The organism is Pseudomonas sp. 32_A (assembly GCF_017490905.1).
GTDB lineage: Bacteria > Pseudomonadota > Gammaproteobacteria > Pseudomonadales > Pseudomonadaceae > Aquipseudomonas > Aquipseudomonas inefficax.
The window spans coordinates 1-55,350 of sequence record NZ_JAFGYI010000038.1; the positions used below are offsets into that span (position 1 = coordinate 1).

At 64.1% G+C, this 55,350-nt stretch carries 46 protein-coding genes and 1 rRNA gene; 22 read left to right on the forward strand and 25 right to left on the reverse strand.

Annotated features, from left to right (window positions below):
• Nucleotides 1-240: 240 nt before the first annotated feature.
• On the forward strand, nucleotides 241-1,728 hold the full coding sequence (locus tag J5M58_RS20295; protein WP_112250145.1) for a methylenetetrahydrofolate reductase C-terminal domain-containing protein: 1,488 nt from the start codon (nucleotides 241-243) through the stop codon (nucleotides 1,726-1,728).
• Here the strand turns inward: J5M58_RS20295 and yjiA are convergent.
• From yjiA to J5M58_RS20310, 3 genes are all read right to left on the reverse strand, one after another.
• Nucleotides 1,688-2,665 carry a GTPase gene (gene yjiA / locus J5M58_RS20300; RefSeq protein ID WP_207879359.1) on the reverse strand — a complete coding sequence of 326 codons (978 nt, stop codon included), beginning with the start codon at nucleotides 2,663-2,665 and terminating at the stop codon, nucleotides 1,688-1,690. The two genes, J5M58_RS20295 and yjiA, sit on opposite strands and share 41 nt — an antisense overlap.
• 185 nt (nucleotides 2,666-2,850) lie before the next feature.
• The gene (locus J5M58_RS20305) at nucleotides 2,851-3,048 is read right to left on the reverse strand and encodes a YbdD/YjiX family protein (RefSeq protein ID WP_016713459.1); all 198 of its coding nucleotides are present in this window, start codon (nucleotides 3,046-3,048) and stop codon (nucleotides 2,851-2,853) included.
• A gap of 13 nt (nucleotides 3,049-3,061) precedes the next feature.
• Complete coding sequence (locus tag J5M58_RS20310; RefSeq protein WP_207879361.1) at nucleotides 3,062-5,128, reverse strand: carbon starvation CstA family protein; 2,067 nt, start codon at nucleotides 5,126-5,128, stop codon at nucleotides 3,062-3,064.
• Between the two features lie 178 nt (nucleotides 5,129-5,306).
• On the opposite strand from J5M58_RS20310, the gene J5M58_RS20315 reads away from it, so the two are divergent.
• Both J5M58_RS20315 and J5M58_RS20320 read left to right on the forward strand, forming a co-directional pair.
• Entirely contained in the window at nucleotides 5,307-5,669 is a 363-nt protein-coding gene (locus J5M58_RS20315; protein WP_207879366.1) for a PilZ domain-containing protein, read from the forward strand.
• Nucleotides 5,670-5,932: 263 nt separating this feature from the next.
• Nucleotides 5,933-7,450, forward strand: coding sequence for a nucleobase:cation symporter-2 family protein (locus J5M58_RS20320; RefSeq protein WP_207879367.1), 1,518 nt, complete (start codon nucleotides 5,933-5,935; stop codon nucleotides 7,448-7,450).
• A 177-nt stretch (nucleotides 7,451-7,627) separates the two neighbouring features.
• Here J5M58_RS20320 and radA read toward each other — a convergent pair whose 3' ends face one another.
• Nucleotides 7,628-8,998 (reverse strand): DNA repair protein RadA, encoded by a 1,371-nt coding sequence (gene radA / locus J5M58_RS20325; RefSeq protein ID WP_003251626.1) that lies wholly within the window; start codon nucleotides 8,996-8,998, stop codon nucleotides 7,628-7,630.
• A gap of 176 nt (nucleotides 8,999-9,174) precedes the next feature.
• Here radA and mscL point away from each other — a divergent pair, with 176 nt between their 5' ends.
• On the forward strand, nucleotides 9,175-9,594 hold the full coding sequence (mscL, locus tag J5M58_RS20330) for a large-conductance mechanosensitive channel protein MscL (protein WP_112250138.1): 420 nt from the start codon (nucleotides 9,175-9,177) through the stop codon (nucleotides 9,592-9,594).
• A gap of 211 nt (nucleotides 9,595-9,805) precedes the next feature.
• On the opposite strand, the gene J5M58_RS20335 is transcribed toward mscL, so the two are convergent.
• Nucleotides 9,806-10,582 (reverse strand): ferredoxin--NADP reductase, encoded by a 777-nt coding sequence (locus J5M58_RS20335; RefSeq protein WP_207879368.1) that lies wholly within the window; start codon nucleotides 10,580-10,582, stop codon nucleotides 9,806-9,808.
• 212 nt (nucleotides 10,583-10,794) lie between these two features.
• Between J5M58_RS20335 and J5M58_RS20340 the strand changes: the two genes are divergently transcribed.
• Together J5M58_RS20340 and J5M58_RS20345 are read left to right on the forward strand one after the other, a co-directional pair.
• Nucleotides 10,795-11,502, forward strand: coding sequence for an autoinducer binding domain-containing protein (locus J5M58_RS20340; RefSeq protein ID WP_112250136.1), 708 nt, complete (start codon nucleotides 10,795-10,797; stop codon nucleotides 11,500-11,502).
• Between the two features lie 96 nt (nucleotides 11,503-11,598).
• Nucleotides 11,599-12,723, forward strand: a complete 1,125-nt coding sequence (locus tag J5M58_RS20345; RefSeq protein WP_207879369.1) for a methyltransferase — start codon at nucleotides 11,599-11,601, stop codon at nucleotides 12,721-12,723.
• A 117-nt stretch (nucleotides 12,724-12,840) separates the two neighbouring features.
• Here the strand turns inward: J5M58_RS20345 and J5M58_RS20350 are convergent, their stop codons facing one another.
• Genes J5M58_RS20350 through J5M58_RS20360 form a run of 3 tightly spaced genes read right to left on the reverse strand, consistent with a single transcriptional unit; the run spans nucleotide 12,841 to nucleotide 15,453 of the window.
• Entirely contained in the window at nucleotides 12,841-12,996 is a 156-nt protein-coding gene (locus J5M58_RS20350) for a DUF2474 domain-containing protein (RefSeq protein ID WP_008094148.1), read from the reverse strand.
• Between the two features lie 9 nt (nucleotides 12,997-13,005).
• Entirely contained in the window at nucleotides 13,006-14,013 is a 1,008-nt protein-coding gene (gene cydB / locus J5M58_RS20355; protein ID WP_207879370.1) for a cytochrome d ubiquinol oxidase subunit II, read from the reverse strand.
• A gap of 3 nt (nucleotides 14,014-14,016) precedes the next feature.
• Nucleotides 14,017-15,453: a cytochrome ubiquinol oxidase subunit I gene (locus J5M58_RS20360; RefSeq protein ID WP_112250130.1), complete on the reverse strand. Its 1,437-nt coding sequence runs from the start codon at nucleotides 15,451-15,453 to the stop codon at nucleotides 14,017-14,019.
• A gap of 344 nt (nucleotides 15,454-15,797) precedes the next feature.
• Between J5M58_RS20360 and J5M58_RS20365 the strand changes: the two genes are divergently transcribed.
• From J5M58_RS20365 to trmA, 3 genes are all read left to right on the forward strand, one after another.
• The gene (locus J5M58_RS20365; RefSeq protein WP_207879371.1) at nucleotides 15,798-17,018 is read left to right on the forward strand and encodes an MFS transporter; all 1,221 of its coding nucleotides are present in this window, start codon (nucleotides 15,798-15,800) and stop codon (nucleotides 17,016-17,018) included.
• A gap of 280 nt (nucleotides 17,019-17,298) precedes the next feature.
• Nucleotides 17,299-18,594 carry an NCS2 family permease gene (locus J5M58_RS20370; protein ID WP_015271803.1) on the forward strand — a complete coding sequence of 432 codons (1,296 nt, stop codon included), beginning with the start codon at nucleotides 17,299-17,301 and terminating at the stop codon, nucleotides 18,592-18,594.
• The gene (gene trmA, locus J5M58_RS20375) at nucleotides 18,591-19,676 is read left to right on the forward strand and encodes a tRNA (uridine(54)-C5)-methyltransferase TrmA (protein WP_207879373.1); all 1,086 of its coding nucleotides are present in this window, start codon (nucleotides 18,591-18,593) and stop codon (nucleotides 19,674-19,676) included. Before J5M58_RS20370 ends, trmA begins: the two co-directional genes overlap by 4 nt.
• A 140-nt stretch (nucleotides 19,677-19,816) precedes the next feature.
• On the opposite strand, the gene pcaG is transcribed toward trmA, so the two are convergent.
• The gene (pcaG, locus tag J5M58_RS20380) at nucleotides 19,817-20,422 is read right to left on the reverse strand and encodes a protocatechuate 3,4-dioxygenase subunit alpha (protein WP_015271805.1); all 606 of its coding nucleotides are present in this window, start codon (nucleotides 20,420-20,422) and stop codon (nucleotides 19,817-19,819) included.
• A gap of 10 nt (nucleotides 20,423-20,432) precedes the next feature.
• Entirely contained in the window at nucleotides 20,433-21,152 is a 720-nt protein-coding gene (gene pcaH, locus J5M58_RS20385) for a protocatechuate 3,4-dioxygenase subunit beta (protein ID WP_003251597.1), read from the reverse strand.
• A 224-nt stretch (nucleotides 21,153-21,376) separates the two neighbouring features.
• Between pcaH and J5M58_RS20390 the strand changes: the two genes are divergently transcribed.
• A complete protein-coding gene (locus J5M58_RS20390; protein ID WP_025340648.1) occupies nucleotides 21,377-22,264 on the forward strand; it encodes a neutral zinc metallopeptidase in 888 nt (295 codons plus the stop codon).
• A 334-nt stretch (nucleotides 22,265-22,598) separates the two neighbouring features.
• Nucleotides 22,599-24,518 (forward strand): methyl-accepting chemotaxis protein, encoded by a 1,920-nt coding sequence (locus tag J5M58_RS20395; protein WP_207879380.1) that lies wholly within the window; start codon nucleotides 22,599-22,601, stop codon nucleotides 24,516-24,518.
• Between the two features lie 117 nt (nucleotides 24,519-24,635).
• On the opposite strand, the gene ggt is transcribed toward J5M58_RS20395, so the two are convergent.
• From ggt to J5M58_RS20410, 3 genes are all read right to left on the reverse strand, one after another.
• The gene (ggt, locus tag J5M58_RS20400; RefSeq protein WP_207879382.1) at nucleotides 24,636-26,303 is read right to left on the reverse strand and encodes a gamma-glutamyltransferase; all 1,668 of its coding nucleotides are present in this window, start codon (nucleotides 26,301-26,303) and stop codon (nucleotides 24,636-24,638) included.
• 117 nt (nucleotides 26,304-26,420) lie between these two features.
• Complete coding sequence (locus J5M58_RS20405) at nucleotides 26,421-27,317, reverse strand: LysR family transcriptional regulator (RefSeq protein ID WP_112250120.1); 897 nt, start codon at nucleotides 27,315-27,317, stop codon at nucleotides 26,421-26,423.
• 121 nt (nucleotides 27,318-27,438) lie between these two features.
• Nucleotides 27,439-28,029, reverse strand: a complete 591-nt coding sequence (locus tag J5M58_RS20410; RefSeq protein ID WP_112250118.1) for an NAD(P)H-dependent oxidoreductase — start codon at nucleotides 28,027-28,029, stop codon at nucleotides 27,439-27,441.
• Nucleotides 28,030-28,184: 155 nt separating this feature from the next.
• Between J5M58_RS20410 and J5M58_RS20415 the strand changes: the two genes are divergently transcribed.
• Complete coding sequence (locus tag J5M58_RS20415; RefSeq protein ID WP_112250116.1) at nucleotides 28,185-28,499, forward strand: putative quinol monooxygenase; 315 nt, start codon at nucleotides 28,185-28,187, stop codon at nucleotides 28,497-28,499.
• Here J5M58_RS20415 and J5M58_RS20420 read toward each other — a convergent pair.
• Nucleotides 28,489-29,253, reverse strand: a complete 765-nt coding sequence (locus J5M58_RS20420; protein WP_207879384.1) for a sulfite exporter TauE/SafE family protein — start codon at nucleotides 29,251-29,253, stop codon at nucleotides 28,489-28,491. The genes J5M58_RS20415 and J5M58_RS20420 overlap by 11 nt on opposite strands.
• 77 nt (nucleotides 29,254-29,330) lie before the next feature.
• Here J5M58_RS20420 and J5M58_RS20425 point away from each other — a divergent pair, with 77 nt between their 5' ends.
• The 7 genes from J5M58_RS20425 (at nucleotide 29,331) to J5M58_RS20455 (ending at nucleotide 36,329) form a co-directional block, all read left to right on the forward strand.
• A complete protein-coding gene (locus tag J5M58_RS20425) occupies nucleotides 29,331-30,212 on the forward strand; it encodes a LysR family transcriptional regulator (protein WP_207879386.1) in 882 nt (293 codons plus the stop codon).
• A gap of 281 nt (nucleotides 30,213-30,493) precedes the next feature.
• Nucleotides 30,494-31,099 (forward strand): CDP-alcohol phosphatidyltransferase family protein, encoded by a 606-nt coding sequence (locus J5M58_RS20430; protein ID WP_112250110.1) that lies wholly within the window; start codon nucleotides 30,494-30,496, stop codon nucleotides 31,097-31,099.
• A gap of 30 nt (nucleotides 31,100-31,129) precedes the next feature.
• Nucleotides 31,130-32,884, forward strand: a complete 1,755-nt coding sequence (locus tag J5M58_RS20435; RefSeq protein WP_112250108.1) for a bifunctional alpha/beta hydrolase/class I SAM-dependent methyltransferase — start codon at nucleotides 31,130-31,132, stop codon at nucleotides 32,882-32,884.
• Entirely contained in the window at nucleotides 32,885-34,333 is a 1,449-nt protein-coding gene (locus J5M58_RS20440; RefSeq protein WP_112250106.1) for a phosphatase PAP2/dual specificity phosphatase family protein, read from the forward strand.
• Nucleotides 34,330-34,761, forward strand: a complete 432-nt coding sequence (locus J5M58_RS20445) for a hypothetical protein (protein WP_112250104.1) — start codon at nucleotides 34,330-34,332, stop codon at nucleotides 34,759-34,761. The genes J5M58_RS20440 and J5M58_RS20445 overlap by 4 nt, the downstream gene beginning before the upstream one ends.
• A 10-nt stretch (nucleotides 34,762-34,771) precedes the next feature.
• Nucleotides 34,772-35,395, forward strand: coding sequence for a lysophospholipid acyltransferase family protein (locus J5M58_RS20450; RefSeq protein WP_025340660.1), 624 nt, complete (start codon nucleotides 34,772-34,774; stop codon nucleotides 35,393-35,395).
• Between the two features lies 1 nt (nucleotide 35,396).
• Nucleotides 35,397-36,329: a phosphatidate cytidylyltransferase gene (locus J5M58_RS20455; RefSeq protein WP_112250102.1), complete on the forward strand. Its 933-nt coding sequence runs from the start codon at nucleotides 35,397-35,399 to the stop codon at nucleotides 36,327-36,329.
• Nucleotides 36,330-36,496: 167 nt separating this feature from the next.
• Here the strand turns inward: J5M58_RS20455 and J5M58_RS20460 are convergent, their stop codons facing one another.
• Nucleotides 36,497-36,772, reverse strand: coding sequence for a metal/formaldehyde-sensitive transcriptional repressor (locus tag J5M58_RS20460; RefSeq protein ID WP_112250100.1), 276 nt, complete (start codon nucleotides 36,770-36,772; stop codon nucleotides 36,497-36,499).
• Nucleotides 36,773-36,842: 70 nt separating this feature from the next.
• Between J5M58_RS20460 and dmeF the strand changes: the two genes are divergently transcribed.
• Nucleotides 36,843-37,784, forward strand: a complete 942-nt coding sequence (dmeF, locus tag J5M58_RS20465; protein WP_207879389.1) for a CDF family Co(II)/Ni(II) efflux transporter DmeF — start codon at nucleotides 36,843-36,845, stop codon at nucleotides 37,782-37,784.
• A 96-nt stretch (nucleotides 37,785-37,880) separates the two neighbouring features.
• Nucleotides 37,881-38,225, forward strand: a complete 345-nt coding sequence (locus tag J5M58_RS20470) for a cupin domain-containing protein (protein WP_003258412.1) — start codon at nucleotides 37,881-37,883, stop codon at nucleotides 38,223-38,225.
• 206 nt (nucleotides 38,226-38,431) lie between these two features.
• Here the strand turns inward: J5M58_RS20470 and mmsB are convergent, their stop codons facing one another.
• Entirely contained in the window at nucleotides 38,432-39,319 is an 888-nt protein-coding gene (gene mmsB / locus J5M58_RS20475; RefSeq protein WP_207879392.1) for a 3-hydroxyisobutyrate dehydrogenase, read from the reverse strand.
• 10 nt (nucleotides 39,320-39,329) lie between these two features.
• The gene (locus J5M58_RS20480; RefSeq protein ID WP_207879393.1) at nucleotides 39,330-40,856 is read right to left on the reverse strand and encodes a CoA-acylating methylmalonate-semialdehyde dehydrogenase; all 1,527 of its coding nucleotides are present in this window, start codon (nucleotides 40,854-40,856) and stop codon (nucleotides 39,330-39,332) included.
• A 132-nt stretch (nucleotides 40,857-40,988) separates the two neighbouring features.
• On the opposite strand from J5M58_RS20480, the gene J5M58_RS20485 reads away from it, so the two are divergent.
• Entirely contained in the window at nucleotides 40,989-41,939 is a 951-nt protein-coding gene (locus tag J5M58_RS20485; protein WP_112250092.1) for a LysR family transcriptional regulator, read from the forward strand.
• Between the two features lie 156 nt (nucleotides 41,940-42,095).
• On the opposite strand, the gene J5M58_RS20490 is transcribed toward J5M58_RS20485, so the two are convergent.
• The 8 genes from J5M58_RS20490 to rrf all read right to left on the reverse strand — a co-directional run.
• Nucleotides 42,096-42,347: a DUF3077 domain-containing protein gene (locus J5M58_RS20490; RefSeq protein WP_112250090.1), complete on the reverse strand. Its 252-nt coding sequence runs from the start codon at nucleotides 42,345-42,347 to the stop codon at nucleotides 42,096-42,098.
• 874 nt (nucleotides 42,348-43,221) lie between these two features.
• Nucleotides 43,222-43,713, reverse strand: coding sequence for an OmpA family protein (locus J5M58_RS20495; RefSeq protein ID WP_112250086.1), 492 nt, complete (start codon nucleotides 43,711-43,713; stop codon nucleotides 43,222-43,224).
• 4 nt (nucleotides 43,714-43,717) lie between these two features.
• Entirely contained in the window at nucleotides 43,718-44,989 is a 1,272-nt protein-coding gene (locus J5M58_RS20500) for a diguanylate cyclase (protein ID WP_112250084.1), read from the reverse strand.
• Nucleotides 44,986-45,552, reverse strand: coding sequence for a YfiR family protein (locus tag J5M58_RS20505; RefSeq protein ID WP_112250082.1), 567 nt, complete (start codon nucleotides 45,550-45,552; stop codon nucleotides 44,986-44,988). The genes J5M58_RS20500 and J5M58_RS20505 overlap by 4 nt, the downstream gene beginning before the upstream one ends.
• Before the next feature lie 187 nt (nucleotides 45,553-45,739).
• The gene (gene recD / locus J5M58_RS20510; protein ID WP_207879394.1) at nucleotides 45,740-47,815 is read right to left on the reverse strand and encodes an exodeoxyribonuclease V subunit alpha; all 2,076 of its coding nucleotides are present in this window, start codon (nucleotides 47,813-47,815) and stop codon (nucleotides 45,740-45,742) included.
• Nucleotides 47,812-51,489, reverse strand: a complete 3,678-nt coding sequence (recB, locus tag J5M58_RS20515) for an exodeoxyribonuclease V subunit beta (RefSeq protein WP_207879396.1) — start codon at nucleotides 51,487-51,489, stop codon at nucleotides 47,812-47,814. Before recB ends, recD begins: the two co-directional genes overlap by 4 nt.
• Nucleotides 51,486-54,968 (reverse strand): exodeoxyribonuclease V subunit gamma, encoded by a 3,483-nt coding sequence (gene recC / locus J5M58_RS20520; protein ID WP_207879398.1) that lies wholly within the window; start codon nucleotides 54,966-54,968, stop codon nucleotides 51,486-51,488. Before recC ends, recB begins: the two co-directional genes overlap by 4 nt.
• A 280-nt stretch (nucleotides 54,969-55,248) precedes the next feature.
• Nucleotides 55,249-55,350, reverse strand: a 5S ribosomal RNA gene (gene rrf / locus J5M58_RS20525); the annotation flags it as partial.

Sequence of the window (55,350 nt, forward strand, 5' to 3'; positions counted from 1 at the left end):
TGCTCTGAATGAGACATTCGGGTTTGTCTGTGCCGGCCCTTTCGCGGCTAAAGCCGCTCCCACAGGGATCGCATACTCTTCAGGCTGGCGCGGTACCTGTAGGAGCGGCTTTAGCCGCGAAAGGGCCGGCACAGACAAACCCGAATGTCTCATTCAGAGCATCACCCTGCGCATCCGGACATGACCCCACCCGCCTTCTGCCGCACAATGCCATCCTGACCAAACCAGGTACCCGGCCCCATGAGCCTGCTGAAAACCGCGCTGCGCGAAAACACCTTCGTCTGCGTCATGGAGTTCGTCCCCAAGCCCTCCGCAGAACGCTTCGCCGCCATGGACGAGATCCTGGCCCGTGCGCACCTCTGCGGCTGGCCAATGACCGTGGCCATCGGCGACCGCGTCGGCAGCCCGCTGGACATGTCACCACTGGACGCCCTCGCCTCGTTCAGCAAGCCGGTACCCGCCCTGCCGCACTTCTCCGGCAAAGACCGCGAACGCCACCACCTGCTCGCCCAACTGCAACGCATGGACGCCGCCGGCCTCGACCAGTTGCTGTTGCTCACCGGCGACCGCCTGCCCGGCCACCAGCCTGGCCAGCGCCCGGTGCGCTACCTGGAATCGGTCGCAGCCCTGCAGATCGCCCGCCTGGCCTGCCCGCACTGGCTGCTTGGCGCTGCGCTAAACCCGTTCAAGTACTGTGAGGAAGAAGGCGGCGCCCAATACTTCAAGGCCGAGAAAAAACTGGCGGCGGGTGCCGACTTCTTCACCCTGCAACTGGGTTTCGATGCCGGCAAACACCAGGAAGCCATGCACTGGATGAGCCGCCAAGCCACGCCCAGGCCGATGCTGGCCTGCCTGATGAGCCTCACCCACGGGCGTGCGACGATGCTCGAGCACGTGGCCGGCGTGACCGTCACGCCGTCCATGCGCGACATGCTGGAAGCGGAAGCGGCGCAGTCCAAGGCCTTTGCCCAGGCGCGCAGCGTCGACCGGCTTGCCTTGCAGATCATCGGCGTGAAGCTGATGGGCTACGCCGGCGTGCATCTGTCGGGGGTTCATGAACTCAAGCAACTGCTGGCCCTGGAGGCACGCATCGAGCACTGGCAGGCGCAAGTCCACACGCTGGAACAATGGGCGCCGGCCTGGCAGGCCAGCTGGCAGATGCCCGGCCTGCCGGCAGTCAGCTTCAATCCGCCGCAGGCAAGCTGGCGCCTGGGCGAATCACGGGTCGATGCCTCGTTCAAGGAGAAAGCGCGCTATCACCTGATGCATGGCATGCATTCGCTGCTGTTCAGCCGCCGCAATGGCCTGAGCAAGGCATTTGGCTGGGCCGTACGCCAGCCGATGTGGGCCACCCGCCTTGGCGCGCAGGTGCTGCACAAGGTGGAACACGCGGTGAAGAAACCGCTGGTAGGCTGTGACACCTGCGGCCGCTGCCGCCTGGACGACACCCTGTACGTCTGCCCGGAAACCTGCCCCAAGGGCCTGGCCAATGGCCCCTGCGGTGGCACCTCGCTGAACCGCTGCGAGTTCGGCGACCGCGAGTGCATCCACAGCGTCAAGTACCGCACCGCCAAGGCGGTGCGGCAGACGGCGCTGCTGACCGAGCGCCTGATCCCGTGCATCGAGGTCGAAACACGCCACCGCAGCTCATGGCCGCAGTGGTTCGCGCCCCAGACCCCACGCCGGCTCAGCCCGCAGCCAGCGCCTCGAACCCAGCCCGAATCGTAGCTTCGGGCAGTTCGTCTGCGATGAACACCATCACGCTCTCGCGGGTTTCACCCTCGGCCCACTCGGCGTCCCAGTCGAAACCGTAGAGCTTGAGCACACCCTGGAACACCAGCTTGCGCGCCTCACCGGCAATGTTCAGCACGCCCTTGTAGCGCAGCAACTGCTTGCCGTGGGTTTCCAGCAGTTCGTTCATGAAGTCGCTGAGGCGGTCGATGTCCAGCGGGCTTTCCGTGCGCAGCACCAAGGTGGAGATCCGGTCCGGCGTAGCGGGCTTGAGCAGCGGGCGTAGCGCTGGCTTCAGGTTCGCGCCCAGATCAGGGTTGAGGTTGAAACCACGCACATCAAGCAGCTCGGCCAGGTCGATGCGACCATGCTCGACCACGCGGGCCGCGGCTCGGCCATTGATGCGGGCCAGGCGCTCGCGCAGGGCCTCGACTGCAGCGGGCTCGACCAGGTCGGTCTTGCTCAGCAGCAAGCGATCGGCAAAGCCGACCTGGGCCTGGGCGATGGTCTGGGTCAGGTGCAGCTCGGCGTGGGCGGCGTCGACCAGGGTGATGATGCCGTCGAGGATGTAGCGCTCACGCAGTTCCTCGTCGATGAAGAAGGTTTGTGCCACCGGCGCCGGGTCGGCCAGGCCGGTGCATTCGATTACCAGGCGGTCGAAGGCGATTTCGCCGGCATCCAGGCGTTCGAGCAGCAGGTACAAGGCACGGGTCAGGTCGCCGTGGATGCTGCAGCACACGCAGCCATTGGCCAGGGTCATCACCTGCACCGGCTCGTCGCCCAGCAGTTGGCTGTCGATGCCGGCCTCGCTGAACTCGTTTTCGATCACGGCGATCTTCAGGCCGTGCTCGGCCTTGAGCATGTGCTTGAGCAAGGTGGTCTTGCCGGCACCGAGGAAGCCAGTGAGTACGGTTACGGGAATAGGCGTCTGCACGCAGAACATCTCCTGTGCAGTGAAATGGACGGGGGGAGCGCGATTCCTGTAGGAGCGGCCTTGTGTCGCGATCGGGCCGCAACGCGGCCCCGGATTTTCAGCTTCGCAGCCAAAATTGCCGGGGCCGCGTTGCGGCCCGATCGCGACACAAGGCCGCTCCTACACAGTACCGCGCTAGCCTGGACTTAGCAGCACTTCGGCCCGGACTTGCCACCGTATCGAGCTTCCTGCCGTTCGCGGAAGAACTCCTCGTACGTCATGACCGGCTTGTCCGGGTGCGTCTTCTGCATGTGCTCGACATAGTTGTCGTAGTCGGGCATGCCGACCATCAGGCGGGCTGCCTGCCCCAGGTATTTACCCAGTCGACCCAGGTCGTTGAACATCGCAGCAGTCCTCTCAAGCGTCAGGCAGGGCCTGGAACGGGGTTTCCTTGTCGGTGCGCTCCTTGCGGCCGAGGGCGGCGAAACCGACCTTGACAGCGAAGAACAGCACGCTGAACACCACCACCAGGAACAGCACGGTCAGGCCGGCGTTGGTGTAGGCGTTGAAGATCACGTGCTGCATCTGCCCGATATCCTTGGCCGGGGCCAGTACCTGGCCGGCGTCCAGTGCGGTGCTGTACTTCTTGGCCAGGGCCAGGAAGCCGACTGCCGGGTTCGGGTCGAACAGCTTGATCAGGCCTGCGGTGGTGGTGCAGATCAGCAGCCACACGGCCGGCAGCAGGGTGACCCAGACGTAGCGCTGGCGCTTCATCTTGATCAGCACCACGGTGCCGAGCATCAGGGCGATACCGGCCAGCATCTGGTTGGAGATGCCGAACAGCGGCCACAGGGTATTGATGCCACCCAGCGGGTCGATCACGCCCTGGTACAGCAGGTAGCCCCACAGGGCCACGCAGCCGGCGGTACCGATCAGGTTGGCAGTCCACGATTCGGTGCGCTTGAGCGCTGGCACGAAGCTGCCCAGCAGGTCCTGCAGCATGAAGCGCCCGGCACGGGTGCCGGCGTCTACCGCGGTGAGGATGAACAGCGCCTCGAACAGGATCGCGAAGTGGTACCAGAAGGCCATGGTGTTTTCACCCGGCAGCACCTGGTGCAGGATCTGCGCAATACCCACCGCAAGGGTCGGTGCACCACCGGCACGGGCCAGGATGGTGTGCTCGCCAATGTCGCGGGCGGTAGCCTCGAGCTGCTCAGGGGTGATCAGGAAGCCCCAGCTGCTGACCGTTTGCGCCACAGACGCCACATCGGCACCGACCACCGCGGCCGGGCTGTTCATGGCGAAGTACACGCCTGGTTCGATCACCGAGGCGGCGACCATGGCCATGATGGCAACGAACGATTCCATCAGCATGCCGCCGTAGCCGATGTAGCGGGCGTTGGTTTCGTTGTCCAGCAGCTTCGGCGTGGTCCCCGAGGAGATCAGCGCGTGGAAGCCGGATACCGCGCCACAGGCGATGGTGATGAACAGGAACGGGAACAGGGTGCCCTTCCACACAGGGCCGGTGCCGTCGGTGAACTGGGTCAGCGCCGGCATCTTCAGCTCGGGGGCAATGATCAGGATACCGATGGCCAGGCCGACGATGGTGCCGATCTTGAGGAAGGTCGAGAGGTAGTCACGTGGCGCCAGTACCAGCCATACCGGCAGTACCGCAGCGACGAAGCCATAGCCCACCAGCATCCAGGTGATCTGCACGCCGGTGAAGGTGAACGCCGGGCCCCAGGTCGGATCTGCAGCGATCTGGCCCCCCAGCCAGATCGAAGCCAGCAGCAGCACCACGCCGATGACCGAAATCTCACCGATATGGCCCGGGCGGATGTAGCGCATGTAGATGCCCATGAACATCGCGATCGGGATTGTCGCCATCACCGTGAACATGCCCCAGGGGCTTTCGGCCAGGGCCTTGACCACGATCAGCGCCAGCACCGCAAGGATGATGATCATGATCAGGAAGCAGCCGAACAGGGCGATGGTACCCGGGATGCGGCCCATCTCCTCACGCACCATGTCGCCCAGCGAGCGGCCGTTGCGGCGGGTGGACAGGAACAGGACCATGAAGTCCTGCACCGCACCGGCCAGCACCACGCCGGCTATCAGCCACAGCGTACCGGGCAGGTAGCCCATTTGCGCGGCGAGTACCGGGCCGACCAAGGGCCCTGCGCCAGCGATGGCGGCGAAGTGGTGGCCGAAGAGGATGTGTTTGTTGGTCGGGACGTAGTCCAGGCCGTCGTTGTTGAGCACCGCCGGGGTGGCACGGCGTGGGTCGAGTTGCATCACCTTGGTGGCGATGAACAGGCTGTAGTAGCGATAGGCGACCAGGTAGAGGGCCACTGCCGCGACCACGATCCACAAGGCATTGATCGCCTCGCCGCGACGCAGGGCAACCACACCCAGCGCACAGGCTCCTATGACTGCCAGCGCCAGCCACGGAATGTGGCGTAGCAGGCTATTATTGTTGTTCATGGTTTGCTTCCAGCTGGTGGATTGGAAAAGACCGCCCACCGAGTCTAGGGCGAGTCATCGCGCATTGCCACACTTGCTTTGGTCTAGAGCCTCTGCAGCCAGATTGCGGTACCTGATGTACATACCACTCTAACTATAGTCAGGATGTCACCTGAAGACCCATGCGAGGATCTACCCCATGAGCGATCACGACGAACGCCGCCGTTTCCAGCGCATCGATTTCGATGCCCCCACCGAGCTGCGCCAGGGCGACCGCCGCTGGCCGGTAAAGCTGCTGGATCTGTCGTTAAAAGGCCTTCTGGTCAATCGCCCCGAACCGTGGGACGCCGATCTGACCCAAGACTTCGATGCGATAATCCATCTCGACCGCGATGTGCGCGTGCAAATGCAGGTGGAGTTGCGCCATGAAGAAGCTACCCGCCTGGGCTTTATCTGCCTGTATATAGACGTCGATTCGATGAGTCATTTGCACCGTCTTGTGGAATTGAACCTCGCCGATAGCACCGAAATGATGCGTGAGCTGCGCGAACTCATCGAATAATAAAATCTCTTAGCTAGCTAATAGCTTCCCCACCTCGTGTTTCTTGTCTACCCAGACAGCTTTAAGCCTGGGTAGCAGCGTTTTGTACACACCCCTCTAGCACAGCCTCTGTAGTGTTGGTACGCCTTCTGCATTGGGTCCTCGCACACCTTGCGGGCGCTCCTGTGCGCGCTCCGATCAAAATATTGTATACAATTTTAGTGGCAATCATTTGTAGGAAGTGTCTACAGTAGCGCCACAACAATAAACAGAGAGCCTGCTCCATGACTACGTCCCCTAGCACGTCTCCCACCAAGCGCCCCGAGGATGAAAACCTCGGCCTTGGTGCCAACCTGGCCTATGGTCTGCAGCATGTGCTGACCATGTACGGGGGGATCGTCGCGGTACCCCTGATCCTGGGGCAGGCCGCGGGCCTGAACGGCGCCGAAATCGGCATGCTGATCGCCGCGTCGCTGTTTGCCGGTGGCTTGGCCACCCTGCTGCAAACCCTTGGCCTGCCGTTCTTCGGCTGCCAGTTGCCGCTGGTGCAGGGCGTTTCGTTCGCCGGTGTGGCAACCATGGGTGCAATCCTCAGCAGCGAGGGCGGCGGTGGCTTGCCGGGCGTGCTCGGCGCGGTAATGGCAGCGTCGCTTATCGGCTTTCTGATCACTCCGGTGTTCTCGCGCATCACCAAGTTCTTCCCACCGCTGGTAACCGGCATCGTCATCACCACCATCGGCCTGACCCTGATGCCCGTGGCCGCTCGCTGGGTGATGGGTGGCAACAGCGCCTCACCGGAATTCGGCAGCGTGGCCAACATCGGCCTGGCAGCCCTGACCTTCGCCATCGTGCTGTTGCTGAGCAAGCTGGGCAGCGCGGCGATCTCGCGCCTGTCGATCCTGCTGGCCATGGTGGTCGGCACACTGATCGCCTGGGCGCTGGGCATGGCCGACTTCAGCAAGGTCACCGAGGGCCCGATGTTTGCCTTCCCTACGCCGTTCCATTTCGGCATGCCGGAATTCCACATCGCCGCGATCCTTTCGATGTGCATCGTGATCATGGTGACGCTGGTGGAAACCTCGGCGGACATCCTCGCCGTGGGTGAGATCATCGATACCAAGGTCGACTCCAAGCGCCTGGGCAATGGCCTGCGCGCCGACATGGCATCGAGCATCCTGGCACCGATCTTCGGCTCGTTCACCCAGAGCGCGTTCGCCCAGAACGTCGGCCTGGTAGCCGTGACCGGGGTCAAGAGCCGCTACGTTGTGGCTACCGGCGGCGTGATCCTGGTGGTGCTCGGCCTGCTGCCGATCATGGGCCGGGTGATTGCCGCAGTCCCTACTCCGGTACTGGGTGGCGCGGGCATCGTGCTGTTCGGCACCGTGGCGGCCAGCGGTATCCGCACCCTGTCCAAGGTCAGCTACAAGAACAACGTCAACCTGATCATCGTCGCTGCCTCGCTGGGCTTCGGCATGATCCCGATTGCCGCACCGACCTTCTACCACCACTTCCCGAACTGGTTCGAGACCATCTTCCATTCGGGCATCAGCTCGGCGGCGATCATGGCCATCCTGCTGAACCTGATCTTCAACCACTTCACCGCCGGCAACTCGGATCAGCAGTCGGTGTTTGCCGCCGCGTACGAGCGCACCATCCAGTACTCGGACATTTCAGCGCTGCGTGATGGCGACTACTTCAAGGATGGCAAGCTGTTCGATGCCGAGGGTAATGAAGTGCCGATGCTGGAACTGGACGAGCATGGCAATGAAACGGTCAGGCGCAGTGCGGTTGCCGAGCATTGACTGCTGACTGAGCGGTGAGGTGGGGGGGCCGACGCGCATCGTCGGCCCCTTTTTCGTTTTGCCTGTGCCGGCCCTATCGCGGGTAAACCCGCTCCCACAGGGTTTGCGCAATCCCGAAGCTGATGCGGTACCTGTGGGAGCGGGTTTACCCGCGAAGAGGCCGGTACAGGCCACGAATTACTCGAACAGCGCATCCAGGGCCTGCTCCAGCCGGGTAACGGCAATCACTTGCAACCCTGCCGGAGCCTCTTTAGGCGCATTACCCTTGGGCACGATGGCTCGCTTGAATCCATGCTTGGCGGCTTCCTTCAAACGCTCCTGGCCACTGGGCACCGGCCGCACCTCGCCGGACAGGCCGATCTCGCCAAACACCAGCAGGCCATGGGCCAGGGGACGGTTGCGCAGGCTGGACATCACCGCCGCCAGCAACGCCAGGTCCGAGGCGGTTTCCAGCACCTTCACCCCGCCCACCACGTTCAGGAACACGTCCTGGTCATGGGTGGGAATACCACCGTGGCGGTGCAGCACCGCCAGCAACATGGCCAGGCGGTTCTGGTCCAGGCCCAGGGTCACCCGCCGTGGGTTGGCCAGGTGGCTATCGTCGACCAGCGCCTGCACCTCTACCAGCATCGGCCGAGTGCCCTCCCAGGTCGCCATCACCACGCTGCCCGGTACTTCCTCCTGGGTGCGGTTGAGGAAGATCGCCGAGGGATTGGACACCTCCTTCAGGCCACGGTCGGTCATGCCGAACACACCCAGCTCGTTGACCGCGCCAAAACGGTTCTTCACCGCCCGCAGCAGACGCAGGCGGCCATCGGACTCGCCTTCGAAATACAGCACGGTATCGACCATGTGCTCGAGTACCCTCGGGCCGGCGAGCGAGCCTTCCTTGGTCACATGGCCGACCAGGAAGATCGCCGTGCCGCTCTGCTTGGCGTAGCGCACCAGTAACGCAGTGCTTTCGCGCACCTGGGCCACGCCGCCGGGTGCCGACTGCAGTTGCTCGGTGAAAATGGTCTGGATCGAGTCGATTACCATGACTCGCGGTTTCTCGACACGGGCCGTGGCGATGATGGTCTCGATACAGGTTTCGGTCATCACCTTGAGCTGGTCCTGGGGCAGGCCCAGGCGCCGGGAGCGCATGGCCACCTGCTGCTGCGACTCCTCGCCGGTGACATACAGCGCCGGCATGCCCACGGCAATGTTGCACAAGGTCTGCAGCAGGATGGTCGACTTGCCGATGCCAGGGTCACCACCGATCAACACCACCGAGCCATCCACCAGGCCACCGCCCAGCACGCGGTCCAGTTCGGTGCTGCTGGTGGTGAAACGCGGGATTTCCTCGACGCTGACTTCGGCCAGGGTCTTGATCTGCGCCTGCTGACCGGTCCAGCCGGCACGGCCGCTACTGGGCGCAGCGGCACCGCCGCTTTCGATCATGGTCTCGACCAGGGTGTTCCAGGCCCCGCATTCGCCACACTGGCCGGCCCATTTGGGAAAGGTCGCACCGCACTCGGTGCAGCCGTACAAGCGCTTGGCCTTGGCCATGGCTGGGGTCTCCTGGGAAAAACCGCCATGATAGCCGAGCTGGATGTGCCTCGAACGCCTTGGGATGCGACAAAACTATTCGTTCTAACAGCAGTCTCTGGCCCTGAGCACAACGCATGAAGCGTTTGAGTGGCTTACACTGCGTAAACCTTACCTTTTGTTACAAGGAACCAAACATGGGCATGATCAGTGAGTTCAAGGCCTTCGCGGTCAAAGGCAATGTCGTCGACATGGCGGTCGGTATCATCATTGGCGCGGCCTTCGGCAAGATCGTCTCGTCTTTCGTCGGTGACGTGGTCATGCCGCCACTAGGCCTGTTGATCGGTGGCGTGGACTTCAGCGACCTGGCAATTACCCTGAAGGCTGCCGAAGGTGACATTCCGGCGGTGGTGCTGGCGTATGGCAAGTTCATCCAGACCGTGATCGACTTCGTGATCGTGGCCTTTGCCATCTTCATGGGGGTCAAGGCGATCAACCGCTTGAAGCGCGAAGAAGCCGTGGCGCCGTCTACGCCGCCAGTGCCTTCGGCTGAAGAGACCTTGCTGACCGAGATTCGCGATTTGCTCAAGACGCAGAACCAGAACCGCTTGCCCTGAGGCTGTATAGGGAACGCTGTGGGAGCGGCCTTGTGTCGCGAAAGGGCCGCAACGCGGCCCCAGGATTGATGCGCAACAGTGAAATTGCTGGGGCTGCTTTGCAGCCCTTTCGCGACACAAGGCCGCTCCCACAGATACAGCGACAATTTCGAAATCACCGCTGTACCTGTGGCCTTGTGTCGCGATGGGCCGCAAAGCGGCCCCAACGGCCTTACCAGTAGTTTTCCACAGCCACCTGCCCCGGCCGCTTGCTCAGGCTCAACTGCAGGTCGCGCGCCTTAAGTACCTTGCGCGTTTCATCAATCATCTCCGGGTTGCCACACAGCATCACCCGCGAGTGCTCCGGCGACAGTTCCAGCCCCGCCGCCGCCTCCAGCCCGCCATTCTCGATCAGCGTGGTAATACGCTGGTTCAATGCCCCTGGGTGCTGTTCACGAGTCACCACCGGAATGAACTGCAACTTGCCGGCGAATTCGGCCAGGTAATCACGCTGTTCCAGCCCGGCGATCTCGTCCACATAGGCCAGCTCTTTCGCTTCACGCACCGAGTAGACCAGCTTGATGTTGTCGAAACGCTCCCAGGCCTCGAAGTCCTGCAGGATCGACATGAATGGCGCAATGCCAGTGCCGGTCGCCAGCAACCACAGGTCGCGGCCACCAACGAAGCGGTCGAGAGTCAGGAAGCCGAAGGCCTGGCGGTCGATCAGCAGGGTATCGCCTGCCCCCAGCCGGCTCAGCTCGCTGGTGAACTCCCCTCCTGGCACCACGATCGAGAAAAAATCGAGGTGCTCGTCATGGGGCGCGCTGACCATGGAATAGGCGCGCCACACCACGCTGCCATCGGCCTTGGTCACACCCAGGCGGGCAAACTGGCCGGAACGGAAGCGGAATCCCGCATCGCGCGTAACCCGCAGGCTGAAGAGGTTCGGCGTGAGCGGCTGAACATCGAGCAGGGTCTGGCGGGTGAACTTTTCGGCGCTAGCGGTCATATCGGGCTCCAGGTTTGGCGTGCGCACAGTGTCGCGCAAAGTGGCGCGGATAAAAACCACTGCTTTGTAGGGCCTCATCTGCGGCGATCCTGCCGAAGTCGCATCGGATCCTGACCGCTATAACAAAAAAATCTCAGCACATTGGTAGGTCTTTTCCTACAATCATGCGGGCACCCAAACGGACTGGACCTGAGGCTCAAGGAGTATTTCAGATGCGCCACTGGAAACCCGAGTATCTTCGAGCGTTCGACGCCGAACGCTGCCCACAGAAGTTGTTCGGCATGGCCGTGGATATGGCGCAGGATCTGGGCATGGAGTACCTGGGGCTGAACATTCGCATCCAGATCGCTACGCAAACACCCCACCTGTTCATGTACAGCAATTACCCCCGTGAATGGATCGAGCGCTACCAGCGCGATGACCTGCACAAGCAGGACCCGGCTGCCGATTTGAGCCACAAATCCACCATGCCTGTGCTATGGACCGATGACCTGTATCGCGAGGCTCCGCAATTTCGTGAAGCTGCCTGCCAGAGCGGTTTGCGCCATGGCTGGACGCAGTCATTGCACGACCAGCAGCACAACGAAAGCCAGATAAGCGTGGCCAGGTCCACCAAGCCCATCAGTATTGTCGAACTCTACAGAAAGGCCGGCAGTGTGCAGTGGCTGAGCCACAAACTGCATGAGGTGATCAGCGCACATCACCTCACTGCACTATGCCCGCCGCAGCCGAAAATGAGCGAGCGGGAGCTGGAAGTGCTGAAATGGTCGGCCGCCGGCAAGACCGCCGCCGACGTTGCCTGCATCCTGTCACTGTCGCAAAGCACGGTAAACTTCCATATCCGCAGTGTCATCACCAAGACCAACGCCGCCAACAAGGCCGCCGCCATCGCCATCGCCGTCATGCGTGGCTGGATCTGACCTTCAAACCTGCGACCTTGGGCAAAGCCCTGTAGAATCGCCCGGCAAAGCCCGGTGCGAACCGCAACGGGCAGTTTCGTACCCGAGCCAGACGCCATGCCCCTGTTGACCACCCCATACGCCGAACTCGACCTGATCCGCCAGCCGGAACAGGCCAACGACCCGCTGCAGGCTTTCGATGCCGCCGACGAGTACCTGCTTGCGCAACTGCACGAACAGGCTCCAGGGGCCGACTGCCGGGTGCTGGTGCTCAATGACAGCTTCGGCGCCCTGGCCGCCAGCCTGGCAGGCAAGCTGCAGGTGGTCAGCAGTGGCGATTCGCACCTGGCGCACCTGGCCCTGGAAAAGAACCTGGCACGCAATGGCCTGCCATTCGACAGCGTGCCGTTCGTGCCGGCCAGCGAACACTGGCAAGGCCCGTTCGATCGGGTACTGGTGCGCGTGCCCAAGACCCTGGCCCTGCTCGAAGAACAGCTGATCCGCCTGCAGGGCCACCTGGCGCCTGGTGCGCAGGTGACTGCCGGGGCGATGATCAAGCACCTGCCACGGGCAGCCGGTGACCTGATGGAGAAATACATCGGCCCGGTGCAGGCCTCGCTGGCGCATAAAAAGGCCCGCTTGCTGACCGCGACGGTGGCCGAACGGCCGGTCGCCCGTTCGCCCTACCCTAGCCGCTACCGCCTCGATGCGCCGGCGCTGGAGCTGCTCAACCACGCCAACGTGTTCTGCCGTGAGGGGTTGGATATCGGCACGCGGGCGTTCCTGCCGCACCTGCCCCGCGCACTGGGCCGCGCGCGGGTAGCCGACCTGGGCTGCGGCAATGGCGTGCTGGCGATAGCCAGCGCCCTGGCCAACCCGGATGCCCAGTACACCCTGGTCGATGAGTCGTACATGGCGGTGCAATCGGCGCGGGAGAACTGGCAGGCCGCGCTGGGCGAGCGCCCGGCGGTGTTCGAGGCAGCCGATGGGTTGGCGGGGGTAGAGAAGCAGTCGCTGGACGTGGTGCTGTGCAATCCGCCGTTTCACCAGCAGCAGGTGGTGGGCGATTTCCTCGCCTGGCGCATGTTCCAGCAGGCGCGTGAGGCGTTGGTGGTGGGCGGGGCGCTGTATATCGTGGGTAACCGCCACCTGGGCTATCACAGCAAGCTGGCGCGGTTGTTCCGGGGGGTGGAGCAGGTGGCGGCAACGCCCAAGTTCGTTATCCTGAAAGCCCGCAAGTAAGCCTGTACCGGCCCTATCGCCGGCAAGCCAGCTCCCACAGGTACTGCACTGCATTCAAGGGCAGTGACTTACCTGTGGGAGCTGGCTTGCCGGCGATAGGGCCAGAGCAGGCTTACCTCAATGGGTGGTCAGCCCCGCAGCCCCCATGAACAGGCGCATCACGTAGGCCGCCACGCCCAGGGCCGCCACGCTCATCGCCCAGATCAGCAGCAGCCAGCCCAGCCGCTGCCACAGTGGTTTCTTCTCGTCCAAGCCATGCTTGCCGGTCATCATGCAGCCCTCCTAGTGATAGCCGTCTTCATGGGTCACCTTGCCGCGGAACACGTAGTAGCTCCAGAAGGTATACATGAGGATGAACGGCAGGATGAACAGTGTGCCCACCAGCATGAAGCCCTGGCTCTGCGGTGGTGCCGCGGCATCCCAGATCGAGATCGACGGCGGGATGATGTTCGGCCACAGGCTGATGCCCAGGCCGCTGTAACCGAGGAAGATCAGCACCAACGTCAGCAGGAACGGCGTGTAGTGCGCATTGCGCGCCACCGCCTTGAGCAACCCGTAGAAGGTTACCAGCACCAGGATCGGCACCGGCATGAACCAGACAAGGTTAGGCATGCTGAACCAGCGGTCGGCGATCTGCGGGTAGGCGATCGGTGTCCACAGGCTGACGATGCCGATCACTACCAGCAGCACCAACGCCAGCGGCCGGGCGATGTCGTGCATCTTCTGCTGCAGCGACCCTTCGGTCTTCATGATCAGCCAGGTGCAGCCCAGCAGGGTGTAGGCAACGATCAGCCCCAGCCCGCAGAACAGGCTGAACGGGGTCAGCCAGTCAAGGGTGCCACCGGCGAAATGCCGGTCGACCACCTTGAAGCCTTCGAGGAAAGCACCCAGCGCCACGCCCTGGAAGAAAGTGGCAACCAGCGAGCCCCCAATGAACGCCTTGTCCCAGATATGGCGCTTGTCGGCGGTGGCCTTGAAACGGAACTCGAAGGCCACGCCGCGGAAGATCAGGCCGATCAGCATCAGGATCAACGGCAGGTACAGCGCCTCCAGCACTACCGAGTAAGCCATCGGGAACGCCCCGAACAACCCGGCACCGCCCAGCACCAGCCAGGTTTCGTTACCGTCCCATACGGGGGCGACGGTGTTCATCATTACATCGCGGTCCCGCTCGCCCTTGACGAACGGGAAGAGCATGCCGATGCCCAGGTCGAAACCATCCATCACCACATACATCATGACGCCGAAGATGATGATCACGGCCCAGATCAGCGAAAGGTCGATACCCATGGCTCAGTGTTCCTTGCTCAGGCTGGCGGAATTGGCCTCATGGCCATCATCGGCGGCGGACAGCGGCCGCGCCGGCGTGCGTTTGGTGCCAGGGCCACCCGGGTTGTGCTCGTCACCCTCACCGGTCTGCGGGCCTTTGCGCACCAGGCGCATCATGTAGCCAAGGCCGGTGCCGAACAGGGCGAAATACACCACCACGAAAGCCACAAGGGTGAAGCCGAGCTGGGCGTAACTGTGGTTGGACACGCCGTCCGCCGTGCGCATCAGGCCATACACAACCCAGGGCTGACGGCCGATTTCAGTGGTAAACCAGCCGGCCAGCAACGCGATCAACCCGGAAGGGCCCATCCACAAGGCCAGGTAAAGGAACGGCCGCGAGGTGTAAAGCGTGCCGCGCTTGCGCAGCCAGAGGCTCCACAGGCCAACGAAGATCATCAGGAAGCCCAGCCCGACCATGATCCGGAACGACCAGAAGACGATGGTCGAGTTAGGCCGGTCTTCGGGCGGGAACTCCTTCATCGCCGGCACCTGCTTGTCCAGGCTGTGGGTCAGGATCAGGCTGCCGAGCGCCGGGATCTCAAGCTTGAAGCGGGTGGTTTCGGCCTGCATGTCGGGGATGCCGAACAAGATCAGCGGGGTCGGCTCGCCGGGCACGTTCTCCCAGTGGCCTTCGATCGCGGCGATTTTCACCGGCTGGTGCTTGAGCGTGTTGAGGCCATGGAAGTCACCGATCACCGCCTGGATCGGGGCGACGATCAGCGCCATCCACATGGCCATCGACAGCATCTTGCGCACCGCCGGGTTGTCACGCCCGCGCAGCAGGTGCCAGGCCGCCGAGGCACCGACGAAGAACGCGGTGGCAACGAACGCGGCAGTGGCCATGTGCATCAGGCGGTAAGGGAACGAGGGGTTGAATACCACCGCCAGCCAGTCCACCGGCACCACCCGGCCATCGATGATCTCGTGGCCTTGCGGGGTCTGCATCCAACTGTTGGAGGCAAGGATCCAGAAGGTCGAGACCAGGGTGCCGAGCGCCACCATCACCGTGGAAAAGAAGTGCAGACCACGGCCGACACGGTTCCAGCCAAACAGCATGACCCCCAGGAAGCCAGCCTCGAGGAAGAATGCGGTCAGCACCTCGTAAGTGAGCAACGGGCCGGTAATGGCGCCGGCGAAGTCGGAGAAGCGGCTCCAGTTGGTACCGAACTGGTAGGCCATGACCAGGCCGGAAACCACGCCCATGCCGAAGTTGACGGCGAAGATTTTCGACCAGAAGTGATAAAGGTCACGGTAGACCTGGTTGTTGGTCCGCAGCCAGAGCCCTTCGAGGACTGCCAGGTAACTCGCCAGGCCAATGGTGATGGCCGGGAACAGGATATGGAACGATACGGTAAAGGCAAACTGCATTCGGGCGAGCTCTAAGGCCTCTATTCCGAACATGGTGCTTCCTCTTCAGATAATCCGGCGTCCGGGCCGCTGGCCCAATCGCCCACTGCCCCCACGGTAGTCGAGTGCGGCGCGTTGGAATTGTTCTGTTCGATCGCAGGGATTTCAGCCCAAGGGCCCGATCGTTACATCTGGAACGATTGATCCAGATCAACGATTGCTAGGAAGCATAGTCCTGAATGGGCCGCCGGGCCGTGTGGTTGATTGCCGCGTGACCGGTTGCCCCACCCCCTTTCCCAGCGCGTGAAAAAGTGCCGACCTCGGCAAACAGTAACTGTTTGTTACAAACAGATGATACGCTGCGTCCCCCTCTACTGCGCCGAGGCCCCTGGTTTCCGATGTCCGATTCCGCACCGCAGTTGTTGCGTCACCACCGCCCTTTCCTGGCCTTCTGGCTGGCCCGCGTATTCACCGCCAGCGGCTTCCAGATGCTCACCGTGGCCATCGGCTGGCACCTCTACCAGTTGACCGGCAATGTGCTGGACCTGGGCCTGGTCGGCCTGGTCGAGTTCGCCCCACGGGTGCTGTTCATGCTGCACACCGGGCATGTCGCCGACCGCTATGACCGGCGCAAGGTCGCTGCGCTGTGCCAGAGCCTGCAGGGGTTGATAGCCTTGGCACTGGCGCTGGGCAGTGCCACCGACAACGTCACCCGCGAGCTGATCTTCGCCCTCGCCTTCCTGCTCGGTGCCACGCGTTCCTTCGAAATGCCAGCGACCCAGGCGCTGCTGCCCAACGTGGTACCGGCCGGGCTGTTCCCGCGAGCGGTGGCGGCTTCGGCCTCGGCTACCCAGGCAGCAACCATCGTGGCGCCGGCGGTGGGCGGTTTCCTGTATGCGTTTGGCAGCATCTGGGTATACGGCCCCACCGTGGCCCTGTACGCCATCGCCTGCGTGCTGACCCTGAGCCTGCAGGCACGCGGCCAGGTGGCCCAGCGCGGGCGCGCCAGCCTCGAATCGCTGCTGGCCGGCATCCGCTTCATCCGCAGCCGGCCCGACATCCTCGGCGCCATCTCGCTGGACCTGTTCGCCGTACTGCTGGGCGGGGCCACCGCGCTGCTGCCGGTGTTCGCCAAGGACATCCTGCTCACCGGCCCGCTGGGCCTGGGCCTGCTGCGCTCGGCGCCAGCGGTGGGTGCGTTGCTGATGTCGCTGTGGCTGGCGCGCTTCCCGTTCGAGCGCAACGTGGGGCGGACCATGTTCACGGCGGTGGGCGTGTTCGGCGTGGCGACCATCGCCTTCGGCCTGTCGACCTCGTTCTGGTTTTCGCTGGCAGTGCTGGTGGTACTGGGCGCGGCGGACATGATCAGCATGGTCATCCGTGGCGCCTTCGTGCAGCTGGAGACGCCGGATGAAATGCGCGGACGGGTGAGTGCAGTGAACGGCTTGTTCATTGGTGCCTCGAACCAGCTCGGCGAGTTCGAATCGGGGGTGACCGCGCACTGGTTTGGCACAGTGCCAGCGGTGGTGCTGGGTGGGGTGGGCACTTTGCTGGTAACTGGGGTGTGGATAAAACTGTTCCCGACACTGGCCAAGCGGGACCGGTTGCATAATGGTTGATCTGTAGCCTGTACCGGCCCTTTCGCGGGTAAACCCGCTCCCACAAGGACCGCGCTGCCTTCAGATCTGGTGGAGTACCTGTGGGAGCGGGTTCACCCGCGAAGAGGCCGGCACAGGGAAAAAATTACCATTCCCCAACGGCCATAGGCCCCCGCCAAGCATGCTGGTATGATGCGCGGCTTTTTTCCTCCCCACACAAAACCACGGCAACCGGTACGGTCTGTGCTTTGCTGATGGGGTCGATACATTCATGGCGCCGGGGGCGCCTTGGGGAGCGGGCATGCTGGAAAGGCTGTTTCAACTAAAAGCACACAACACCAATGTGCGCACCGAGATTCTCGCGGGCGTCACCACCTTCCTGGCCATGGCCTACATCCTGTTCGTCAACCCTAGCATCCTCGGCGAGACCGGCATGGACAAGGGCGCGATCTTCGTCGCCACCTGCCTGGCCGCAGCCATCGGCTCGGTGACCATGGGCCTGATCGCCAACTACCCGATCGCCCTGGCGCCGGGCATGGGCCTGAACGCGTTCTTCACCTACACCGTGGTGCTGCACATGGGCCACACCTGGCAGGTGGCACTGGGCGCGGTGTTCCTGTCGGCGGTGATGTTCTTCCTGCTGTCGATCTTCCGCATCCGCGAATGGATCGTGAACAGCATCCCGCTGCCGCTGCGTTCGGCCATTGCCGCGGGTATCGGTCTGTTCCTGGCGCTGATCGCGCTGCATAACGCAGGCATCGTCGTCGATAACCCGGCCACCCTGGTGGGCCTGGGCGACCTCAAGCAGCCAGCACCGATCCTCGCCACCCTGGGCTTCTTCCTGATCGTCGGCCTCGAGTCGCTGAAAGTGCGCGGCGCCGTGCTGATCGGTATTCTCGCCGTGACCATCGCCTCGATCCTGATGGGCGTGACACCCTTCGGCGGCGTGGTCTCGATGCCGCCATCGCTGGCCCCGACCTTCCTGCAGCTGGACATTGCCGGCGCGCTGGACGTGGGCCTGGTCAGCGTGATCTTCGCCTTCCTGTTCGTCGACCTGTTCGACAACTCCGGCACCCTGATCGGCGTGGCCAAGCGCGCCGGGCTGATGGGCAAGGACGGCCACATGCCGAAGATGGGCCGTGCCCTGATCGCCGACAGTACCGCAGCCATGGCCGGCTCCCTGCTGGGCACCTCGACCACCACCAGCTACATCGAATCCGCCGCGGGCGTAAGCGCCGGTGGCCGCACCGGCCTGACTGCCATCGTGGTCGCCGTGCTGTTCCTGCTGGCGCTGTTCTTCGCCCCGCTGGCCGGTAGCGTGCCGGCCTTCGCCACCGCCCCGGCGCTGCTGTTCGTCGCGGTGCTGATGGCCTCGGGCCTGGCAGAAATAAACTGGGACGACGTCACCGAAGCCGCACCGGTGGTAGTGACCGCCCTGGCCATGCCGCTGACCTACTCGATCGCCAACGGCATCGCCTTCGGCTTCATTTCCTGGACCGCCGTCAAGCTGATCTCCGGCCGCCACCGCGACCTGAACCCGGCCCTGGTGATCCTTTCCATCCTGTTCGTCATCAAGCTGGGCTGGTTCAACGCATGAGTGCTGCTTTCGACCCCTCCTCCTACACCACGCAGCTGGACGCCAAGGTGGCCCGGCTGCGCGAGCTGCTGGCGCCGTTCGGCGCGCCGGAGCCGGCTGTTTTCGACTCGCCGCGCGAGCATTACCGCCTGCGCGCCGAATTCCGCCTGTGGCGCGAGGATGGCCAGCGCCACTACGCCATGTTCGCCCCGGGCGAGAAACACAAGGCGATCCTGATCGACGACTTCCCCATCGCCAGCCAGCGCATCAATGCACTGATGCCGCGCCTGAAGGCGGCCTGGCAGGCCAGCGAGGAGCTGGGCAACCGCCTGTTCCAGGTGGAGTTCCTCACCACCCTGGCTGGCGATGCCATGGTCACCCTGTGCTACCACCGCCCGCTGGACGAGGCCTGGGAAACGGCCGCACGGCAGCTGGCCGAAGAGCTGGGCGTGAGCATCATCGGCCGCTCCAAGGGCAAGCGACTGGTCATCGGCCGTGACTACGCGGTGGAAAAACTCGACGTCGCTGGCCGTGTGTTCAGCTACCGCCAGCCGGAAGGCGCGTTCACCCAACCCAACGGTGCGGTGAACCAGAAGATGCTGAGTTGGGCCTTCGAGGCGATTGGCGAGCGTGACGACGACCTGCTGGAGCTGTACTGCGGCAACGGCAACTTCACCCTGCCGCTGGCCACCCGCGTGCGCCAGGTGCTGGCCACGGAAGTCAGCAAGACCTCGGTCAACGCCGCGCTGAGCAACCTCGACGAGAACGCTGTGGATAACGTGCGGCTAGTGCGCCTGTCGGCAGAAGAGCTGACCCAGGCGCTGAATGAGGTGCGGCCGTTCCGTCGGCTGGAAGGCATCGACCTGAAGAGCTACGAGTTCGGTACGGTGTTCGTCGACCCGCCACGGGCGGGGATGGACCCGGATACCTGCGAGCTGACCCGGCGTTTCGAGCGGATCCTGTACATCTCGTGCAACCCGGAGACGCTGGCAGCGAACATTGCCCAGTTGCAGGACACCCACCGCATCGAGCGTTGTGCGTTGTTTGACCAGTTCCCCTATACCCACCATATGGAGAGTGGGGTGCTACTGGTTCGGCGTTGACCTTCAGATAGCCGGGGCTGCTTTGCAGCCCATCGCCGGCAAGCCAGCTCCCACAGGTATTGCACAGGCCTTGAGGGCAGCGCGGTCGGTGTGGGAGCCGGCTTGCCGGCGATGGGCCGCAAAGCGGCCCCAGGCTTCACTCAGAAGTCGAAGAACACCGTCTCCCCTTCCCCCTGAATACGGATATCGAAGCGATACGCCGTCTTCCCGTCCACCTCGCAACGCTTGGCCACCAGGGTCTCGCGCCGCTGCGGCTGCTCGATCAGGTTGAGCACCGGGCACTTGGCATTGGCCTCGGCCTCGTCATCGAAATACAGCCGCGTATGCAGGTGGATGTTGATCCCCCGGGCGAACAGGCTGATGTTGATGTGCGGCGCCATCGGCACGCCCGCAGCGTTGTTCACCACGCCCGGCTTGACCGTGTGCAGGGTCCACTCACCGGCATCGAAGGTGGTGGCGGTGCGGCCGAAGCTGTTGAAGGCGTTTTCCAGGTTGTAGGCATCCTGATACTCGCCGTTGGCATCGGCTTGCCACACTTCCAGGAACGAGTCGCGCACCAGGTGGCCGTTACCGTCATACACCTGGCCGATCAGCAGGATGTGCTCGCCCGGCGCGTCCGGCTTGGCCAGGCGGTTCCAGATTTCCTGGTCGCGGGTCGGGTTGCCGGCCGCTTCCAGGGCCAGGCCGATGTGCACGTAGGGGCCGGCGGTCTGCGAAGGGGTTTCCGGCAGCAGTTCGATTGGCATGGCGGGGTCCTCAGCAGTTTTCGAAGTGGGTCTTGCGCTGGCCGCGCAGCACGATGTCGAAGCGGTAGGCCAGGCAGTCCATCGGGTTGGCGTTGCTCATGTCGAGCTTGGCGATCAACTGCTGCACGGCTTGCGGGTTGGCGATCGACTTGACGATCGGGCACATCGGGATCAGCGGGTCACCCTCGAAGTACAGCTGGGTGATCAGCTTGGTGGCGATCGACGGGCCGCTGATGGCGAAGTGGATGTGCGCCGGGCGCCAGTCGTTCGGGCCGTTGCGCCATGGGTAAGGGCCCGGCTTGATGGTGCGGAAGCTGTAGTAGCCATCACGGTCGGTCAGGCAACGGCCGACGCCACCGAAGTTCGGGTCCAGCGGCGCCAGGTAGCGGTCGTTCTTGTGACGGTAGCGGCCGCCGGCATTGGCCTGCCACATTTCTACCAGGGTATTCGGCACAGGCTTGCCGTACTGGTCGACGACACGGCCGGCGACGATGATGCGCTCGCCGATCGGCAAGCCGCCGTTGTTGAAGTTCAGCAGCAGGTCATGGTCATGGGCGCCGAAGCCCAGGTGGGAAAAGTCCGGGCCGGTGGTTTCGCTGATCGACTGCGGGATGCTGACCAGTGCCTGGCGTGGCGAGCGGGCAATGGACGTCTTGTAGTCAGGCGTAAGGGCTTTCGGGTGCCAGTTGCGATCACGGATCACGAAGCGGCTGTTGTCCTGGGCGGGCATGCCGGTTTCCTCTCTTGGAATTATGGAAATGCGAGGGGGGTCTTGAAACCCTGTCGCGGGCAAGCCCGCTCCCATATGCAGTTTCAGGCAGGTAACCCGCAATGAATATTGAATTCAGCCACAGTGAACATAACCATTTGGTTATGTATGAACACCTTGGCCTGACACTCGCCGCCGTCGTGGACTAATCTTTGTCTTCTTGTTTCACGCTCCGGAGAGCATTCATGGATTGGCGAAAAGGCCGACGCAGCGACAATGTGGTCGATGCCCGAGGCGAAGGTGGTGGCGGCGGCATGCGTTTCGGCGGCGGCAAGGGGCTGGGGCTTGGAGCGGTGCTGCTGATTGTCGGCATCGGCTGGCTCACCGGCCAGGACCCGTTGCAGATTCTTGGCCAGCTCGCCGGCCAGATGGAGCAGCAACAACAGCAGGCACCCAGCAGCGCGGGCGGCAAGGCCCCGCCGGCCAACGACCAGCAGGCCGAGTTCGTCGCCTCGATCCTGGGCGACACCGAAGACACCTGGAAAGCCCTGTTCGCCGAGGGCGGCAAGCAGTACCGCGACCCCAAGCTGGTGCTGTTCAGCGGCCAGGTCAATTCGGCCTGTGGCTTTGCCTCGGCGGCGGTGGGGCCCTTCTACTGCCCGGCAGACCAGCGGGTCTACCTGGACATGTCGTTCTTCCGCGAAATGGAAACCCGCTTCGCCGCAGCCGGCGACTTTGCCCAGGCCTACGTGATTGCCCACGAAATCGGCCATCACGTACAGACCCTGCTGGGCGTGTCGGCCAAGGTCGATGCCGCGCGTCGTAGTGGCCAGCGCATGGAAGGCGACAATGGCCTGCTGGTGCGCCAAGAGCTGCAGGCCGACTGCCTGGCCGGGGTATGGGCCTACCAGGCGCAGAAGCGCCTGAACTGGCTGGAACCTGGCGACGTCGAAGAGGCGCTGAACGCGGCCAATGCCATTGGCGATGACCGCCTGCAGCAGCAAGGCCGCGGGCGCGTGGTACCAGACTCGTTCACCCACGGCACCTCGGCGCAACGGGTGCGCTGGTTCAAGGCCGGGTTTGCCGAGGGCGAAGTGAACCGCTGCGATACCTTCAGCGCGCGCAACCTTTGAATAGCTTCCAAAACCGACGCGATCCCTGTAGGAGCGGCTTTAGCCGCGAACACCGGCAAAGCCGGTGCCATCCACCGCGTCGCCTGCTTCGCGGGCACGCCCGCTCCCACAGGTAAATCGCTGCCCTTGAAGTTGGCGCTATCCCTGTGGGAGCGGGCATGCCCGCGAAGGGCTGCAGAGCAGCCCCAATCAAGCCAGTTACAAATCTGCTGAAAAAGCGTTTCAGCTTCCTCCATCACTGCCGATAACCCCTGCACGAATCAGCGGGCATCCAGAACAACAACGCCTGGCGATCGAAGATCAAGCGAGCGAAAACAACTTCTGGAGAGCGTGCATGAACAGCTGGTTCGCCAACATCAGCGTCAACCTCAAACTCGGCCTGGGCTTCGGCCTGGTACTGATCCTCACCGGCCTGCTGGCCCTGACCGGCTGGACCAGCCTGGGCAGCCTGATCGACCGCAGCAACTGGATGGGCGATATCGGCCAGCTCAACAAGGACCTGACCGACCTGCGCATTGCCCGCCTGCAGTACATGATCGCCAACGGCGACGATGCCGCCGCCGCCAACACCCAGACCAAACTGGACGCCTTCAGCAAGCAGCAGGCCTACCTGGCCAGCACCTTCAAGAGCCCGGAAAACATCAAGCTGCTGGGTGAACTGGGCGAGACCATCAGCGCCTACAAGGTGTCGCTGAACAAGATGCGCCAGGGCTACGACGCCACCCGCACCGCGCGCACGGCCATGGACGGCTCGGCCAGCCGTGCCGACCAGGCCATGGACGCCCTCAGCCAGGAAGTCATGGCACGCCCCGAAGCCGACAGCGTGCGCCTGGCCCAGTATCAGCTGATCAGCAAGGCCCGCCAGCAACTGCTGCAGGTACGCATCGACGTACGCGGCTACATTGCCGAAAACAGTGCTGCCAACGAACAGGCCGCCCTGCGCCAGCTGGACGCCGCGCTGGCCGAAATCGACAACCTCAAGCGCCAGCTGCCGGCCGAAGACACGCGCCTGCAACAGTTCGAAGGCTCGGTGCTGGCCTACCGTGACGCCGTGCGCCAGTTCCGCGATGCGGTCGCCAACATCACCACTGCGCGCGCCGAAATGACTGTACAAGGTGCCGACATCGTCAAGCGCAGCGACGCGCTGTACCAGATCCAGCTGCAGCGCCGCGACATCGAGAGCACCCAGGCCCGCAGCCTGCAGGCCATCGCCACGCTGCTGGCACTGCTGGTCGGCGTGCTGGCGGCAGTGCTGATCACCCGGCAGATCACCCGCCCGCTGCGCGACACCATGGTGGCAGTGGAAAAGATCGCCAGCGGCGACCTCACCCAGCACCTGCGCGTCACCCGCCGCGACGAACTGGGCGTGCTGCAACAAGGCATCGCCCGCATGGGCACCACTTTGCGCGAGCTGATCAGCGGCATCCGCGATGGCGTCACCCAGATCGCCAGCGCTGCCGAGGAACTGTCGGCGGTGACCGAGCAGACCAGCGCCGGCGCCAACAGCCAGAAGGTCGAGACCGACCAGGTGGCCACCGCCATGCATGAAATGGCCGCTACCGTTCAGGAAGTGGCGCGCAATGCCGAACAGGCTTCACATGCCGCCACCGGCGCCGATGACGAAGCCCGTGCCGGCGACCGCGTGGTGGGCGAAGCCATTGGCCAGATCGAGCGCCTGGCCGAGGACATGCACCGCTCCACCGACGCCATGAACCTGCTGCAGCAGGAAAGCCAGAAGATCGGCAGTGTGATGGACGTGATCAAGTCGGTGGCCGAACAGACCAACTTGCTGGCACTAAACGCAGCAATCGAGGCAGCGCGTGCCGGCGAGGCCGGCCGTGGCTTTGCGGTGGTTGCCGACGAAGTGCGCGGCCTGGCCCAGCGCACACAGAAATCCACCGAAGAGATCGAAGAGCTGATCGCCAGCCTGCAGCATGGCACCCAGCAAGTCGCGAACGCCATGCAGGGCAGCCGTAGCCTGACCGACAGCAGCGTCGAGCTGGCGCGCAAGGCCGGGGCTTCGCTGGAGAGCATCACCAGCACGGTGTCGAGCATCCAGTCGATGAACCAGCAGATTGCGGCAGCGGCAGAGCAGCAGAGTGCGGTGGCTGAAGAGATCAGCCGCAGCATCCTGAATGTGCGCGATGTGTCGGAGCAGACGGCGGCAGCCAGTGACGAGACGGCGGCGTCTAGCGTGGAGCTGGCACGCCTTGGCGGGCAATTGCAGACGTTGGTCAGCCAGTTCCGCGTCTGACCGATAGATAGGATTCGCGGGTAAACCCGCTCCCACAGGTACAGTGCAAGTTTCGAAGGCTGCACCAATCCTGTGGGAGCGGGTTTACCCGCGAATGCGTCTGCACTGCCTATACAATCATTTGACGATCATCCCTACCCCACGCCCACGCGGATCCGAAGCGGTCTCCAGCTTCGTCCCATCAACCCGGATCGCCTGGATATCCCCCATCTCCCAGCCCTGGTCCTCCAGCACATAGCCCATCTTCTTCAGTTCATCAGCCACCGGCCCGGTCAGCGGCGCATAGCTGTCGAAGTAGATGGTGTCCTTGGGCAGCAACTGATGGTGCACGCGCTGCGCCGCCACCGCCTTGTCCAGCGGCATGTCGTAGTCGTACAGGTTGTTCATCACCTGGAAGATCGAGGTGAAGATCCGCGAGCCACCCGGGGTACCGATGACCAGCTCGACCTTGCCATCACGGGTCATCAGGCTGGGGCTCATGGACGACAGCATGCGCTTGCCCGGGGCGATGGCATTGGCATCGCCGCCGACCACACCAAAGGCGTTCGCCGCCCCCCGCTTGGCGCTGAAATCGTCCATCTCGTCGTTGAGCAGGAAGCCGGCGCCTTTCACCACCACACCACTGCCGTAATCGAGGTTGAGGGTGTAGGTGTTGCTGACCGCATTGCCCTGCTTGTCGACGATCGAGAAGTGCGTGGTCTGGTGCGGTTCCAGGCCCGGCTTGACCTTGTCGGTGTCGGAAATGGCCTTCGGGTTGACCTGCGCGGCGCGCTTGGCCAGGTAGTCCTTGGCCACCAGCTGATCCACCGGCACTTTGGTAAAGGCCGGGTCGCCAAGGTAGTCGGCGCGGTCGGCGAACACGCGCTTCTCGATCTCGGCCAACAGGTGTATGTACTGCGCCGAGTTGTGCGCCACACCCTTGAAGTCCGCCGCGCGGTTTTCCTTGATGCCCAGCAGCTGGGCCAGGGCGACGCCACCGGAGCTTGGCGGTGGCGCGGTATACACCACGTTGCCACGCCAGCTCACGGCCATCGGCTCACGCCAAACGGCCTTGTAGTCCTTGAGGTCCTGTTTGGTGATCAGGCCCTTGTCGGCCTGCATCTGCGCCACCAGCAGGTCGGCGGTCTTGCCCTGGTAGAACTCGCTCACGCCCTTGTCGGCGATGCGTTCCAGGGTCTGGGCCATTTCCGGTTGCTTGAACAGCTCGCCGACCTTCATGTTGCCGAAGTAGTCGTTGAAATTGGTCGCGGTCTTGAACATGCCCTGGGCATCGTTGCGGTACTGGTACTGCTTTGCGGCCACCTTGAAGCCGTTTTTCGCATAGCCGATGGCCGGGGTCAGCAGCTCGCTCCAGGGCAGCTTGCCGAACTTCTGGTGCGCCTCCCACAACCCCATCACCGTGCCCGGTACGCCAGCAGCGCGTGCCCCGACCAGGCTGAGGTTCTCGATGACCTCACCCTTTTCGTCCAGGTACATGTTGCGCGTGGCGGCCTGGGGCGCGACTTCGCGGTAGTCGAGGAAGTAGGGTTTGCCGTCGACGAACAGGGTCATGAACCCGCCACCGCCGATGTTGCCAGCCTCGGGATAGGTCACCGCCAGGGTGAATGCCGTAGCCACTGCCGCATCCACCGCGTTGCCGCCTTTCTTGAGGATGTCGGCGGCCACCTGTGCACCATATTGATCGGGGGCGGCTACTGCGCCGCCCTCAAGGTTGGCGGCATGAACCGAGGAACAGCTCAGGATCGCGGCTGCGAGAGCCAGGTACTGGAACGGAGCAATACGCATGACACTTCCTTGGTGTTGTTTTTGTTGAGCAGTCAGTAAGGCCGAAGCGTTCCGACTGTGCAAACAACCGCAGGAAGTTTCGCCGCCTGTGGACAGGATCTGTCGCGTTCAGGCAACTCAGCTGGCGTACATCGCCAGCTTGCGCTGAATGAAATCGAGGAAGCACTGGATACGCAGCGCCAGCTGGGTGTTGCGGTAGTACACCGCATGGATCGGCTGGCGGTAGCCGTTGTTGGCTTCGCTCAGCAGCACTTGCAGGCGCCCGGTGCGGATGTCCTCGTGGGTCATGAAGTGCGACAGGCTGACGATGCCCTCGCCGGCCAGCGCCAGTTGGCGCAAGGTCTCGCCGCTGGAGGCGATCAGCGACGGGCGGATGCTCCAGCGGTCACCTTGGGCATGGCGCAATGGCCAGTGGTTGAGCGATTCGGGCTGGCTGAAGCCGAGCAGGCAGTGCTTGGCCAGGTCCTCGACCCGCTGCGGCGTGCCGTGCTGCTCGAGGTAGGCCGGGCTGGCCAGCACCTGTACCGGGCTGCACCCCAGGCTGCGCGCGTGCAGGCTGGAGTCGGCCAGTTCACCGATGCGGATCGCCACATCGGTGCTCTGCTCGAGCAGGTCGATGATCAGGTCGTCGGTATTGAGTTCCAGTTCGATGCCAGGGTATTGACGGCGGAATTCGCCGATCCACGGCAGGATGGCATGCAGCATGAACGGCGCGGCGGCGTTGATGCGCAGGCGCCCGGTAGGGGTCTGGCGGTTCATCGACAGGCGCTCTTCCATCTCGTCCATCTGCTCCAGGATCAACCGCGCGCGTTCGAGGAAGAAGCGGCCCTCCTCGGTCAGGTCCATGCGCCGGGTGGTACGGTTGACCAGCGTGGTGCCCAGCTTGCCTTCAAGACGCGACAGGGTACGACTGACGGCGGACGGGGTCTGGCCCATCTGCTCGGCAGCAGCGGAGATCGAGCCGCAGTCGATGACGGCGACGAATACCTGCAGTTCTTCGGATCGGGTTTTCACATCTGCGCCTGTGGTTGGTCTCTGCTGGGATTAGATAGCCGGTTGTCGAGGCCAAGTCCAGCGGTGCTTGTACGGGCCTCTTCGCGGGTGAACCCGCGAAGAGGCCAGCCCAGGAAAAACCTTACTGCGCCTTGCCGAACACCTTGTCCAGATGCGCCTCATAGGCCGCCAAAGCAGCCGGCACATCGGGCCGCTTCATCACATCCACCGCCAAGAAAGTCGGCAGCCCGGTCATGCCAAGGAACTGGTTGGCCTTGTGGAACGGGAAGTACACCGCGTCCACCCCCTTGCCCTCGAAGAAGTCGCTCGGGTCGTCGAATGCCTGCTGCGGCGCATTCCAGGTCAGCGAAAGCATGTACTGCTTGCCATGCACCAGGCCACCGCTGCCGTACTTCTGCGAATGGTCCGCACGGGTACGGCCGTCGTTGGCATACAGGCTGCCGTGGCCTGCGGTGAATACGTCATCGATATATTTCTTCACAGTCCATGGCGCGCCCATCCACCAGCCGGGCATCTGGTAGATGACCACATCGGCCCAGAGGAACTTCTCAACCTCTTCCCTGGCGTCGTAGCCGCCGTCGATGAAGGTTTGCCGCACATCGAACCCCGCCCGGTCCAGGTGAGCGATGGCCGCTTCGTGCAAGGTCGCGTTTAGGCGACCATCAGAGTGAGCGAACTGTTTACCACCGTTGAGCAAAAGGATCTTCTTCATGCGGGCCTCCGGAAAATTCAGGCCAGCAGGTTAGGAGCTCGCGGGCGCGGGATACAGTAATGCATGGGCAAAATACAATTGACCTGAAGTCACGAATAAATAACCCATTATTGCCTTAGAATCGTATCACCCTCCCCATCACCGAGTAGCGATCCATGAGTGAGCAGTACGCCTTCATCCTCAAAGCCAAGACCCGCCCGGAAATGGCTGAAGCGTTCGAAACCCTGTTCCGCGCCTACGTCGAACCAAGCCGCCAGGAGCCGGGCTGCATCGAGTACCACATGCTGCGCGACAAGCAGGACCCGAGCCTGTTCGTGTTCTTCGAGGTCTGGGCCGACAAGGCCGCGCTGGATGTGCATTCGGCCCTGCCGCACATGACCGCGTTCTTCGAAAAACGCATGGACTACCTGGAACGCGACTTCGACATCCAGATGATCGACATGCTCAGCGTATCAAGCGCTAACCGCTGATCAGCAAATGGCCGCCGAGTGCGGCCAGGCCGATGAAGAAGCAGCGTTTGAAGAGCAGCGCGCTGATGCGCTGACGCAGCCACTGGCCGGCCAGCATGCCGAGCAAGGCCGGCGCCAGCATCAGCAGCGAAGCACCCAGTGCCTGGCCACCCAGGGCATCCTGCCCGGCCAGGCCAACGGCCAAGGCCAGGGTCGAAACCGTGAACGACAGGCCCAGGGCCTGGATCATCTGTTCCCGGCTCAAACCCAAGCTCTGCAGGTAGGGCACCGCCGGTATCACGAATACCCCGGTCGCCGCCGTGACCACGCCCGTAACCAGCCCGCAAAGCGGCCCCGACCAACGCTCCCGCCCGGGTGCCAGGCGCAAGCCCGGGCCGACCAGCCCGTACAGCGCATACACCACCAAGGCCGCGCCCAGTGCATGTACGGCCCAAGGGCCGCTGTTGATCCCCAGCCAGGTACTGCCCAGCAAGGTACCGACGAAGATCATCGCCAGCATTGGCCACAGGCGCACCAGCAACCCCCGCAGGTGCCCACCGCTGGCCAGCTGCCACAGGTTGGTGAGGGTCGACGGCACGATCAGCAATGCCGCAGCCTGCGCCGGTGACATAGCCAGGCCCAACAGGCCCATGGCGATGGTCGGCAGGCCGAGGCCGATCACCCCCTTCACCGCGCCGGCCAGCAGGAAGGTCAGTACCACCAGCAGCGACAGCGCTGGGCCAATGTTCTGATAGAAAGCGAGCAAGGTATCCATGGGCCGATGATGGCGTGTGCCGGCCGGGCTGAAAATCTGCCATATACTCAACCAGACTCTTGCCAGGACAGAGCCACATGCATTTCGACCTTATCGACCTCAGGCTGTTCCAGCACACCCTGGAGTGCGGCAACATCACCGCCGGCGCCAGCCGCAGCCATCTGTCGCTGGCAGCAGCCAGTGCGCGCATCCGCGCCATGGAGGCATCGCTGGGCATCCCTCTGCTGGAGCGCAACCGCCGTGGCGTGCAACCGACCCCGGCCGGCCAGGCACTGCTGCAGCATGCCCGGCTGATAACGCAGCAGGCCGAGCGCCTGCAGTTCGACCTGGGCCAGTACGCGCAAGGGCAGCAGGGCCAGGTGCGCCTGCTGTGCAACACGGCCGCGCTCACGGAGTACCTGCCGGAACTATTGGCCAGCTATCTGGCTGAAAACCCCGGAGTCAGCGTGGATGTGCAAGAGTTGCCGAGCCTGCGCATCGTGCAGTCGATTACCCAAGGCATGGCAGACCTGGGCATCGTTTCGACCGCCGCACCCAGCGCGCACCTGCAGACCCGGCCGTTTCGCGAAGACCCGTTGGTGTTGGTAACGCCGCTGCGCCACCCGCTGGCCAGTGAGGTCGCGCCGAGCTTTATCGATAGCCTGGCCCATGGCTATGTCGGCCTGGGAGCCGGCAGTGCATTGGCGTTGTACCTGGAAGAGCAGGCGCTGCGCGAGGGGCTGCGCATGCAGGTTCGGGTGCGTGCCGAGGGGTTCGATGGGGTGATCCGTATGGTTGCGGGCGGAGCCGGAGTGGGGATTGTGCCGCTGGCTGCGGTGAAGCGTTGGCAAGGGGTGTTGCCGTTGCACTGGGTGGCGCTGACGGAACCATGGGCCAATCGCCGGTTGCTGGTGTGTGCGCGCGATTTTGCGGCATTGCCGGGGTATGCCGCAGGGTTGGTAACCGCCCTCACCCGCTGACGGAGTGGATGGCACGGGCTTCGCCCGTGTTCGCGGGTGAACCCGCTCCCACAGAATATGTGATATCTCTCGGATGAGCGCTGTACCTGTGGAAGCGGGCGAGCCCGCGAAGCAGCCACCGCGATGGATGGCACGGGCTTCGCCCGTGTTCGCGGGCGGGCCCGCTCCCACAGGATATGTAATATCTCTCGGGTCGACGCGGTGCCTGTGGGAGCGGGTTTACCCGCGAAGAAGGCTCGCACACAATGGCACCATAACGACCCACCGAAAAGGACCTTCCAGTGGCATCGATCTACCAGCTCAAACCGCGCTTCCAGGCCCTGCTCCGCCCTGCTGTGCAGCGCCTCCACGACCGCGGTGTCACCGCCAACCAGGTCACCGTCGCCGCCGCCCTGCTGTCAGTCCTGCTGGGCCTGCTGCTGGCTGCCCTGCCGCATCTCACCTGGTTGTTCATCCTGGTGCCGGTCTGGATGCTGCTGCGCATGGCACTGAACGCCGTCGACGGCATGCTCGCCAGGGAGTTCGGCCAGCAATCCACCCTCGGCGCCTACCTCAACGAACTGTGCGACGTGATCGCCGATGCCGCGCTGTACCTGCCCTTTGCCCTGCTGGCCGGTGTATCGCCAACCTTGATCGTCCTCGTGGTGCTCAGCGCCACCTTCAGCGAATACGCCGGTGTCATGGGCCCGCTGGCCGGCGCCTCACGGCGCTACGACGGCCCCATGGGCAAGAGCGACCGGGCGTTCGCTTTCGGCGTGCTGGGTACCGGTGTTGCCTTCGGCCTGCTGAGCGGCGCCTGGATCAACGGCTTGTTGCTGGTCATCCTCGCACTCTCGCTCTATACCCTCTACAACCGGGTTCGCCAGGGGCTGGCCGAAACCCGCTGAGCCCACTGCCGTCGTAAAAGGATGTCGACCATGCGCCAAGCGCAAGCGCTGCACTTCTCCACCCATGACGGCGTCGAGCTGCACTACCGTCACTGGCCTGCCACCCGTAACCAACACCAGCCACGCCGGGCCGTGGTGATGTTCCACCGCGGCCACGAACACGGCGGGCGCATGGCCCACCTGGCCGATGAGCTGGACATGCCAGGCTACGATTTCTTCGCTTGGGATGCCCGCGGCCACGGCCAGTCGCCGGGCGCGCGCGGCGACAGCCCGGGCTTCGCCACCAGCGTGCGCGATGTGCAGACCTTCATCGAGCACATCCAGGCCTGCCATGGCATCGCCGAACAGGACCTGGTAGTGCTGGCGCAGAGCGTCGGGGCCGTGCTGGTCGCCACCTGGGCCCACGACTACGCACCCAAGGTGCGCTGCCTGGTGCTGGCCTCGCCAGCGTTCAAGGTCAAACTGTACGTGCCATTTGCCCGCCCTGGCCTGAGGCTGCTGAAGGCGTTGCGCGGCAACTTCTTCGTCAACAGCTACGTCAAGCCTCGCCTGCTCACCCACGACCCCGAACGGGTCATGTCGTACGTGGCCGACCCGCTGATCAGCCGGCCGATTTCGGTGACCATGCTGCTGGGTCTGTACGAAGCCGCCGACCGGGTGGTAGCGGATGCCCAGGCCATCCAGCTACCGACGCAGTTGCTGGTGTCCGGTGCCGACTTCGTGGTCGAACGCCAGCCGCAGGAACGCTTCTTCGAACGCCTGGGCAGTGCGCGCAAGGAAATGCACATCCTGCCAGGCTTCTTCCACGACACCCTGGGCGAGCGTGATCGGGCCCATGCCTTGCGGCGCATCGAGCGGTTCGTCGAGCATTGCTTCGCCAGCCCCGCAGCCCTGCCGTCACTGCTCGATGCCGACAAGACCGGCGCCAGCTGCGCCGAGGCCGAAAGCCTGGCCGCACCGCTACCGCGCAACTCGCCCCGCGACCTTTACTGGCGCGCTACCCGCGCCGGCCTGCGCCTGGGCAAGGGGCTGTCCGAAGGCGTCAAGCTGGGTTTCGACACAGGTTTCGACTCCGGCAGCACCCTCGACTACGTATATCGTAACCAGGCGACCGGCAAGGGCAAGCTCGGCCACCTGGTCGACCGGAACTATCTTGATGCCATCGGCTGGCGTGGCATTCGCCAGCGCAAGCTGCACGTCGAAGAGCTGCTGCGCCTGGCCATCGCCCGCCTGCGCGAACAGCAACGACCAGTGCACATCGTCGATATCGCCGCCGGCCATGGCCGCTACATCCTCGAAGCCCTGCAAGAGCTGGAGCAACTGCCTGACTCGATCCTGCTGCGCGACTACAGCGAGCTGAACGTGCAGCAAGGCAGCGCGCTGATCGCGGAAAAAGGCCTGGCTGACATCGCCCGCTTCGTCCAGGGCGACGCTTTCGACCGCCAGAGCCTGGCCACGCTGGAGCAACCGCCTACCCTCGCTGTGGTCTCCGGCCTGTACGAACTGTTCGCCAGCAACCAGCTGGTGGGCAACTCGCTGGCCGGCCTGGCCGACGCGGTGGAAGATGGCGGCTACCTGGTCTACACCGGCCAGCCGTGGCACCCGCAACTGGAAATGATCGCCCGCGCCCTCACCAGCCACCGCGGCGGCGAAGCCTGGGTGATGCGTCGGCGTAGCCAGGCCGAAATGGACCAGCTGGTAGAGGCGGCGGGGTTTCGCAAGCTGGCCCAGCGCATCGATGAATGGGGCATTTTCAGTGTCAGCCTGGCACAACGGGTGCGTTGAATGAGCCCATCACGCGAGCCCCGGCTGATCCGCCGGGGCGTGTTCTGGCTTCTGTTGCTGGGGCCGCTGTTTTTCCTCAGCTACGGGCTGGCGAACAACCACACCGCCGGGCGCAGTGATGTCGGCAGCCTGGTGTTCGGCTGGGAAAGCCGCATGCCGTTGTGGCCGTGGACGATCATCCCGTACTGGTCGATCGACCTGCTCTACGGCTTGTCCTTCCTGCTGCCGCGCACGCGCCAGGAAATGGACCGGCACGCGCTGGCGTTGCTGACCGCGCAGCTGATCAGCGTCAGCTGCTTCCTGCTCTGGCCGCTGCGCTTCACCTTCGAGCGGCCGGAGCTGGGCGGTGTGTTCGGCTGGATGTTCGATGTGCTGATGGGCTTCGACAAGCCGTTCAACCAGGCGCCTTCGCTGCATATTGCCCTGCTGGTGATCATCTGGACGATGTTTGCCCGGCACGTGCAGCGCCAGCCCTGGCGTTGGCTGATGCATGGCTGGATGGCACTGATCGGGGTGTCGGTGCTGACCACCTGGCAGCACCATTTCATCGATGTGCCGACAGGGGCATTGGCGGGGTTCGTCTGCGTCTGGTTGTGGCCACATCGTGGGCAGTTGCCCTGGCAGCAGGTGCGCCTTGCACGGGATGCCAAGCGTTGGCGGTTGGCGTCGTTCTACGCAGTGGGGGGGCTGCTGTGCGCAGTGCCTGCCGTTGCGTTGGGCGGTGCCTGGCTGTGGTTGACCTGGCCGGCCGTGTCGCTGGCTTTGGTGGCGCTGAACTATGGTGTGCTCGGTGCAGGCGGGTTTCAGAAAGGCGCCGATGGGCGCTTGTCCAATGCAGCCAGCTGGCTGCTGGCGCCGTACCTGGTAGGGGCGTGGGTCAACTCGCGGTTGTGGACCTGGCGGCACCCCCAGGCGGATGAAGTGTGTGATGGCGTCTACCTTGGGCGGATTCCAGGGCGTGGCGTGCGGTTCGCTGCGGTGGTCGATTTGTGTGCGGAGCTACCGTGTCATGTTAAGGACAGCGCGGACAATTGTAGGAGCGGCCTTGTGTCGCGAAAGGGCTGCGAAGCGGCCCCAGGTTTTCAGCTTCGCAGCAGAGATTGCTGGGGCCGCTTCGCAGCCCTTTCGCGACACAAGGCCGCTCCTACAAAGGTCGCGTCCGCCGTTGGTTATGCATGTTTTCCTACCTTGGACCTGATCGCCCCGGAAAGCCCATTGCTGCACCAGGCCGCCGCCGCCATCGAACGCCTGCGCTCCCAAGGCCCGGTGCTGGTCTGCTGCGCGCTGGGCTATTCGCGCAGCGCCAGCGCCGTGGCCGCCTGGCTGGTGCTCACGGGCCGCTGCAGTGATGCTCGCCAGGCCGAAGCGCTGATCCGCAAGGCCCGCCCCGGCGTGGTCCTGCACAGCGCGCACCGCCAGGCCTTGCAACAGCCAGGGGCACAACCATGACCCTGCACTTGGTGGCCAGCCTGCTGGGCCGTGGCAAGCAGCTGGAACGCCTGTCGGACAGCCTCACCCTGCTGGCCCTGGCCTACGGCCTGGCGCCCTTGCTGGGAGCCCAGCTGCAACCAATGGCCAGCCTGCTATGCGTTGTGCTGCTGGTACTAGGCGTGCTGCACAAGTACTGGGCCATCCGCGTGGCCCTGGATGCCGAACTGTTCGCCCGCCTCGCCGCCAGCCGCGACCTGGCAGCGGACACCCAGGCCCTGGATCGCGCCCTGTTCGAGCTGAAGCTCAAACCGCAGGCCACCGATTCCCGCGCCTGGCCTGCACGCAGCCAGGCCGCGCTGGCCCTGCTGCGACGCCAGGCAGTGTGCCTGGGCCTGCAGCTGTCGCTGGCCCTGACTACCCTGCTGACACTGCCTTTGAAGGGATGACTACCGATCCATGCTCGCCAACCTGACCGCCTACCTCATCACATCCGCCGCCCGCCTGATCACCGGCGCCCGCGCCCTGTGGCTGGGCTGTACGCCGCTGCCGGTGCAGCGCCTGTACTTCGCCAACCACAGCAGCCATGGCGACTTCGTACTGCTATGGGCCTCGCTGCCGCAGCCGCTGCGCAAGCGTACCCGTCCGGTAGCCGGTGCCGACTATTGGGCCAAACCGGGCATTCGCGATTTTCTCATCCGCAAGGTCTTCAATGGTGTGCTGATCAACCGGCAGCACAGCGCCGGCCAGGGCAGCCCGTTGCAGCCGATCCTCGAAGCCGTGGCCCAGGGCGACTCGCTGATCTTCTTCCCGGAGGGCACCCGCAACCTCGGCGACGAGCCGCTGATGCCGTTCAGGAGCGGGCTGTATCACCTGGCAGCCGCCAACCCCGAAGTCGAGCTGGTGCCGGTGTGGATCGCCAACCTCAACCGAGTGATGCCCAAGGGTCGCGCGCTGCCGTTACCTTTGTTGTGCACATTGAGCTTTGGCGAGCCACTGCACCTGCAGGCGGATGAAAGCAAGCAAGCCTTTCTCGAGCGGGCCAGCCAGGCCCTGCTGAACCTGGCCCCCAAGGATGCCTGAGATGGACGACAACACCCTTTCCCTGTTCGCCGGCATCGGCGCCCTGCTGCTGCTCGCCAGCGTGATCGGCCGCCTGCTCAAATGGCGCGCCGGCCCGGCACCGCACGCGGTGATCGACAACCTCAACGCCCGCATCAACGCCTGGTGGGTGATGGTGCTGGTGATCGGCATCGCCTTCCTGTTCGGCAAGTACGGCGTGATCGTGCTGTTCTACGGCGTATCGTTCTATGCCCTGCGCGAGTTCATGACCCTCACCCCGACCCGGCGCAGCGACTACCCGGCGCTGGTGGCGGCGTTCTATGTGGCACTACCGGTGCAGTACGTGCTGATCGCCATGGACTGGTACGGGCTGTTCAGCATCTTCATCCCGGTGTACCTGTTCCTGCTGCTGCCGATCCTGGCCAGTTTCGGCGGCGACACCACGCGCTTTCTCGAGCGCGCCTCGAAGGTGCAGTGGGGGTTGATGATCGCGGTGTACTGCGTGTCGTCGGTACCGGCATTGATGACCCTGGACATCCCGGGTTACGAGGGCCGCAACCTGCTGCTGATCGCCTGGCTGATCCTGGTGGTGCAGATCAGCGACGTGCTGCAGTACGTGTGCGGCAAGCTGTTCGGCAAGCACAAGGTGGCACCCAACCTGTCGCCATCCAAGACCATTGAAGGCCTGGCCGGCGGCGTGGCGCTGGCCACCCTGATCGGGGCCCTGCTGTGCTGGATCACCCCGTTCACCTTCTGGCAGGCCGCACTGATGGCCTTGGCGGTGAACGCCATGGGCTTCTTCGGCGGGTTGGTGATGTCGGCGATCAAGCGCGACCGCGGGGTGAAGGACTGGGGGCACATGATCGAAGGCCACGGCGGCATGCTCGACCGCATGGATTCGGTGTGCTTTGCCGCGCCGGTGTTTTTCCATTTTGTGCGGTATTGGTGGGCGTAGTCTTACCCCCCAGGCGTATACGCGCTTTTGTAGGAGCGGCCTTGTGTCGCGAACGGGCTGCGCAGCAGCCCCAGCAATATGTGCAGCGGGGCTGAGTTCCGGGGCCGCTTCGCGCCCCATCGCGACACAAGGCCGCTCCTACCTGGGATCGCGTCACTCCCGAGCAATCATTTGAGGTAAGACCGCAGCAACGACGCCACCTTGTCCGCCTCGTCCTGCCGCTCCTCGGCACTCAGCCCGTCCGCCACCAGGTGTTCGCGAATATGCCCTTCCATGACTTCGGCCATAAGCCCGTTCACCGCACCGCGCACGGCGGCGATCTGCTGCAGTATCGCCAGGCAGTCCTTGTCCTGCTCCAGCGCTGTCTCCAGGGCAGCCGCCTGGCCTTTGATCTTGCGCACCCGGGTCAGCAGCTGCTTCTTGCTCTTCAGGGTATGTGCCATTGGGTTTCACACCATGCTAGGTATACTGGGGTATAGTATATTTCTCGACGTTCCGGGAGCATGATAAACCATGGCGACACAAACCTCAGACCGCTGGCAGCACAGCCACCAGTTCCATACCAGCAACCTGGGCGCCGAGCGCAAGACGCGCCTGGCCGTGTGGCTGACCGCGGTGATGATGGTGGCGGAAATTTCCGGGGGCTGGTTCTTCAATTCCATGGCGTTGCTGGCCGACGGCTGGCACATGAGCTCCCACGCCCTGGCTCTGGGCCTGTCGCTGCTGGCCTATGCCGCCGCGCGGCGTTATGCCGGCGACCGGCGCTTTGCCTTCGGCACCTGGAAGATCGAGATTCTCGGCGGCTACTCCAGCGCCCTGCTGTTGCTGGGCGTGGCCGGGCTGATGGCATTCCAGTCGGTGGAGCGCCTGCTGGCACCGGGGCCGATACACTATGACGAGGCGATATTCATCGCCGCCGTGGGCCTGGCCGTCAACCTGATCTGCGCCTGGCTGCTGCGTGATGATCATCACCATCATGATCATCACCACCATGGCCACGACGACCACCATGACCATGGCCACCATCATCACGACCTGAACCTGCGCTCGGCCTACCTGCATGTGATGGCCGACGCCGCGACCTCGGTGCTGGCGATCGTCGCCCTGCTGGCCGGCAAGTATTGGGGCGCCAGCTGGCTCGACCCGGTCATGGGCCTGGTAGGTGCGCTACTGGTGGCGCTGTGGGCCCGCGGCCTGCTGCGCGATACCGGCCGGGTGCTGCTGGATGCGGAGATGGATGCGCCGGTAGTGGAGGAAATCCGCGCGGTAGTCGCGCAGCTGCCGGTGCCGGCCAGCATCACCGACCTGCACGTATGGCGCGTGGGCAAGGACCAGTACGCTTGCATTCTCGGCCTGGCAACCCAGGGCGTACTCAGCGCCGACAGCGTGCGCCAGGCCCTGGGCGTGCACGACGAACTGGCGCACATCACCGTCGAGGTCAACCGCCTGGCATAGCGCGACCAGACAGCTGGACGTCGAGCCCAGGCAACTGCGGCTCGGCCAATGGCCCTATGGTGACGAGTCATTCAGCCAGTCACCAGGAGTTGTGCCATGTCCGATTTCATCACCGTCCTGCGCGAAACCTGCCCGACGCCGGTCGTGGACGCCACCAAGTGGAAGCGCATCGGCGGCGATCCGCACACCGTCAACCTCAACGCCTACCTGTCGGCCGACGGCAGCAAAATCATGGGCACCTGGATCTGCACCCCGGGCAAGTTCGAGGTCAACTACGAGAAGTGGGAGTTCTGCCACTTCCTCGATGGCTATTGCATCATCACCCCGGAAGGCGAAGAGCCGAAGCACCTGAAAGCGGGTGATGTGTTCGTGATCGAACCGGGGATGAAAGGCACCTGGGAAGTGGTCGAGACTGTGCGCAAGTACTTTGTCTTCGCCTGATTCGTAAACTTTACCGGCCCTATCGCCGGCAAGCCGGGCTCCCACAGGTACTGCACTGCCCTCAAGCCTGGTGCAGTGCCTGTGGGAGCCCGGCTTGCCGGCGATAGGGCCGGGACAGGCAAAAAAAATCGCGGATCAGGCGCCCTTCCCTCTGGTGCGCAGTTACAGAGGGAAGGCCACCTGGCCCGCGATGAAGTCCTCGCTCGTCAATCCTTCTTGCGGTAACTCTCGACAATCGCCGAGAAGTCCTTGCCACCCTCGCCGCGCAGGCTCATGGCCTGATACAGCTGCTGGGCCACGGCCCCCAGGATCACCGGTTGATGCGCCTGGCGTGCAGCCTCGGTGGCCAGCCCCAGGTCCTTGAGCATCAGCTCGGCGCCAAAGCCACCGGTATAGCCACGCGATGCCGGCGCGGTTTCGATGATGCCCGGCCACGGGTTGTAGGTGTCCGAGCTCCAGCAGCGCCCGGTCGAACTGTTGATGATGCCGGCCAGCACCTTGGTGTCGATGCCCAGCGCATTACCCAGGGCCATGGCCTCGGACACGCCGATCATCGAGATGCCCAGCAGCAGGTTGTTGCAGATCTTGGCGATCTGCCCCGTGCCGACTTCACCGCAGTGCACAATGTTGCGGCCCATCTGCTCCAGTACCGGTTTGAGAGTGGCGAACAGCTCGGTGCTGGCACCGACCATGAAGGTCAGGGTGCCTGCCGCTGCGCCGCCGGTGCCACCGGACACCGGCGCATCGCCCAGGTCCACGCCCTTGGCCGCTGCGGCCTTGGACACATCACGTGCAGTCTGCGGGTCGATGGTGCTGCAATCCACGGTTGGCGTGCCGGGGCGAATACCCGCCAGCACGCCATCTTCATTCAGGTACACGCTGCGCACATGGGCCGCAGCCGGCAGCATGGTGATCACCAGTTCGCTGTTGGCCGCCGCATCCTTTGGCGAAGGGCTGATCTGCCCGCCCAGTTCTGCCAGTTCGGCCAGCACGGCCTTGTTCAGGTCGAACAGGTTCAGTTGGTGCCCGGCCTTGATCAGGTTGCGGGCCATGGGTGCGCCCATGTTGCCGAGCCCGATGAATGCGATACGCATGACTGTCTCCTTAGCGCAGGCTGATGGTGGTGTTCACACCGTCGTTGACGCTGTCGTCATCGAACCAGCGGGCGGTGACGGTCTTGGTCTGAGTGTAGAACTGCACCACCTGCTTGCCGTACGGGCCGAGATCGCCGAGCTTGGAGCCACGCGAGCCGGTGAAGCTGAAGAACGGTACCGGGACCGGGATCGGAATGTTGATGCCGACCTGGCCGATGTCGATTTCGCTCTGGAACTTGCGTGCTGCCGCACCGCTCTGGGTGAACAGGCCGGTGCCGTTGCCGAACGGGTTGGCGTTGACCAGGGCGATGGCCTCGTCAAGGGTTTCGACCTCCAGGGTCACCAGCACCGGGCCGAAGATTTCCTGGGTGTAGATCTGCATGTCGGTCTTCACCCCCGAGAACAGGGTCGGGCCGACGAAGTTGCCTTGCTCATAACCCGGTACCGTGACGTCACGGCCGTCAAGTTCCAGCTTGGCGCCTTCCTTGATGCCGCTTTCGATCAGGCCCAGCACACGCTCCTTGGCGCGCTTGGAAACCACCGGGCCAACATCGGTGCCCGGCTCGCAACCGGCATTGACCTTGAGCTTGCTGGCCGCTTCCTTGATGTCTGGCAGCCATTCGCGGGCCTTGCCCACCAGCACCGCCACCGAGGTGGCCATGCAGCGCTGGCCTGCTGCGCCAAAGGCGGCACCGACCAGGGCGTTGACGGTTTGCGTGCGGTTGGCATCGGGCAGCACCACTGCATGGTTCTTGGCGCCCATCATCGACTGCACGCGCTTGCCGTGCTGGCTGCCCAGGTTGTACACGTGGGTGCCCACTTCGGTGGAGCCGACGAAGGAAATCGCCTTGATGTCCTGGTGGGTGCAAATGGCGTCCACCACCTGCTTGCCACCGTGCACCACGTTGAGCACGCCAGCCGGTACGCCGGCTTCCAGCGCCAGCTCGACCAGCAGCATGGTCGACAGTGGGTCCTGCTCGGACGGCTTGAGCACGAAGGTGTTGCCGCAGACGATGGCCATGGGGAACATCCACAGCGGGATCATCGCCGGGAAGTTGAACGGGGTAATGCCGGCGCACACGCCGATAGGCTGGCGCAGGGTGTAGGTATCGACGCCACCAGCGACGTTCTCGGCGAATTCGCCCATTTGCAGGGTGCCGATGGACGCGGCGTGCTCGACCACTTCCAGGCCGCGGAAGATATCGCCTTCGGCATCCGCCAAGGTCTTGCCCTGTTCGGCACTGAGGACTTGAGCAATACGTTTGGTGTTTTCGCGGATCAGCGCCTGCAGCTTGAGCATGATGCGCATGCGCGCGCCGATCGGGGTGTTACGCCAGGTCTGGAAGGCGCGGTGGGCAGCGGCCACGGCCGCGTCGACTTCTTCGACAGTGGCGAACGGTACGCGCGCCAGCACCTCTTGGGTGGCTGGGTTGACGATGTCGCGCCATTCGGTGGTTCTGGACTCGACCCATTGGCCGTCGATCAGCAGTTTGACCTGTTCGATTTTGGTCTGGGCAGGGGATTGCGGTGCGTTCATCTGCGTTCTCCTTGGAATTATTGTCGGGACGAGATCGCCATTGCCGGGCAAACGCGAGGTGGCGTCCTGAGGCTTGTTTCGAGTATAGATGTGCAAACATCCAACAAGAACGCACAAAAAAACCGGATCATCATGCAAAAAGACCTCACATCCCTGAGCGCGCTCAACTGGGACGATTTGAAGTTCTTCCTCGAAGTGGCCCGTACCCGCAAGGCCAGCAGCGCCGCCAAGCGCCTGAGCGTGGACTACACCACCGTGTCGCGGCGCATCAGTTCACTGGAGGGTGCGCTGGGCACCTTGCTGTTCGAAAAGTCCCGGACCAACGGCTTTGTCCTCACCGCCGAGGGCCAGCGCCTGCTGGGTTATGCCGAGTCGATCGAGAGCACGCTGCACATGGCTTGTGAGCAGGTGTCCGGCTCGGGTGTGGCGTTGTCGGGGCATGTGCGCATGGGCTGCACCGAAGGTTTCGGCAGCTTCTTCGTCACCCCGCAGCTAAGCCACTTCGTCGATGCCTACCCGGCTATTTCGGTAGATATCCTGCCGCTGCCGCACTTCATCAGCCTGTCCAAGCGCGAGGCGGACATCGTCATTGCCCTTGAGCGGCCGGAGCATGGGCCTTATGTGTGCTGCAAACTGTGCGACTACCGTTTGCGGCTGTATGCGACCCAGGATTATCTGGACAGCCACGCACCGGTCCACCAGATCGCGGACCTGGCCAGGCACCCGTTCATCAGTTATGTGGACGACCTGGCCTTCAGTTCGGAGCTGCTGTACCTGGCCAACCTGATCCCAAGCGCCAGCGCGCATTTGCGCAGTACCAGCGTGATTGCGCAGTACACAGCGGCGTTGCAGGGGCGTGGGCTGGCGATCTTGCCGTGCTTCCTGGCAGCGCAGGACCCGCGGCTGGTGACGGTGTTGCCGGAGGAGATCGAGGTGACACGGCAGTTCTGGATGTATTGCCGGGAGGATTTGCGCAAATTGAAGCGGATTACGCTGTTGTGGGATTACATTCGCGGGGTGACGGAGGCGAATGCGCCGTTGTTGATGGGTGAGACCCGGGAGATGCGGTTTGCTCAGGAATGATGGGGCTGCTCCGCAGCCCATCGCCGGCAAGCCAGCTCCCACAGGTACAGCGTAATCTCGGAGCCAGCACAGTACCTGTGGGAGCGGGCGTGCCCGCGAACACCGGCGCAGCCGGTGCCGGTCACTGAGCAAGGGCCGCGTCGCGGCCCTATCCCTTCAGCTCATTCTTCTGGACATCCCTAGCTCCATATCGTCAATCAACGCTTTTGCCATCTCACTGAGAATTCGTGCAGCACTACCTGCAATCCGGTCATTCTCCATCTCTGCCTCACTCGTGAGGTGACGAATACAGCCAAGCAACACAGATAACTGCGTGAAGGCATGATTGAAGGGAACGTTTGGCTGCAAGCGGAACAGGTCAAAAGTTTCTATGCCCGCGGTCGAGGATTTCCTTGGATCATCGCTCATATCATTGCTCCTTGATGCGGGTGCTAGTGTGATCTGTCAAAGCGTGGATCGCTCGACACAGAAGGCGAATATTCATGCCCATAGCATCCTGCATAAGCCCAGGACCGCTATCGATTAGTACGGTAGTGGTGTGATCCACTGTCAGGATCAGGGCGCGGAGCAGTTGGTCACATTCTTCGATACCCGGAGGATCTAGAAGTAAGAGATTGGGTGGGTCGAGTTGGAGAAGGGCTGAGGCGGGTGGATCAGGTACGAGCTTTTTCATGATGGAGCTCCCTTGAACAGACCAGGAACTGCCGCCCTCTTCGTCTCAAGGATTTGGGTGGCAGTCGTGCACGGTTTGAGACCCGGGACACATGAATACCGGCCAGGCCGAAGCCTGCCCGCGCACGACCGCCATGAAGCGGTGCCAACACATGTAGTCCGGGGGTCTCAAGCCCGGTCACCTGGAAAGGCGACCCAAGGACGTTATCTCAGGAGGGCTTCCCCGCCTATGTGGCGGCTTCTGACTGGCGTGTAGGATAATTCGCCATGTGAGGTGAACTGAAGCAATTGGCTTCAGGTTCGGAAATTTCTTACAGGCAGATGGCCCTGGCGAGGGCTGCGCCCTCGATCGCAGGCAAGCCAGCTCCCACAAAGGTCTGCGCTGGATTCAAGGCATGCGCTGTACCTGTAGGAGCGGCCTTGTGTCGCGAAAGGGCTGCAGAGCAGCCCCGGCAATTGTGCATCTGCGCTGAAGCACCGGGGGTAACACAGATAATGTGGGAGCGGGTTTACCCGCGAAGTAGACAACTCGGTGCATGGCACCGGCTTCGCCGGTGTTCGCGGGTGAACCCGCTCCCACAGAGATTTTGGATAGCCCGTGAGCAGGTGGTCAGTAGGAAGCCACCACGATGGACACACGCCGGTTCTCGGTACGCCCGGCGCTGGTGCGGTTGTCCGCCACCGGCTGGCTACTGCCAAGGCCGCGGGACTGGATGTTCTGCGCCTGCATGCCCACCTCGACCAGCGCCTTGGCCACGCTCTGCGCCCGGCGCTCGGACAACTGCTGGTTATACGCCGCCTTGCCCGACGCGTCGGCATGCCCATCCACCCGCACGCCCTGGATGCCAACGCCGAGCAGCGCCTTGCCAATGCGCTCGACAATCGCCTGGCTCTGGCTGTTGAGGCTGTCCAGGTCGCTGCCGAACAACACCTTGCCGGACAAATCGTAGGCCCAGCCTTCATCGGTCGGGGTAAAGCCTTCGCGCTTGAGCACGGCAATCTGTTCGGCGGTCAGGCCTTTGGGCGGAGCGCTCTGGCAGCCGGTCAGCGCCAGCACGGCAAGCAACAAGGCCCAAAGGGGGAAACGCAAACGCTGTATCACGGGGTCAACTCCTGTTCTTGACTTCGCTGGCGGACCGCTCCGTCTGCGCCACTTGCCAATGGCCACGGCGCTTGCGCTTGGCCTGGTACATCGCCGCATCGGCGGCATTCAGAAGGCTGGCGGGGTCGGCGCCGTCATCAGGGTAATAGGCAATGCCGACACTCAACGAGGTGGCGATACTGCGGCCACTGTCGAGCTGCACCGGCAGCTTCATGCTGGCAACGATCTTCTCGGCAACGTGCTCGGCGTCCTGACGCGAATGCAACGGCGTCAGCAGCACTGCGAACTCGTCGCCACCCAGGCGCGCCACCAGATCGTGCTCGCGCAGTTGGGCACGCACGCGGTCGGCCACGCTGATCAGCACTTCGTCGCCCACCGCATGGCCGAGGGTGTCGTTGATCTGCTTGAAGTGGTCGCTGTCGAGGAACAGCAGCGCCAGGTGATCTTGCTGCCGTTCTGCATTGCGCACACTGCGGCTCAGGCGCCCCTCGAAGAAGGCGCGGTTGGGCAGGCCGGTCAGGCTGTCGTGGCTGGCCTGGTGCGCCAGGGTCTGGTTTTCGCTCTGCAGGTGGCTTTGCCACACCTCCAGTTCGTCCAGCAGGGCGTTGAAGTCATTGCCCAGTTCGTTGAGCTCGGCAATCGGCGCTTCCGGCACGCGCCGGTCGAAACTGCGCTCGCGGCGGGCGGCGTGGGCGACACTGGCCAGGCCACGCAGCGGACGGACGATATCGCTGAGCAGACGCCGCGACAGGTATTGGGCAGCCAGAGCGCTGAGCACCGTGCAGAACAGGATGCCAGCCAGCCCGCTGAGCAGGAACAGCAACAGGCTACGGCCCTGGCCGACCAGTTCGATGCGCCCGACCTGCTGTTGCTGGTGCGTGATCGGCAGGTTGATTGGCTCATCCAGCAAGGCGGTGGCGACCTGGGCTTCCAGCCGCGCGAGCACGCCGGTATCGCTGCGCTGCCAATGCGCCAGTTGCTCGCCTTCGTTGTTGAAGACCTTGGCCTCGGCGACTTCCTCGGTACTGGCGATCAGCGCCAGCGATTCATTGGCCGCAGCGCTGTCGTCAAACACCACCGCCGCTTCCACGGTGTAGCTGATCGAGCGGGCGATCAGGTGCAGGTTGTCATTGGCGTAAACGCGCAGGGCGAGCACGCCCAGCAGGGTCAGGGATATGCCGGCCAGGCCCACAGCGAGCAAAGCGACGCTGAGGTGGCCACGGCCCAGCACCGAGCGCAGGGTCGGTCGCACGCCCCGTTTGCGGTTTGGTTTCATGGTTGCACCGCCCGCCGCCGCGACAACTGCAGCACGCTGGGGTGAATGCGTACGCCGGAGCGTGCCACCGAGTCGAGGTTGACTTCAAAGGCGACCTGCTGGTCGCTGACCCGCAAGCAGAACAGGCTGCCGACCGTGCACGGGTCGTCTGCCTCGCTGATGCTCAGCACCGGGTGGCCGCTGACGCGCTCGAACAACCGGTCGCGCTGGCCCTGGTCGAGCTTGCCGATGTAGATGGCGTCGCAGGCCTGGGCGACCTGGCTATCGTCTGCCAGCAGCCGCCGCACCTGCAGCGGCCGGCCGGACTCCTGCACATGGCCTTTGATCAGGTCATCGGCGTATTCGGTCGGGCCGACCAGGCACAGGCGCAACGGTGAGGTTTCGACGGGCCAGCGGGCGTAGCTGAAGATGCCCAGCACCACCTGGGTGACGGCCTTGGCACGTTGCTGCGCCTGAACGGCGGTCATGGCGGAGTCTGCCTGGGCCGGGCCTGAGGAAAGGAACAGGGCGGCCAGCAATAGCGAAAGCGCACAGCTCGTCATTCGCCTTGCGGCCACTTTCATGTGGGGAATCTCTTGAGGCCCTTTCCGATATCGGCGCAACGATAGCACATGGCCGCATCACTGTAGGCATGAGCTGCTTTATGTATGGGGGTTGATGGCCCTATCGCCGGCAAGCCAGCTCCCACAGGGATTCCACAGCCGCTGTACCTGTGGGAGCTGGCTTGCCGGCGATAGGGCCTTCTCGGTCCTACACCTGCTCCAGCATCAACCCGGAAATACGCCGCACCTTGCGCGCGACCGCTTCTTCGAAAATACCCTGGCGGGGCTCGACCAGGCTGAAGCAGTGCTTGGCGCGGGTGATGCCGGTGTATATCAGCTCCTTGGTCAGCACCGGGTTGAGCGCATCCGGCAGCACCAGCGCGGTGTGGCTGAACTCCGAGCCCTGGGACTTGTGCACGGTCATGGCGAATACCGTTTCCACTTCGTTCAGTCGGCTGGGCAGGACGAAGCGCACGCCGCCACTGCCGTCGTTACGCGGGAAGGCCACGCGCAGCAAGGGTTCGCCGCGCTCATCCGGCAGGCGCAGGGCGATGCCGATGTCACCGTTCATCAGGCCCAGGCCGTAGTCGTTGCGGGTCACCAGCACCGGGCGCCCTTCGTACCAGGGCTGCTGGCTGTCGATCAGCCCGGCATTGTGCAGCACCCGGGCCACCCGCTCGTTGAGGCCTTCGACACCCCAGGCGCCGCGGCGTACCGCACACAGCAACTGGAAGTCCTCGAAGCTGTGCAGCACCTTGCCCGCCCATTGCTCCCACGCGGGGTCGTCAATGGCGGTATCGAGGGCCGGGCGGAAGCGCCCAAGGGTGCGCAGGTAACTGCGGTAACCCTGCGGACCGTCGCTGCCGCGGTTGAGTCCGTCGAGCAGCAGGCGGTCGAAGGCGCGATCCTGTTCGTGCTTCAGGGCCAGGCTGTGCACATCGGGAGGCGGCGCGGCCAGCAGGTTGCGCGCCGCATGGGAATCCTGGCGGTTGACCAGCCGGGCCAGCTGGCCAATGCCGCTGCCTTCGCCGAAACGCCGCGAGAAACGCAGCATCACCACCTGCTGGGCCAGCGGGTTGCGCTGCTCATCGCCAGCCTTGAGGCCGCTGCCCGCCAGCGACTCGCCACCGGTCTGCTCCAGCCATGCCTCGGTAGCCGGCGAGTAACAGCCCTCCTCGGCATCCCGGCACAGGTCGCCCAGTACCGCGCCAGCCTCGACCGAGGCAAGCTGATCCTTGTCGCCCAGCAGTACCAGGCGTGCCCGTGGCGGCAGGGCATCGAGCAGGTTGGCCATCATTTCCAGATCAATCATCGACGCTTCGTCGACCACCAGCACGTCCAACGGCAGCGGGTTGCCGGCATGGTGGCGGAAGTGCCGCGAACCGGGGCGGCTGCCGAGCAAGCGGTGTACCGTGCTGACCTCGGTGGGGATCTGACCGCGCACCTCGGGGCTGACCTGCAGGCGCTCGACCTGCTGGCCGATGGATTCGGTCAGGCGCGCGGCCGCCTTGCCGGTCGGCGCGGCCAGGCGAATGCGCAGTGGCCTGCCCTGCTCCACCGCCGGCGCCTGCAGCAAGGCCAGCAGGCGGACCACGGTAGTCGTCTTACCGGTGCCGGGGCCGCCGGTGATGATGCTGAAACCGGCGCGGGTGGCCAGTGCACAGGCGAGCTTCTGCCAGTCCACCTGGCCAGCCGGCGCACCACCGTCGAACAGCTGCGCCAGACGGCCAGGCAGGTCGCCCGGCGGCGCTTCGACCTGGGACAGGCGCTGGCGTAGGGTATGGTCGATGCGCCGCTCGTAACTCCAGTAACGGCGCAGGTACAGGCGCTCGCCGCTGAGCACCAGAGGCCGCGCTTGCTGGCCCGGGGTATCACCGGCCGCCACCAGCGGGCTGGCGGCAATGCGCTGGCGCCAAGTGTGCAGGTCGAGGTTGGCCAGCAACTGCGAAGGCAGCAGCAAGGGGCCGGTCAAGGCATCGCCTTCAGGTGGCAACGACAGGGCGAAATCGGGCTCGGCCAGGGTTTGCTGCAGGTCGAGGCAGACATGGCCGTGGCCCAGTTGATGGCTGGCCAGGGCGGCGGCCAGCAACAACAGGGGGTCGCTACCGGGGGCTCGCTCTTCCAGGAAAGATACGAACGCACGGTCCAGGGCACGCAGCCAGCCTCGCTCCACCCAGCGGTCGAGCAGTTGCAGCAGGTCGCCGCTGTCATGCTGTGGCGCCAGTGCGAGCAGGTGCTCGGCGTGCAGCGGGGTGGGCAACAGGTCGACGAGGCTCCGGCTCATATCACGGCTCCAGCAAACAGGTCCTGCTGTACGGGCGGGTGCTCGCCACGGAACAGCGCATCGAGGCTTTCGATCAGCTCACGCGGTGGCTTGGCGTGGTAAACGCCGTGGCCGCTACTGCTGGCGCCTCGCAGGAAGATGAACAGGGCGCCGCCGACATGGCGGTCGTAGTCGTAGTCAGGCAGGCGGGCGCGCAACTGGCGATGCAGGGCCAGCAGGTACAGCACGTACTGCAGGTCGTAGCGATGTTCGAGGATGGCCTTTTCCATGGCCAGGGCATCGTAGGCCTGGATATCCGGCCCCAGCCAGTTGGATTTGTAGTCGGTCACGTAGTAACGCCCGTCCAGCTCGAAGGCCAGGTCGATGAAACCCTTGAACATGCCATTGAGCAAGGTCGGCTGTGCCGCCGGCCGCGCCAGGCCGCGGTGGGTGTGACGTACCACCAGGCGGTCGAGCTGTTCGGCATCGACCTGATGGCTGGCGAACCAGAACTCCATTTCGATCTGGTAGTGGCGCAACTGCCCGAGCGTCACGCCAAGGTCGCTGCCCGGTAACGGCAACGCTTCGCCCAGCAGGCGCTGCAGCCATTGGGTCAGGGTGGAGATCCAGCCGGTCCAGTCGCGACGATTGCAGCGCTGGCCAACGGTTCGCTCGATCAGCTGTGTATTGCTGCTGACCTGGCTGAAGCCCTCGCGGCCAACCCATTCCAGCAAGCCATGCAGAAAGGTGCCGGGGTTTGGCCCGCGCGGGAAGCGGTGGATGTCGCCACTGTCGGCCGGGACCTCGCGCAGCACCTGAGTATCGACCACTTCATCATCCAGTAACTGTTGGGCCTGGGAGCTGTCGGCACCGAGGGTCTGGTCGCCGACGCGCAGGGCACTGTACGAGGCAATCCACCAATGCTCGGCGCCCGCTGCGCGGCGCGGCTTGCGGGCAGGCAGCAGCTCACGCTCGGCGTGCGGCATGCGATACACCTGCTCATCTGCCGGCGGCAGGCCCGGGCAGCTGATGTGCGGGCACGTTGCAGCCAAGGCCTGCAACCAGTCCGTCAGTTGTTGCGAGCTCGGCAGGGCGAGGCCACCTCCCAGCAGGTAGCCGAACGCAGAGCGGTGCAGTTGCGAGCTCTTCTGGTTGCCCCGCTTGAGGTCGGCGACACCCAGCCAGCAGGCATGCTGGGCACGGGTCAGGGCCACATAGAGCAGGCGCAAGTCTTCGGCCAGGCGCTCATCGTCGGCGCGCTCGATCTGTTCCTGGTCTGGGGTGAGGGTGAGATGGGCGTTGCCCTGGCTATCATGCCAGGCCAGCGGCAGGCGGCTGCCGTCCACCGGTTTGCTGGTGCAGATGAACGGCAGGTAGACCAAGGGGTATTCCAGGCCCTTGGACTTGTGAATGGTCACCACCTTTACCAGTTGCTCATCACTCTCCAGCCGCAGTATCTGCTCTTCACCAGCCTGGCCGGAACGGGCCAGATGTTCGGCCAGGTGGCGGATCAGCGCCTGTTCGCCGTCCAGTTCACCAGCGGCCTGCTGCAACAGTTCGGCCAGGTGCAGCAGGTTGGTCAGCACCCGCTCGCCATCGCTGCGGCGGATCAGGGTACGCGGCAACTGGAAGTCATGCAGCAGGTGCCGAAGCATCGGCAGCACGCCCTGGCGCTGCCAAGTGTCGCGGTAACGGCGAAAGCGCATGACCCAGTCTTCCCAGACCCGCTCGTCCTGGTTCAGGCGGTCCAGCGCAGCCAGCGACAAATCGAGGGTGAGGCTGGCCAGGGCGGCCTTGAGCAGGCGCTCCGAATCGGGCTCGGCGCAGGCTTTGAGCCAGGCCAACAGGTCGTGGGCCTCCTGGGCGGCGAAGACCGAGTCCTTGTCGGACAGATACACACTCCGCACCTCGCGCGCGGCCAGTTCGGCGCGGATCATTTGCGCTTCATGGCCATCGCGCACCAGGATGGCGATGTCCGATGGCAGGCACGGGCGCAGTTCGCCCTCGGCATTCTGAAAACCCGCCGTGCCCTGCTGGCCACCATTGAGCAAGGCGACGATATGGCTGGCGCAACTGGCTGCCAGCTGCTGGCGGTATACGCTGCCGGAGACCGGCTCTTCGCTTTGCAGTTGCCAGCACTGCAGGGCTGCGCAAGCTTCACCATCGATCAACAGCTGCTCGCCACGGCCTTTGGCGCGCACCTCGATGAACGGCAGCGGGTTGTCATCGGCCTCGCGGAACAGGAATGCGCCGCGCCCTGCCTCCCGCGCCTCGGCCTGCAGGAACACCTGGTTGACCGCCGCGACCATGGCTTTGCTGGAGCGGTAGTTGGTGCCAAGGCTGTGCAGGCGACCACTGGTGGCACGGCGGGCGGCGAGGTAGGTGTAGATGTCGGCACCACGGAAGGCATAGATCGCCTGCTTGGGGTCGCCGATCATGAACAGGCCGGTTTCGGCGCGGTTTTCACTGATCTGGTAGATGCGCTCGAAGATGCCGTACTGCACCGGGTCGGTGTCCTGGAACTCGTCGATCAACGCCACCGGAAACTGCTCGCGGATCAGGCTGGCCAGGCGCTCTCCGGCCTCGCTGGCCAAGGCGTGCTGCAGGCGCAGGAGCATGTCGTCGAAACCCATTTCCGCGCGCCGACGCTTCTCCACTTCGAAGCGTGCCGATACCCAGTTGGCGGCATGCTCAAGCAACGAGGCATCCGGGCTGTCCAGAGCCTGCAACTGTTGCTGCAAGCTCTGCATGGCGTCGAGGGCCGGGTGCTCGGGTGGTGCGCCCTTCCAGGCTTCGGCCATACCCGCCGGAGTCAGGCGGGTGAAGCCGGTGCCCAGATCGAGTTCCGCCAGTTGGTCGTCCGCGGCCCAGGCGCAGAGCTTGTCGAACCAGGGTTCGAAGTAACGGGCCTGCATCTTGCGGCCATCGACCTGTTTGGCGGCCAGCGCATCCCGGCAGATCTGCCGCAGTTCTTCGGCCCATTGCGCCCAAGGCGCCTTGAGCCGGGCCAGCTGCTCGCCACGCTGCTGCAGCGATGCCTTGATCAGTGCCGCAGGCTCTGGCCCGTCCTGCTGCGCGCGCACGCGACCGAACAGCGGGCGTATCCGCGGCAGCAAGGCATCGGGGCTGCCCCAGTGGGCGCGCACCCAGGCCAGCGCATCACCTTGCATGCCATAGCAGAAGCGTCGCCAGTAATCGCGCATGACCTGGCCCAACAACTCGCTGTGGTCGGTTTCCAGGGTCTGGGTGAACAGGCTGCCGCTGTCGAAGGCATGTTCGCGCAGCATGCGCTGGCACCAGCCGTGGATGGTCGATACCGCAGCCTCGTCCATCCACTGCACGGCGATTTCCAGGCGCCCGGCACAGCGTGGCCAGGCTTCTTCCGGGTAGTCGTCACGCAGCTGGTGCAGCAGCGGGTCCGCCGCCTCCAGCTCGCCACGGAAGAACCGCGCAGCTTCGGCCAGGCGGGCGCGGATACGTTCGCGCAGCTCTTTGGTGGCGGCGTCGGTGAAGGTCACCACGAGGATCTGCGGTGGCAGCAGCTCGCGATCGAAACCCTGCTCGCCGCCGTGACCGAGGATCAGGCGCAGGTAAAGCGCCGAAATGGTGAAGGTCTTGCCCGTGCCGGCGCTGGCCTCGATCAGCTGGCTGCCATGCAGGGGGAAACTCAGTGCCAGGGGACGGTCCTGGGTCATGCGCCTTTCTCCGGGTTGCCCAGGGTCTGCCACGGGGCGTTGAACAATGGGCGGTACAAGGCTTCGCACCAACCTTCGAAGGTTTCATCAGCGGTGAGTGCGGCGAAATCGCGATACTGTCGGGCCAGGGCGATGCTTTCACTGCGCTCGCCGAAGCTGGTGCGCTCGTCACCTTCGTACGCGCGGGCTGCAGCAGCCAGGGCTTTGTCGCTATCGTCCTGGGCCAGCCAGGCGAACGCGGTCTTGGCCGCGACCGGCAATGGCGCATTCATCGCCGCCTGGCGGGCTACCAGCAGGTCGCCCAGCAACTGCGCCGCCTGCGCTTGCGGCAGTGGCGCGAGCAGCAGAGTCAGATCGCTGGCCACCAGTGCGCTGTTGTAGGGGTAGCCCGCCGCGCAGGCCGCCAGGTGCGTGACCCAGGGCGCGATCAGGCGGTGCCACTTGAGGGCGTTACGCCCGGCACTGATAGTGTTGGGGACCGTGGTTATGCTGAGCAGGCTTTGGTCATCTGCCTGGAACACCCGCCCAAGCCAGCCTTCGAGGCAGTGCGAGCCGTGCTCGAAATGCACAGGCAATGCCCCCTCGACCAGTTGTGGCCAGCGTTGCAATAACTGGCGGTGGCGTTGCAGCAGGTCTGGCAGGGGTTCGATCAGCTCGCGCTGCAGCAGCTCGCCGAAGCCGGCCAGGGGCAGCACGCCGCAGGCCTGCAAGCGCCGGGCCTGGGCCTGCAGGGCCTGTTCGGCATTGTCCGGCTCGGCCAGCGCTGCACCCAGCAGGCTTTCACTGGCGCCGTACCGTTGCAGCGTATCGAGGACGAAGGGTTCCTCGTCCGGGGTCGGTGCTGCCAGCGCTTCGAAGTACACCTTCAGGCGCTGACTGAAGAAGTGCCGCACAGGGTGGCGCAGGAAATCACTCAACTGGGCCAGGCTCAAAGCCTCATCAGCATGATAAGGCGGCAGGCCGGGGTCACCCTGCTCCTCTTCGTGGCCTTGCTGGTGCAGTACCTGCCATTCGTGAGCAAAGCTGAACAGCGGGCTGTCTTTCTGGAAGTAACGTGGGCTGAAAGGTTGCAGCGGATGCTCCTGGGTCAGTGCGTGCAGCAGTTGCTCGCCCGGCTCTGCTGGCTGCCCCGGCTCCACAGTTGCCAGCTGCCAGCCGGCGGCAAGGTGGTCGCGCAACTGGCCGATCAGGACCGAGGCCGGGCGTTCGCTGTTGTCGCGGATGCTGCGCCCGACCCAGCTGACATACAGCTGGTCGCGGGCCGATAACAGCGCTTCGAGCAGCAGGTAGCGGTCATCCTCACGGCGCGAGCGGTCACCAGGGCGGTAGTCGCTGGCCATCAGGTCGAAGTCCAGCGGCTGCTGGGCGCGGGGATAATCGCCGTCGTTCATGCCCAGAAGGCAGACCACCCGGAACGGGATGGCGCGCATCGGCATGAGGGTACAGAAGTTGACCGAGCCGGCGAGGAAGCGCTGGGACAACTTGCCCTGGTCGAGGCCCGAGAGCCAGGCTTCGCGCACTACGGTCAGCGGCAATGGGTCTTGCAGACCGACGGCTTCGCACACTTCAAGCCAGCTGTCACGCAGATCCTGCAGCTGCATCAGCAGGAACTCGTCGCGCTCGCCTTCGGCCAGGAAAAACACTTGCAGCAAGGCATGCAGCCGCTCGCCCCACTGGCTGACAGTGGCAGGCTCGGACAAGGCCTGGCTGGCTACTTCGAGGGCGTCGAGCAATGCGACCAGCGGGCCGATCAGTGCCGCATCCAGGCCACCGATTTCATCGTAGGGTTCGATGCCGTCACAGGCCTCGCCCAAGCCTACGGCATAACCCAGCAGCATGCGCCGCAGGCCGAACCGCCAGCTGTTCTGTTCCAGCCCTGCGGGCAGGCCCAAGCTGGCCCGCTGCTCGGCATTGAGGCCCCAGCGGATGCCGGCCCCCTCGATCCAGCGGTGCAAGGTGGGCAGGTCGTTTTCACGAATGCCGAAACGGGCGCGGACTGCCGGCACGTCCAGCAGGTCGAGCACTTCGCTGACCGCGAAGCGGCTGTCCGGCAGTTTGAGCAGGTGCTCGAGAGCAATCAGCAAAGGTTCGCGGCCACGCTGGCCCTGGTCGGCCAGGGTGAACGGGATGTAGCGCGGATCGTTGCGCTGCAACTGGCCGAATACGGCGCGAATATGCGGCGCGTAGGTATCGATGGCCGGCAGCATGACGATCACATCACGTGGGCGCAGGGTTGGGTCGGCGCTGAACCGGGCCAGCAGCTGGTCGTGAAGGATCTCCACTTCACGTTGCGGGCTGTGGGCGATGTGGAAGCGGATCGAGCGGTCCTTCGCCGGCTCGACTGGTTGCCAACGCTCGCGGGTTTCGGCGAGCGGGCGCAGCTCGAGGATGTCGTCCTGCAACTGGCTGAGCAGCGTGGTGGGCGAGCCGTCACTGAACAGGTCAATGCGGCCGTCGCTGAATACGCCCTGGTAACTGCCAGGGTCATCGTAGCTGTCGAGGAGGTTGATGTAGTCGCGGCCTTGTTTACCCCAGGCAGCCAGCAAGGGGTGGGCATGCTGGTGCAGCGACTGGTCGTCCAGCTGCAAGGGCATGCCCTGCTTGCGTTGCTGGCGCTTGTACTGGTGGCGCAGCAGGTCCTTGTCGGCAACGATATCGGCCCAGTGGTGGCGGCAGGGGTTGTGCACACATAGCAGCACCTGGCTGAAGCGTGCCAGGCCCGCCAGTGCCTCAAGGGCCTGGGCTGGCAGCGAGGATATGCCAAATATGATCACCCGGGCCGGCAGACCGGCAGGTGCCTGCTCCAGGCTGTTGATCCGTTCGATGAAACGCTGATGTACCCCGGCGCGGCTTTGCTCCATGCCTTGCTCGCCAACATCATCCAGCAATGCACGCCACAGCTCGGCCTGCCAGCGGTTGCCCGCGGGCAGCGCCTTGCGCTCGCCGCGGGCGGTATTGAGGATATGCTCGCCAGCGGCCCAATCCTTGAGCCAGTCGGCGCGGTAGACCTGATACTGGTCGAACAGGTCGGCCAGGCGCTCGGCGAGCTGGTAGCGCTTGCGCAGGTCGCTGTCGTCGGTGAGGAAGCGCCGCAGCGGCTCGAAATGCGGGCGTTCGATCAGAGCCGGAAGCAGGCGCATCAGGCGCCAGGTCAGCGGTGCCTTGTCGAGCAGGGAGACTTCGGGAATTTCGTCGCGGCCCAGCACGCTGCGGTACAGCTGCCACATGAAGCTGCCTGGCAGTTGCACGTCGATGGCCGCAGCGATGCCGCAGCCGCCCTGGTCATCGTCCCGAGGGTCTTCGGCAAGGGCCAGCTTGAGCCATTGAGCGATGCCATTGCTTTGCACCAGGGCGATTTCGTTTTCCAGGGGCGCCAGGGGATAACGACGCATCCAGCTCACCACCAGGCTGCGCAGGTCGTCGAGGCGGTTGCCGTGGACGATCATGAAGCCGGGGTGGAGGTGAGTGGTGTTGGGCATCGGGAGGTCTCTGGCAGGCACTGGTGGCTGAGGGGGAACGATATCATGCGAATGCCTGAAAGGGCCGAGTGCCATCAGGCTGACGCGATTCCTGACTATTGCTGTGACTCCTGGGAGCGGCTTTAGCCGCGAAGCAGGCAGCGCGGTGGATGGCACCGGCTTTGCCGGTGTTCGCGGGTGAACCCGCTCCCACAGAGAAGGGTTGTGCAGGCCCCGAACTTTTGGGCCAGAAAGACAAAACCCCTACCTGCATGCGCAGATAGGGGTTTTGCGAAATGAATCTTGACGATGACCTACTCTCACATGGGGAAACCCCACACTACCATCGGCGATGCATCGTTTCACTGCTGAGTTCGGGATGGGATCAGGTGGTTCCAATGCT

Excerpts from the sequence above, each read along its gene's own strand:
- trmA (WP_207879373.1), top strand. The coding sequence starts at position 18,591 with ATGAGTGCTGCTTTCGACCCCTCCTCCTACACCACGCAGCTGGACGCC.
- pcaH (WP_003251597.1), bottom strand. The coding sequence starts at position 21,152 with ATGCCCGCCCAGGACAACAGCCGCTTCGTGATCCGTGATCGCAACTGG.
- J5M58_RS20470 (WP_003258412.1), top strand. The coding sequence starts at position 37,881 with ATGTCCGATTTCATCACCGTCCTGCGCGAAACCTGCCCGACGCCGGTC.
- J5M58_RS20450 (WP_025340660.1), top strand. The coding sequence starts at position 34,772 with ATGCTCGCCAACCTGACCGCCTACCTCATCACATCCGCCGCCCGCCTG.
- J5M58_RS20350 (WP_008094148.1), bottom strand. The coding sequence starts at position 12,996 with ATGATGACCGGCAAGCATGGCTTGGACGAGAAGAAACCACTGTGGCAG.
- J5M58_RS20440 (WP_112250106.1), top strand. The coding sequence starts at position 32,885 with ATGAGCCCATCACGCGAGCCCCGGCTGATCCGCCGGGGCGTGTTCTGG.
- radA (WP_003251626.1), bottom strand. The coding sequence starts at position 8,998 with ATGGCCAAGGCCAAGCGCTTGTACGGCTGCACCGAGTGCGGTGCGACC.
- J5M58_RS20370 (WP_015271803.1), top strand. The coding sequence starts at position 17,299 with ATGCTGGAAAGGCTGTTTCAACTAAAAGCACACAACACCAATGTGCGC.
- J5M58_RS20345 (WP_207879369.1), top strand. The coding sequence starts at position 11,599 with ATGCCCCTGTTGACCACCCCATACGCCGAACTCGACCTGATCCGCCAG.
- J5M58_RS20435 (WP_112250108.1), top strand. The coding sequence starts at position 31,130 with ATGCGCCAAGCGCAAGCGCTGCACTTCTCCACCCATGACGGCGTCGAG.
- J5M58_RS20500 (WP_112250084.1), bottom strand. The coding sequence starts at position 44,989 with ATGAAACCAAACCGCAAACGGGGCGTGCGACCGACCCTGCGCTCGGTG.
- recC (WP_207879398.1), bottom strand. The coding sequence starts at position 54,968 with ATGCCCAACACCACTCACCTCCACCCCGGCTTCATGATCGTCCACGGC.
- J5M58_RS20335 (WP_207879368.1), bottom strand. The coding sequence starts at position 10,582 with ATGACCGCTAGCGCCGAAAAGTTCACCCGCCAGACCCTGCTCGATGTT.
- J5M58_RS20365 (WP_207879371.1), top strand. The coding sequence starts at position 15,798 with ATGTCCGATTCCGCACCGCAGTTGTTGCGTCACCACCGCCCTTTCCTG.
- J5M58_RS20310 (WP_207879361.1), bottom strand. The coding sequence starts at position 5,128 with ATGAACAACAATAATAGCCTGCTACGCCACATTCCGTGGCTGGCGCTG.
- J5M58_RS20445 (WP_112250104.1), top strand. The coding sequence starts at position 34,330 with ATGACCCTGCACTTGGTGGCCAGCCTGCTGGGCCGTGGCAAGCAGCTG.
- J5M58_RS20360 (WP_112250130.1), bottom strand. The coding sequence starts at position 15,453 with ATGTTCGGAATAGAGGCCTTAGAGCTCGCCCGAATGCAGTTTGCCTTT.
- cydB (WP_207879370.1), bottom strand. The coding sequence starts at position 14,013 with ATGGGTATCGACCTTTCGCTGATCTGGGCCGTGATCATCATCTTCGGC.
- J5M58_RS20455 (WP_112250102.1), top strand. The coding sequence starts at position 35,397 with ATGGACGACAACACCCTTTCCCTGTTCGCCGGCATCGGCGCCCTGCTG.
- J5M58_RS20480 (WP_207879393.1), bottom strand. The coding sequence starts at position 40,856 with ATGAACGCACCGCAATCCCCTGCCCAGACCAAAATCGAACAGGTCAAA.
- J5M58_RS20490 (WP_112250090.1), bottom strand. The coding sequence starts at position 42,347 with ATGAGCGATGATCCAAGGAAATCCTCGACCGCGGGCATAGAAACTTTT.
- J5M58_RS20505 (WP_112250082.1), bottom strand. The coding sequence starts at position 45,552 with ATGAAAGTGGCCGCAAGGCGAATGACGAGCTGTGCGCTTTCGCTATTG.
- J5M58_RS20395 (WP_207879380.1), top strand. The coding sequence starts at position 22,599 with ATGAACAGCTGGTTCGCCAACATCAGCGTCAACCTCAAACTCGGCCTG.
- J5M58_RS20485 (WP_112250092.1), top strand. The coding sequence starts at position 40,989 with ATGCAAAAAGACCTCACATCCCTGAGCGCGCTCAACTGGGACGATTTG.
- dmeF (WP_207879389.1), top strand. The coding sequence starts at position 36,843 with ATGGCGACACAAACCTCAGACCGCTGGCAGCACAGCCACCAGTTCCAT.
- J5M58_RS20410 (WP_112250118.1), bottom strand. The coding sequence starts at position 28,029 with ATGAAGAAGATCCTTTTGCTCAACGGTGGTAAACAGTTCGCTCACTCT.
- J5M58_RS20320 (WP_207879367.1), top strand. The coding sequence starts at position 5,933 with ATGACTACGTCCCCTAGCACGTCTCCCACCAAGCGCCCCGAGGATGAA.
- mmsB (WP_207879392.1), bottom strand. The coding sequence starts at position 39,319 with ATGCGTATCGCATTCATCGGGCTCGGCAACATGGGCGCACCCATGGCC.
- J5M58_RS20420 (WP_207879384.1), bottom strand. The coding sequence starts at position 29,253 with ATGGATACCTTGCTCGCTTTCTATCAGAACATTGGCCCAGCGCTGTCG.
- J5M58_RS20415 (WP_112250116.1), top strand. The coding sequence starts at position 28,185 with ATGAGTGAGCAGTACGCCTTCATCCTCAAAGCCAAGACCCGCCCGGAA.
- J5M58_RS20425 (WP_207879386.1), top strand. The coding sequence starts at position 29,331 with ATGCATTTCGACCTTATCGACCTCAGGCTGTTCCAGCACACCCTGGAG.
- J5M58_RS20460 (WP_112250100.1), bottom strand. The coding sequence starts at position 36,772 with ATGGCACATACCCTGAAGAGCAAGAAGCAGCTGCTGACCCGGGTGCGC.
- recD (WP_207879394.1), bottom strand. The coding sequence starts at position 47,815 with ATGAGCCGGAGCCTCGTCGACCTGTTGCCCACCCCGCTGCACGCCGAG.
- J5M58_RS20315 (WP_207879366.1), top strand. The coding sequence starts at position 5,307 with ATGAGCGATCACGACGAACGCCGCCGTTTCCAGCGCATCGATTTCGAT.
- J5M58_RS20390 (WP_025340648.1), top strand. The coding sequence starts at position 21,377 with ATGGATTGGCGAAAAGGCCGACGCAGCGACAATGTGGTCGATGCCCGA.
- ggt (WP_207879382.1), bottom strand. The coding sequence starts at position 26,303 with ATGCGTATTGCTCCGTTCCAGTACCTGGCTCTCGCAGCCGCGATCCTG.
- mscL (WP_112250138.1), top strand. The coding sequence starts at position 9,175 with ATGGGCATGATCAGTGAGTTCAAGGCCTTCGCGGTCAAAGGCAATGTC.
- J5M58_RS20295 (WP_112250145.1), top strand. The coding sequence starts at position 241 with ATGAGCCTGCTGAAAACCGCGCTGCGCGAAAACACCTTCGTCTGCGTC.
- J5M58_RS20340 (WP_112250136.1), top strand. The coding sequence starts at position 10,795 with ATGCGCCACTGGAAACCCGAGTATCTTCGAGCGTTCGACGCCGAACGC.
- recB (WP_207879396.1), bottom strand. The coding sequence starts at position 51,489 with ATGACCCAGGACCGTCCCCTGGCACTGAGTTTCCCCCTGCATGGCAGC.
- pcaG (WP_015271805.1), bottom strand. The coding sequence starts at position 20,422 with ATGCCAATCGAACTGCTGCCGGAAACCCCTTCGCAGACCGCCGGCCCC.
- J5M58_RS20305 (WP_016713459.1), bottom strand. The coding sequence starts at position 3,048 with ATGTTCAACGACCTGGGTCGACTGGGTAAATACCTGGGGCAGGCAGCC.